This window comes from Streptomyces sp. NPDC030991, assembly GCF_055571235.1.
On the sequence record NZ_JBVIFR010000008.1, the window covers coordinates 55,619 to 108,367 of the forward strand.

The window sequence follows — 52,749 nt, forward strand, 5'->3', positions numbered from 1 at the left end:
GTCCGCGCCGCACGCGCCACACTGGTTCAAGTCCTCGTACAGCGGCGGCAGCGGAACCGAGTGTTTGGAGACCGCTCGTACGGTGGACGGAATCCTGGTGCGTGACTCCAAGCGTTCCGACGGGCCGCGGGTCCGGTTGTCCGCGGCGGCTTGGTCACACTTCGTCGCGGCCAATCCGGGTTGGTGCAAGTTCGTAGAAGTCTGATGCGCCTCTACGAGCAAAGGCCGCAAGCTTTCGCAAGGAGACCGGACGACTATCCAGGAGGCATCCATGGCTCTGCACATGCTCGGCAAGGACCCCAACTCCCCGGACGGTAAGTCCGCGACGGTGTACTACGACGACGTGAAGGACAGGTACCTGGTCCAGGGGCTGAAGGTCATCGACGAGGAGCGGCTCGCGCAGTTGGACATGCCCGATCATGAGACCGTCGTCGAGATTCCGAAGTTCATGGTCAGCTTCTTCCCGGAGGTTCGTGGTGGCGGCGGAGCCGACGTTCAGTGATCTCTTCCGCTTGGCCGAGTGGTCTGCCGTGCACTTGGAGATGCGGGACACGTACATGGAGTCCGATCCGAGCTATCAGGCCTGGCGAGCCGGTGAGCGCGACCGGGCCGAGGACAACGACCCGACTCTGCGTACGTGGTTGAAGCTGATGGCCGAGGTGACCGGGCGCGGGGTTCGGGTCCGGCGGGCACGGGTCTGTTCCGTGCCGGAGTCGGACTACGTCCGCTTCGAGCATCACGTCACGGATGCCAACGTGCGGGCCGGCGAGGAGGTCCGGTGGCTGCCACGGCGGCACGCCTCGGATCTCATGCTGCCGGGGAACGACTTCTGGGTGTTCGACGACCGGCTGGTGGTGTTCCTTCACTTCAGCGGCGACGGTGAGCTGTCACCGCAAGGAGATGAGGAGCGTACGACCGACGCCGCCGTGGTCGGCGCATGCTCCGCGGCCTTCGAGTCGGTATGGGATCGGGCGGTACCGCACAGCGAGTACAAGCTGTCCTGACAGGAACAGGGGAGCCTTCGGTGTCGCCGTCGTCGTCCGCCTCCAGCGTTCAGCAAGCGAGGGCGGCCCTCGGCCTGCGTCTGCGGGAAATTCGAAAGGACCACGGGATCACTGCCCGTGCGTTGGCAGCGGCGGCCGGCTGGCACGAGTCGAAGGCGTCGCGGATCGAGAACGGCAGGACGCCACCGTCCGACGAGGACATCCGCACCTACACGCGTCTGTGTCAGGCAGAGGCGCAGACACAGGATCTGATCGCCACTGTCCGTGGGATAGAGGGCATGTATGTCGAGTGGCGGCGGATCGAGCACGCAGGACTCAGGCGCGTGCAGGAATCGGTGCGCCCGCTCTTCGAGCGCACTCGTCGTTTTCGCGTCTATCAGTCGTGGGTGGTGCCCGGGTTGCTACAGACCCCGGACTACACGCGGGAGATGTTGAAGACCGTGGTGGCGCTGCGCGGCGCTTCGGACGACATCGAAAGTGCCGTCGCTTCGAGGATGGTCCGGCAACACGTCCTGCGCTCCGGGCAACGGCGGTTCGCCATGCTGGTCGAGGAGTGGGTGCTGCGCAGCGTCATCGGGGATGCGGGCATCATGGCTGGTCAACTCGGGCATCTGGTCGGTGCCGCGGCTCTGCCGTCAGTGAGCCTCGGTGTCGTTCCGATGGGGACCGCTCGTGGGAATGCTTGGCCTACGGAGTCGTTCACGATGTACGACGACGTGCAGGTGTCGGTCGAGTTGGTCTCCGCGAACCTGACACTGACCCAGCCGCGGGAGATCGCCGAGTACGAGCGCACCTTTGTCGAGCTGTCGAAATTGGCCGTCCACGGCTCCGATGCCCGCAAGTTGATCACGGCTGCTATCGATGCGCTCGGGTGAACTCGGGTGAACGCGTGCAAGAGCGTAGAAGTTCGTTGAGGGTCTCGATGGGCTGGGTCGATGCTCGACGGGACGCCGTCGTCCGACGCGCCGTCCGAGCCCTCCCACACGGAGACGCCATGAGCACCCCTCCCGCCCCAGGCCCCGACCGCCCCGGCAGCCCGTTGCCCCCGCAGAGTTCCCAGGAGCGCTGGATGAAGCCCGTCGATGTCGTCGTCAGCATGTCTGGCAAGCACGGCGGGGCGCCGGACGACAAGCCGTGGACCCCGCCGCCGCAGCCGCCGAGTCCTGACGGAAGTCGCCCGAAGTAGGGCGGCCATGGACCACCGGAAGATCAGCCGCAAGGAGCTCGAAGTCATGGGGGCTTTCCGGTCCCCTTGGCTTCGGCCGGCCTTCGACGCTGTCGACAGGGAAGCGTTCGCTCCCGCTCAGTTCTGGAGCTACGACACCGACGCCGATGGCCTGCACAGAGTCGTCGACAGGGCGGTCGACGAAGATGCGTGGCGGTGTGCGGTCTGGGGCACGCACCGTTCGCTCATCATGCAGATCGACGACGCTGTGCTGCCGGAGCACGGCCCCGCGAAGGGGGTGTTCACGTCATCCGTCTCCGCTCTCGACATCGTCTTCGAGAAGCTGAACCAGCTCGATGTCGAAGCGGGACAACGCGTTCTGCAGGTCGGCACCGCGTCGGGGTACGACTCGGCCCTGCTGTGCGAGGCCGTCGGCAGTGACAACGTCACGACGATCGAATACGACTCCGTCATGACCGCGCGTGGGGCCGCCAATCTGGAGAAGGCCGGCTACACGCCCACAACGCACTGCGGAGACGGGCTGGCCGGGTGGGTAGCCAACGCGCCCTACGACAGGATCATCGCGACAGCGGCATTACGGCACATTCCCCAGGCGTGGCGGGGCCAGGCGGCCGAGCAGGCGGTCATCCTGGCTCCGTACAACACGCTGTTCGCCAGTGGCGGCCTCCTGAAGCTCACCGTGCACGGCGGCGTCGCAACAGGACAGTTCGTCGGCGGGGCCTGCTACATGTGGGTGCGCAGCCACCGGCCGCACACCCACATCAGGCCCGCGGCCGCGTGTCGCAAAGCGGCTTCGGTCATCGATCCCGGCGAGGTCTTCGCCGACGGGTGGCCCCAACAATTCGCCCTCGGTCTCTACGTGCCCGACATCGCCTTCTCCCACCGAGGAGACGGCGAGGAGAAGCAGGTCCAGCTGTGGGACGAGAGCGGCACCTCGGTCACCATCGTGAACTACAGCCAGTGGTGGCTCCCTGGCGCAGTGACGGTCTACGGCAGGCGGAACCTGTGGGCCGAACTGGCCGGCGCGTACAGCGCGTGGCGTCATGTCGGACAACCGCACTACAGGCGATTCGGCCTGACCTTCGACGCCACCGGCGATCACCTCTGGCTCGACGAGCCCTCGAACGTGCTGCGCTACAGACGGACCCGGTGAGGTGAGGTGAGTCGCGTACGGCGTGTGATTAGTCCGGCCGTGCCTCGGGCGGCTACGCGGGTGCCTGGCCCAGGCACGTGGCCGTTGGCGGCGGCCGGTGGGGCTGTGGGTCCGGCGCTCGCGCCGGTGGGGTGGCTGGGGTGGTTCGAAGTCGAGTGCGGGGCGGTGGGCGTCTTCACTGGATTGCGTGGTCCGTGTCCGGTGGTGGGTTGCTGTGCCCTGCCGCCGTTTCGGCGTCGGCCGTCGGGCCGGTGGGGTTGGCTTTCGTGGGCTGAGCTCTCGGGGTGGAAGGGGACCGGGTCAGCCGACTGTGCAAGGCCCTTCGGTGTGCAGCGCCGCTCCCTGTGGTGGGGTGGATGCGAGTGGTTCGGTGGCGGGGTTTGCAACTCTGTTTGCAGACAACAGAGTTACGAGCTTGGGCCAGAGTTTGCCCGGCGCACCTCACCTGTGTCACTCTCCGTTCAGCGGGCATCACCGTCCGCCTACAGAACTTCATACGCAGGTGACCCCCGCGAGGCGCCAACCTCCGGGGGTCCGGCATCAGGAGACACAACTCCCCATGCAGATTCATCGTATGCCTCGCCATGAGCGGGACTTCACCGTCCTCGCCAATAAGGCCATCCGCGATCGCCGCTTGTCGCATACTGCGCGCGGCATCCTCGTGTACGTCCTGTCGTTGCCCAGCGGCGCTCAGGTCAACGTCCGCACCCTCAGCGACGGGTTCCCGCAAGGGCGGATCGCTGTGGCCAAGGCCGTCAAAGAGCTGCGGGAGCTGGGGTATTGGGTCACTCGGACCGAGCGGGAACCCCGTACGCGGCGGATCGTGTCCAGCGTTGACGTGTACGAGGTTCCGGGCGTTTCCTCGGCCGCGCCCCCAGTAGCCGCAACTCCCGTTGCCAGCGAGCCGGTTCCCGGGCGGGTGGGAACCGGGGCCCCGGGCACGTTTTTCCCTCGCGGGAAGGACAACCCCTATGACCACGGGGAGAAGAACCCTCCCTACCCTCCCGCGGAGACCCCGGCCGCCCAGACCCCGCTCGGCGCGAGCCTGGCCACCCAGAACCCGCCCGGCGCGAGCCTGGCCGCCCAGAACCCGCTCCGCCCGAGCCCACCCGCCGAACCCACCCCCAACCCAGCCCCCTCCACCGAGCCCCCGCCCCCGGGTGACCCCCACGCACACGAAAGCGCCCGCATCCTTGAGCGGCTCGCGCTCGTCGATGCGCGGCTGCGGGTGTCCGAGCGGGGGGCGCGGGAGCTGCTGCCGCAGGTTTCCGTGTGGCTGGAGCGTGGGGCGTCCGCCGCCGAGGTGATCGACGCCGTCACCGATGGGCTGCCGAGCCGGATGTACTCGGCGGTCCGGATCATCGAGGACCGGCTCACGCGGAAGCGGCCCGCGCGCAAGCGGGTCTGGCGGCCGGTGTACGAGTGCCCGGAGTGCCGCGATCCGCTGCCCTGGGGGCAGGAGACGGGCGGCTGCCGGTCCCCCGAGTGCCGGGTCGAAGCCGCGCTCCAGGAGTGCCGGGCCGAAGCGGCGTCCCAGGAGTGCCGGGCCGAAGCAGCACTCCAGCCCGCGTGACCCAGGACACGGGCGCGCTCCAGTCCGCGTGACCCAGGTCACAAGCGCACTCCGGTCACATCTCTCCGAGCCGCTCCGTCAAAGGGGTGTCACCACAAGCGGCCGCGCCAAGCGGCCGACACGAAGGCTCAGGGAGAACACCATGGACGCTCGACTCGACATCTTCGGCAACGCGCTCGCGGGCAAGTTCATGCGGCACATCAACTCCGCCGGGAAGGTCGTCTCCGACTCCGGGCTGCCGCACGCCACCCAGGAGCTCGTGAAGATCCGGGCCAGCCAGATCAACGGGTGCGGGTTCTGCACCGACATGCACACCAAGGACGCCGCCCACGCCGGGGAGAGCGCGCAGCGCCTCCACCTCGTCGCCGCCTGGCGGGAGGCCAAGGTCTTCACCGACGCCGAGCGGGCCGCCCTCGAACTCACCGAGGAGGGGACCCGGCTCGCCGACGCGGCCGGTGGCGTCAGCGACGAGGTGTGGGCCAACGCCGCGAAGTACTACGACGAGGACCAGCTCGTCGCGCTGGTGTCGCTGATCGCCGTCATCAACGCCTACAACCGGCTCAACGTCATCGTCCAGCAGCCCGCCGGCGACTACCAGCCCGGCATGTTCGGCTGAGTCGCCGTCCCGTTCACCGCCGCGAGGCTCGCCTCCCAGAGGCGGGCGCCCGTCTCCGGGTCCGTCATGTGCGGCTTCGGCCGCTCCGGGACAGGCGCCCCGCGCAGTCCGAGAGCGTGCGGGCCCCACATCCCGCCGCCCTCCGCCTCCGGGTCCAGGACCGCACGGACGATCGGCCACGCCCCCCGGTCCTTGCCCTGGACCAGGGACGCGGCCGGCAGTGCGCGCAGCCGGGCGGTGGGCGACGTGACATGGACCGGAGGGCGCGACGGGGTCAGGGCGTCCAGCGCGCCGCCCGGGTGCGCCACCACGCTGCGTACGGAACTGCCCGCCGCGCGCAGGCGGCGGTCGAGTTCGAAGGCGAACGACATCTGCGCCAGCTTCGAGCGGCCGTACGTGCGCTTGGGCCGGTAGTCGCGCGTCGACTGGAGGTCGGTGAGGTCGAGGCGTTCGGAGCGGGCGGCGAAGCTGCCGACCGTCACCACACGCGCGGCCTGGGCGGCCGTCAGGAGCGGGGCCAGCCAGTGGGTCAGGGCGAAGTGGCCCAGGTGGTTGGTGCCCAGCATCAGTTCGTGGCCGTCCCTCGTCTCGCGGCGGGGCGGGTCGTCGAGGGCGACGCCCGCGTTGTTGACCAGGGCGTCGAGGTGGCCGAGGTCCGCCAGGTCCCGGGGCGCCGACGCCAGGGACGCCAGATCGGCCAGGTCGAGGCGGAGATGGCGCAGCCGCGCCCCGGGTACGCGGGCCCGGATCGACTCCATGGCCGCCTCCGCCTTGCGCGCGTCCCTGCTGCCGAGGATCACCAGCGCGCCCGTGGCGGCCAGTTGTTCCGCCACGAAGTAGCCGATCCCCGCGTTGGCGCCGGTGACGAGGAGGGAACGGTCCGGCGCGGGCGGCAGGGAGTCGGGGTTCCAGTGGTGGTTCGTGGGCGTGGGCTGCGGCACGGGGGCTCCTGGGAGGGAAGAGGGCGGGCGTTGGCGACGACCTCATCTTCGAGGGTCTCACCGACATATCGCCGACAGTTCGGCTTGCATCGCCGACAGAGCGCCGACAACCCACGTTCTCGGCGCCCAGCCGTGACGAACCCCTACCTCTCCTCCCCCGGTGGCAGCGGCGTAGCCTCACGAGCAGCGCCCGCCCCCGTGGCGGCAGACCCAGCGACCGACCAGGAGATCTCATGGCCCGCTCCCTGCCCACCGCCCCCATCGCCGCCGCCGGTCTCGTCGGCGGGTACGCCACCGCCCGCTTCACCAAGAAGCGGCAGCTGGGCGGCGTCGTGCTGGCCGCCGCCGGAGCGGCCGCGGCCACCCGGTGGAAGCGGACCGCGGGCGGGCCGGTCGCGGGCGCGCTGACCGGGGCGTACATCGCCGCGTTCGCCGGGTCGCACCCGCTCGCCAAGAAGGTCGGGGCCTGGCCGGCCGTGTTCGGAGTGGCCGGGGTCGTGGCCGCCGCCTCCTACGTGCTGGTCGACCGCCGGGCCGCCGCCTAGCCCGCCCCGCGTATCAGAGGCCCGCCCTCAGGACCCGCCCCGCGCACCGGTGTGCCCGAGCACATTCACCACCTTCCCCTGCGGGTCCCGTACGAAGAAGCGGCGCACGCCCCACTCCTCGTCCCGCAGGTCGCGGACGATGTCGGCGCCCGCCGCCAGCATGGCCGCGTACGCCGCGTCGACGTCGCTCACCTCCACGCTCATGTCCGGCACCACCAGCGCCGGTCCGCCCCTCTCGATGAAGTTGATCTGGGCCGTGGGCCGGGAGGGGGACGCCATCGTCATCACCCAGCCGAGATCCATGACCTCCTCGAAGCCGAGCGCGCCGTAGAAGGCGCGGTTGGCCGCCAGGGACTCCTCGCCGTCGACCGCCACGTTCGGTACGGCCCTGCGGGCCTCGTTCATCTCGGCGCCGGTCTCGTCAGCCTCAGTCTCACTCATGTGGTTCATCGTCCCCGGAACGTCGCCCGGTACGCCCCCGGCGACACACCCAGCGCCGTCTGGAAGTGCTGCCGCAGCGACGTGGCCGTGCCGAAACCGGTCTCCGCCGCCACCCGGTCCACCGTGTGCCCGGTCTGCTCCAGCAATTCCCTGGCCCGGTCGACGCGTTGGCGTGCCAGCCACGTCATCGGCGTCAGGCCCGTCTCCTCCCGGAAGCGGCGGTTGTACGTACGGACCGACATCGCGTCCCGCGCCGCGAGTTCCGCGAGGGTCAGCGGTTCGGCCAGGCGCTCCAGGGCCCAGGCGCGCGAGCCGGAGGTCGAGGTCAGGCCGGTCTCCTCCACGGGGCGGCGGATGTACTGGGCCTGCCCGCCGTCCCGGTGGGGCGGGACCACCGTGCGGCGCGCCACCTCCGCCGCGACCGCCGCGCCGTGGTCCGCGCGGATCATGTGCAGGCACAGGTCGATGCCGGCCGCCTCCCCCGCCGAGGTCAGCACGGCGCCCTCGTCCACGTAGAGGACGTCCGCGTCGACCGTCACCCGCGGGAAGGTGCGGGCGAACCGGTCCGACGACATCCAGTGCGTCGTCGCCCTGCGCCCGTCCAGCAAGCCCGCAGCGGCCAGCACGAACGAGCCCGTGCAGATCGACGCCACCCGCCCCTGCACCGAGCCGAGGGCCTGTGCCGACGCGTGGTCCAGCGCGCCCGGCCCGAGCTGCTCGTCGCTCTCGTGCGAGGCCGGGACCAGGACCGTGTCCGCCCGCTCCACCGCCTCCAGGCCGTGCTCCGCGTAGATCGGGAAGTCGGCGTCCGTGCGGATCCGGCCGGGGCGCGGGGCGCAGGTGCGGACGTCGTAGAGGCGTGCGCCCGTCGACGGGTCGCGGGCCGTGCCGAACAACTGGTGGACCAGGCCCAGTTCCATGGGCAGGACACCGTCCCTGACCAGGACGGCCACCGATGTCCGTCCGTGCTTCTGCTCGACAGCCATGGCCAGATTCTTTCACGTTATGGCTATCTGGCCAGTCGTGCGGTGGTGCCGCCACGGCGCAAGGTCGTAGCCATGAACGGAAAGGTCGTGGACAGGAAATGGGTCGTCGCCGCGGGCGCCGCCCTCGCCATCGTCGTCGCCGGCGCCTTCAGCACGCTGGCGGGGCTGCTCGTGGGGCCGCTGCACGAGGAGCTCGGGTGGTCGCGGTCGGCCGTCGGGCTCGGATCGCTGGTGAACATGGTGGTGTACGGGGCGACCGCGCCGTTCGCGGCCGCGCTGATGGACCGGATCGGCATGCGGAAGGTCGCCGTCGGCGCGCTCGGCCTCGTCGGCGGCGGGGCGCTGCTCACCACCACCATGACCGCGCCCTGGCAATTCGTCCTGTACTGGGGGGTGTTGGTGGGGCTCGGGACGGGCGCCACCGCCACCACGTTCGCGGCGACCGTCACCGAGCGGTGGTTCGTGGCGCGGCGCGGGCTCGTCGCCGGGCTGCTCACGGCGGCGAGCGTGGTGGGGCAGTTCGTGTTCCTGCCGCTGCTGTCGTGGGTGATCGACGCGTGGGGGTGGCGGGCCGCCGCTCACGGCCTCGCGTTCGCCGCCGCGGGTGCGCTGCCCCTCGTGTACGCGGCGGTACGCGATCCGGCCGCGGCGCCCCTCCGCGTACGCGCCGCCGGAGCCGCCAAGGCCGTCAACTTCCTGCGCAGCGGCCCCTTCTGGCTGCTCGCCGGGACGTTCGCCGTGTGCGGCGCCTCCACCAACGGCGTCATGTGGACCCACTTCACGCCCGCCGCGCACGACCACGGCATGCCGACGACCGTCGCCGCCTCGCTGCTCTCCCTCATCGGGATCTTCAACGTCGCGGGGACGGTCGGGTCCGGCTGGGCGACCGACCGGTTCGACCCGCGGCGGCTGCTCGCCGCGTACTACGCGCTGCGCGGCCTGAGCCTGCTCGCGCTGCCGCTGCTGCTGAGCGCGAGTGTCGACCCGCCGCTCGTCGCGTTCACCGTCACCTTCGGCCTCCTCGACGTCGCCACGGTGCCGCCGACGATCGCCCTGTGCCGCGCGCACTACGGCGACGGCGCCCCGGTCGTCTTCGGCTGGGTCAGCGCCGCGCACCAGGTGGGCGCGGGCTCCGTGGCGTACGTCGGAGGCGCCGTGCGGGACGTCTTCGGGTCGTACGACCTGGTGTGGGTGGGAGCGGGAGTGCTGTGCGCCGTGGCGGCACTGCTCGCGCTCGTCATCGACCGCGGGGGCCGCCAACTGGCTGACTGTGAGCGCCAGTTGGCGGCCCAGGGGCTAGGAGGAGCCGGGTGACACCTGCGACAGCGGCCGCGCCACGTCCTCCAAGGAGCGCTGCTCCGCCCGCACCGCGAAGGCCACCGCGACCAGGCCCGCCAGGCACATCAGCGCGGCGCCGATCTGGAACGCGAGCACCGTGTCGCCGACCTTGCCGCTCTTGGTGAGCTCGGCGAAGATCAGGGGGCCGCTGATACCGCCCGCCGCCGTACCGACCGCGTAGAAGAAGGCGATCGCCATCGCGCGCGTCTCCATCGGGAAGATCTCCGAGACGGTCAGGTACGCGCTGGATGCGCCCGCCGACGCGAAGAACAGGACCACCGACCAGCAGGCCGTCAGCGTCGTCGCGGTCAGCGACCCGCGGTCGAAGAGCCAGGCCGTGCCGAAGAGCAGCACCCCGGAGAGCAGATACGTGGACGAGATCATGACGCGGCGGCCGACCGTGTCGAAGAGCTTGCCGAGCAGCAGCGGGCCCATGAAGTTGCCCGCGGCGATGACCGCGAAGTAATAGCCGGTCGAGCCCGTCGGCACGTCGAAGAACGTGGTGAGGATCGCGCCGAAGCCGAACGTGACCGCGTTGTAGAGGAACGCCTGTCCGATGAAGAGGGCGAGGCCGAGCGTGGTGCGGCGCGGGTAGTCGCGGAAGACGGTGCGCGCGATCTCCCCGAAGCCGATGCTCTTGCGCTGCCGGATGGTGATCTCCCCGGCGGGCGGCGGGAGCGCGTCGTCGCCGTGCTGGGCGCGCACCTTCTCCTCGACCTCCGTGACGAGCGAGTCGGCCTCCTCCCCCCTGCCGTGGATGAACAGCCAGCGGGGGCTCTCGGGGACGTTGCGGCGGACGAGGAGGATCACCAGGCCGAGGACGACACCGAGGGCGAACGTGAGGCGCCAGCCGATGTTCTTCGCGAAGAGGTCCGTGTCGAGCGCGACGATCGACAGCAGCGAGCCGCCGATCGCGCCGAGCCAGAAGCTGCCGTTGATGATCAGGTCGACGCGGCCGCGGAAGCGGGAGGGGATCAGTTCGTCGATGGCCGAGTTGATGGCCGCGTACTCGCCGCCGATGCCGAAGCCCGTGAAGAACCGGAAGACGAAGAACCACCAGGTGGAGAAGGAGAACGCGGTGAGGGCCGTCGCCGCCAGATAGACGGCCAGGGTCAGCAGGAACAGCTTCTTCCGGCCGAACCGGTCGGTGAGCCAGCCGAAGAACAGCGCTCCGACGCAGGCGCCCGCCACATACAGCGCGGCGGCCATGCCGGTGACTTGCGCGGAGGAGATCGGCAGCCCGCTGCCGGGCTCGGACAGGCGGCCCGCGATGTTGCCGACCACCGTGACTTCGAGGCCGTCCAGGATCCAGACGGTGCCGAGTCCGATCACCACCATCCAGTGCCAGCGCGACCAGGGCAGCCGGTCGAGGCGGGCGGGGACGGCGGTGCGGGTGGTTCCGGGGGCCGGCGGGCGGTGCTTCTCGTGCTCCAGGGACATGTACGCCCTCCTCGTTGAGGGTATGGACGTCGTACGTGTGCCCCGAAAGCGGATCCGGCACCACCTTCACCGCCACGGGGCTCCGCCCCGGACCCCGCCCCTCGGGCGCCGGAGGGGCTGAAAGGCGGAGAGGCTGACGACAGCTACGCCCCGAAGCCCCGCGACACCGTGTAGATGAGCAGCCCGACCAGCGAGCCGACCACCGTGCCGTTGATCCGGATGAACTGGAGGTCCCGGCCGATGTGCGCCTCGATCTTGCGGGAGGTGTGCTCAGCGTCCCAGCCCGCGACGGTGTCCGTGATGAGGGAGGTGATCTCGGCACGGTACGTCGTCACGACGTACACCGCCGCGCCCTCCACCCAGCCGTCCACCTTGGCCTGCACCTTGGGGTCGGTCGCCATCCGCCGGCCGAGGGAGAGCAGCGACGCCCGTACGCGCATGCGCAGCTCGCTGCGCTCGTCCTCGGCGGCGGCCACGATCATCGAGCGGACCGCGGACCAGGTGGAGGCGATCAGGTCCTGCACCTCGGAGCGGCCGATCACCTCCGACTTCAGGCGCTCCACGCGGGCCCGGGTGTCGGTGTCGGACTGGAGGTCGCCCGCGAAGTCCTTCAGGAAGCGGTCGACGGCGCCGCGCGCCGGGTGCTCCGGCATGTCCCGCATCTCGGTGACGAAGCGGAGCAGTTCCTTGTAGACGCGCTCGCCGACCCGCTTGTCGACGAAGCGGGGGGTCCAGCCGGGGGCGCCGCCCTGCACCGCGTCCATGACGGAGTCGGAGTGCAGGACCAGCCAGTCGTGGGCGCGCGTGCACACCAGGTCGACGACGCGCTTGTGGCCGCCGTCGGCGACGACCTTCTCCAGCATCTTGCCGATGCCGGGGGCGATCTCGGCGTTGTCGGCGCGGCGCGTGATGGCCTCGCCGACCACGGCCTGGACGTCGGAGTCGCGCAGGACGGTCAGCGCGCCCCTGAGCGCCGTCGCCAGCTCCGCGGTGACCCGGTCCGCGTGCTCGGGCTCGGCGAGCCAGGCGCCGAGCCGGGAGCCGATGCCGACGGCGTGCAGCCGGTCGCGTACGACATCCCCGGAGAGGAAGTTCTCGCCGACGAACTCGCCGAGCGAGACGCCGAGCTGGTCCTTCTTCGTCGGGATGATCGCGGTGTGCGGGATGGGCAGGCCGAGCGGCCGACGGAAGAGGGCCGTGACGGCGAACCAGTCCGCCATCGCGCCGACCATGCCGGCCTCCGCGGCCGCCGCGACGTATCCGGCCCAGGCGCCCGCGCCGGAGTGGCCGGCCCAGGTCGTCAGTACGTAGACGAGCGCGACGAACACCAGAAGGCCGGTCGCCGTCAGCTTCATGCGGCGCACGCCGCGCTGCTTCTCCTCGTCAGCGGGGCTGAATTCACCCGTGAAGCGGCGGGCGGGGCGGGGCGGCGCCTGCGGTTGTGACGGAGCCGAACGGGCATACTGCCCTATGCCCGATTGGCCCGCTTTATCCGCCCGGAAGCCACCTGGACCCTTCGCCCCGGAACCGCCCGCCCTGTCCCCAACGCCGTCCCCGTCTCCGTCCCCATCACCTTGTCCCACGCCGTTCCCTACGCCGTTCCCTACGCCACCGGCCATCCGGCCCGCTCCGTCCCGGTCGTCGTCCGCTCCGCGTCCGTACCTCGTCGTACGTCCGTCATCTGTCATTCCCCTCACACATTGTCCCTTTCTGACCTACTCCCGGAACGAACCGCAAGTTCCCGGCGTCTGAACGAGCGGAGGGGGGCAGTGTCGGCCTCATCCCGCCCCATGACGCATCATGGGTTCATCACATCGGAGCCTCGGGCTCCCACTTCCCGAGGAGACACACACCGCATGGCCAGGCGTCACGGTTATGCCTTGCTGGCCGCGCTCGTCGCGGTCGTCGTAGTGATCTCGGCCGCGATCTACGTCGGTTTCTCCGGTGTCCTGCGCGGCGACGAAGGCTCCGTCCAGGCGGGCGGCGCCCATCCGCACGGCTCCGCCGCCCCCGCGTCCACCGGCACCTGGGCGGCCAGCTGGTCCGCCTCCCCCGCGGGCGCCGAGCCCGGCACGGAGACCGGGGCCACCTCCGGGACGAAGTCCGGGGGAGGGTTCTTCGGCCGCTCCATCCGCAACATCGTGCACACCAGCATCGGCGGCACCGGTGCCCGCATCACCCTCTCCAATCTGTACGGGCAGCAGCCCCTCAGCGTCACCCACGCCTCCGTCGCCGTCGCCTCCGCGCCCAACACCCCGACGGCGCTGGCCGGGACGGTGCGCAGGCTGACGTTCTCCGGGAACACCTCGGTCGTCATCCCGGCCGGCCAGCAGGTCGTCAGCGACGCCGCGCGCCTCCCGGTGCCGCGCGACGCGGACATGCTCGTCACCACGTACTCACCGACCCCGTCCGGCCCGGTCACCTACCACCCGCAGGCACGGCAGATGTCGTACATGGCCCCGGGCGACCGCACCGAGGACCCGAGCGGCACGTCGTACACGGAGCAGAGCCCCTACTGGCGCTACGTCACCGCGCTCGACGTGCTGAGCCACGAGGCCGAGGGGACCGTCGTCGTCATCGGCGACTCGCTCACCGACGGCATCACCTCCACGATGGGCGCCAACCTGCGGTGGCCGGACGTCTTGGCCGACCGGCTGCGCACGGAGTCGGGTGCCCCGCGCTACGGCGTCGTGAACCAGGGCATCAGCGGCAACCGCATCCTGTCCGACGGGCTCGGCCGCCCCGCGAACAACCCGAGCGGCCTGTCCCGCTTCGACCGTGACGTGCTCAGCCGCTCCGGGGTCCGGGCCGTCATCATCGACCTCGGCATCAACGACATCCTGCGCAACCCGCAGCAGACCGACCCCGACAAGATCGTCGAAGGGCTGCGGGAGCTGGCCCGGCAGGCCCACACGCGCGGGCTGCGGGTGATCGGGGCGACGCTCATGCCGTTCCAGGGGCACCGGGGCTACGAACCGCACCTGGAGTCCGTCCGCCAGGGCGTGAACGCGGCGATCCGCGGCGGCAAGGTCTACGACAGCTACGTCGACTTCGACAAGGCGCTCCGCGACCCGTACAACCCGCGCAAGCTGCTCCCGCGCTACGACTCGGGCGACCACCTGCACCCCAGCGACGCGGGGTACGAGCGGATGGCGCGCTCCTTCGACCTCACCTCGCTGAAGGGCTCCACGGGCGCGGAGCTCTAGGACCCAGGGAGCCTACTCAGCAGTCCCCGGCCGGGAACTCTCAGTCCCGGTCGCGGCGGCGGTCCCGGTGCCGGTCGAGGTGGTCCTCGACGCGCTCCCGGTGCCGGTCCAGACGGTCCGCGTGCAGCTCGTGGGGGTGGGCGCGGCGGCCCTCGATCCGCGCCCGGCGCTTCTCGCCGCGGCGCTCCTCCCGCAGCCGCTGCCGCTCCGCCCGCGTGACCTTCCGCTCCACGCCGACCCCGCCCCAGAACGCGAACCCGGTCACCACCACCCGGGGCGCCCCGGGGTCCCCCGGCACGCCCTCCTCGCTCTGGTCGAAGCCGCCCATGATGCCGATGCCCCGCACCACGACCTCGACGCCGGGCGGCACCACCACGTTCATCCCGCCCATGACGGCGACGCAGTTGACGACGATCTCCCGGTCCTCGAAGTTCGCCTCGCGCAGATCGATCTCGCCGCCGCCCCAGAACGCGAAGCAGTTGAACCGGCGCGGCGCCGTCCACCGCCCCTTGCGCTGGAACCCGGAGAGGACACCGACACCCCACGTGGTGGTGGCCGTCCGGCCGCCGATCCGCGCCGACCAGTCCACCGCCCCCTCGGGCAGCGGCCCCTTCACCAGGTTCACCGGCGCGGCCACCCCGGCGCCGGGCAGGTCCCGGGTGAGCGGCGCCAGCTCCCGGTACGTACGCGCCTTGTACGTCGCCTCCAGCCGCTCCTCGAACTCCGCCATGTCGAGCCGGCCCTCGGCGAGCCCGTCCCGCAACCGCTCGGCGACCTGCTCGCGGTCGGCGTCGGAGGCCCGCAGATCGGGGGTGGCGGGAACATCGGAGCGCTCGGGCAGCGATTCGTCCGTCATACGTGCCAGCCTACGGGCGCAGGACCCCGGGGGAAGTGCCTCCGGCGTACATCCGCGCGATCACCGCCTCGATGTCCGGCTCCCGCACGGAGAGGTCGACCAGCGGGCAGCGCCGGGCGATCGCGGCGACGAGCGGCGCCGCCGACCGGTCCGCCGGGAACGCCAGCCACTGCCGGGCCCCCTCCACCTTCACGACCCGCGCGAACTCGATGTCCAGCGGCGGCAGTTCACGCTCCAGGTCGACGACGAGGGTGCGCTCCACGGTTCCGCCGCCCACCTGGTGGAGCCCGTCCAGCTCCCCGTCGTACATGAGCCGCCCGTGGTCGATGACCATGACCCGGCGGCACAACTGCTCGATGTCGGTGAGGTCGTGCGTCGTCAGCAGCACCGTGGTGCCCTGCTCCGCGTTCAAGTCCCGCAGGAAACCACGCACCTTGACCTTCGAGACGACATCGAGGCCGATCGTCGGCTCGTCCAGATACAGCACCTCGGGGTCGTGCAGCAGCGCCGCCGCGATGTCCCCCCGCATCCGCTGCCCGAGCGACAGCTGACGTACCGGCACCTCCAACAGCTCGGCCAGTTCGAGGAGTTCGACGCACCGGGCGAGGTTCTCCCGGTAACGGGCGCCCGGGATCCGGTACATGCGGCGCATCAGCCGGTAGGAGTCGATCAGCGGCAGGTCCCACCAGAGCGTCGTCCGCTGCCCGAAGACGACACCGATCCGGTGCGCGAGCCGCGACCGCTCCCGCGACGGGTCGATGCCCGCCACCCGGAGCCGCCCCGCGCTCGGCGTCAGAATGCCCGTCAGCATCTTGATCGTCGTCGACTTGCCCGCGCCGTTCGGCCCGATGTAGCCGACCATCTCGCCGCGCGGCACCGTGAAGCTCAGCGAGTCGACGGCCCGTACCGTCCGCCGCTCGCGCCGCATGAAGCCCACTTTGCGCCGCACGTCGAAGACCTTCTCGACGCCGTCCACCTCGATGAACGCCTCGCCCTCGGCCATCCGTCGCCCCTTTCCCGTTCAGCTTCCCGTACTGCGGTACGCGCGCAGCGCCCCCCGCCAGGCGAGGCCCGCCGCGCCCAGGCAGACGGCCGCCACCAGCGGCGGCGCGAACGCCACCCAGGACGGCAGGTCCAGCGGGTAGGGGCGGCCGATGATGTAGAGCGCGGGCAGCCAGTTCACGAAGGCCAGCGGCAGCACGAAGGTCACGCCGCGCAACAGGTTGTCGCCGAAGACGGTCGGCGGGTACGCGAGCATGGCGTTGCCGCCGAACGTCGCCGCGTTCTGCACCTCGGCCGCGTCCTGCGCCACGATCTGGAAGGACGCGCCCGCCATGAACACGGCCGTGAAGATCCCGGCGCCGCTCACCACAAGCACCGGCACGAGCAGCGCCTTCAGCGGGGTCCACGCGATGTCCAGGGCGAGCAGCGACCACACCATGACGATCAGGCCCTGGGTGATCCGGCCGAGGCGGCGCAGCGCGAACCGGTCGGCGCCGACCTGCGCCAGGATCGGCGCGGGCCGCACCAGGAACGCGTCCAGGGTCCCGTCCCGCACCCGGCCCCCGATCCGCCCCAGGGAGCCGGCGAACAGGTCCGCAAGACCGAAGGCGGCGCCCGAGGTCCCGTAGAGGAAGGCGACCTCGGGGAGCGAGTAGCCGCCGAGCCGGTCCACCTGCGAGAACATCAGCAGGATGCCGACGAACTCCAGGCCGGTCAGGGCGAAGTTGCCGAAGGCCGTCATCAGGAAGGACGCGCGGTAGGCGAGCGTGGAGCGAATCCACATCGCGCTGATCATGCCGAACGCCCGCACCCCGACGCGGACCTGCCCGCCGCGCTCGCCCCGGACGCGCTCGCCCTCGCCGCGCTCACCCCCGACGCCCTCGCCCCCGGCCCGCCCGGACCCGGCTGCCGCGACCCGTTCCGCCGGCTGTTCAGCCACCCTGCACCACCACCCGCCGCGTCGCCGTCGCCTGGAGGAGGCGGCCCACGACGAGCAGCGCCGCGGCCCAGGCCGCCTGGAAGAGGCAGCTGCCCAGCGCCCCGCGGCTCCGGTCCGTGCCCATCAGCACGTCGGCGGGCACCTGGAGCAGCGCCGACCACGGCAGCACGCGGGCCACGTCACCGATGGCGCCCGGGAAGACGTTCAGCGGCAGCAGCATCCCGCAGAAGAACGTGGCCGTGATCCCGTACATCTGCGCGACGCCGCTCACGTCCATCAGCCAGAACGCGGACAGGGCCACCAGATAGCGCAGCGCGAAGCTGACGAGCAGCCCGAGCAGCACCGAGAAGAGGAAGAGGAGCCACCGCAACGGGTCGGCGGGCAGCGCCAGCCGGAAGACCAGCGCCCCGACCGCCATCGGTACGACACCCCGCCCGAGCAGCTGGAAGACCGCCCGCCCCAGGTCCTGCGCCAGCCACCAACTCTGCAGATCGGCCGGCCGGTACAGGTCGACGGCGATGTCGCCGCTGCGGATCCGCTCCGCGAGCTCGGCCTCGAACCCGGAGGGCACGCCGAGCATCATCACCGAGAACAGCGCCTGGCCGACCCAGACGAAGGTGAGCGCCTGCGCCTGGTCGTACCCGCCCAGACGGGGCCGCTCGTCCCAGAGCGCGATGTACGTGCACGCGATGATCAGGCCGAAGACGGTGTTGGTGAAGATGCCCGCGAAGGTCGCCCCGCGATAGGTGGAGTAACGCCGGAAGGCCCCGGCGGAGACGGCCGCGTACAGCCGTACTACGTGCACGTACGCCCCCTCGAATCGACCGCGAGCGCAGGAGCCTAGTCAGTGCGGGCTCCGCCTGCCATGCATTTTCGTGGTGATGTAGGAGGCTTATGTGTCATACGAGGCGTTCGTGACGTACGACGCGAATCAGGAGTTCCCCAGGACATGAGCAGCGACGAGCAGCCCGCGCAGCCCGGGCCCACGCCCGGAGCGACGGGAAAGAAAGCCAGGCCCAGGCGCCCCCGGCGCAAGGGGTGGCGGCGGCTGATCCCGACCTGGCGGATGCTGCTCGGCTCCCTGATCGCCTTCGTCCTGCTCTGCGTCGGCCTGTTCGCGCTCGGCTACTTCCTCGTGCACATCCCGCCCGCCAAGTCGGCGGCGACCGCGCAGTCCAACGTGTACCTGTACGCCGACGGCACCCAGATCGCCCGCGACGGCGAGGTCAACCGGGAGAACGTGCGGCTCGCCCAGGTCCCGAAGACCACCCAGCGCGCGGTGCTCGCCGCCGAGGACCGCGACTTCTACAGCGAGTCCGCTGTCGACCCGAAGGCCATGCTGCGCGCCGCCTGGAACATGGTCACCGGCAAGGGCAAGCAGTCCGGTTCGACGATCACGCAGCAGTACGTGAAGAACTACTACCTCGGCCAGGAGCAGACGGTCACACGGAAGGTGAAGGAGTTCTTCATCTCCATCAAGCTCGACTGGGAGGAGTCCAAGAACGACATCCTGGAGGGCTACCTCAACACCAGCTACTTCGGCCGCAACGCGTACGGCATCCAGGCCGCCGCCCAGGCCTACTACGGAGTCGACGCCGAGGACCTGACCACCCCTCAGAGCGCTTACCTGGCAGCCCTGTTGAACGCCCCGAGCGCGTACGACGTGATCGCGCACCCGGAGAACAAGAGCCGGGCCCTGGCCCGCTGGAACTACGTCCTGGACGGCATGGTCAAGGAGAAGTGGCTCGGCGCCGCGGACCGCGCCGCGATGAGGTTCCCCGTACCCGACGAGGCCAAGGGCGCCGCCGGACTGTCCGGCCAGCGCGGCTACCTCGTACAGGCCGTGAAGGACGCCATCACCAGCGCGGACATCCTCGACGAGGACACCCTCGCCACCGGCGGCTACCGCATCACCACCACCCTGCAGAAGAAGAAGCAGGACGCCTTCGTGGACGCCGTCGACGACCAGCTGATGTCCCACCTCGACAAGGACACCCGCAAGGCCGACCGCAACGTCCGCGCGGGCGGCGCCGCCATCGACCCCGCCACCGGCAAGGTCCTCGCGATGTACGGCGGCATCGACTACACGAAGCAGTACGTCAACAACGCCACCCGCCGCGACTACCAGGTCGGCTCCACCTTCAAGCCGTTCGTGTTCACCTCCGCCGTCCAGAACGGCTCGACCACCCAGGACGGCCGCCCCATCACCCCCGACACCGTCTACGACGGCACCAACAAGCGGCCCGTACAGGGCTGGGACGGCGGCTACTACGCCCCCGAGAACGAGGACGACGTCTCCTACGGCCCCATCACCGTGGGCACCGCCACCGACAAGTCCGTGAACTCGGTGTACGCGCAGATGGCCGTCGACGTCGGCCCGGCGAAGGTGAAGCGGACCGCCGTCGGCCTCGGCCTGCCCGCCGACACCCCGGACCTGACCGCGTCCCCCTCGATCGCGCTCGGCCCGGCCACCGCCAGCGTCCTCGACATGACCGAGGCGTACGCCACCCTCGCCAACCACGGCAGGCACGGCACGTACACGCTCCTCGCCTCCCTCAGCAAGGACGGCACGGCCATCGACCTGCCCGGGCGGAACATCCGGCGGGCCATCAGCCGCGAGGCCGCCGACACCACCACCACCGTCCTGCGCTCCGTCGTCGAGGGCGGCACCGGCACCGCGGCCCAGGCCGCGGGCCGCCCCGCCGCCGGCAAGACCGGCACCGCCGAGGAGGACCAGGCAGCCTGGTTCGCGGGGTACACCCCGGACCTGGTGACCGTCGTCTCCGTCATGGGCCAGGACCCGGTCACCGGCGCCCACACCTCCCTGTACGGCGCGGCGGGACAGCCCCGCGTCAACGGCGGCGGGTTCCCCGCGCAGATCTGGGCCCAGTTCACCAGGAAAGCCCTGGCCGGCACCAAGGCCACCGACTTCGACCTCGAAGGGGAGGAGAGCTCGGGGCAGACATCGACCCCCTCCACCACCCCGCCCTCGGCCACCGGCTCCGCGTCCTCCTCCCCCGAGGAGCCCGGCACCGACACCGACTCCCCCGGCACCGGCGCGAGTACCGGTGCCACGGACGAGGGCGGCGACCAGGGAACGACCGAGGGCGGCGACACCGAAGGCCCGACCGAGGACGGGACGGACGGCGGCGGGACGACCACCGACGGCGGCAGCACGGACGGCACCACCGACGGCGGAACGGACCCGGACGGCACGGAGTTCGGCGGCGACTCCGGCGCCCCGGGCCCCGGCGGCACCTTCGGCCCGCTCAATGGCCTGACGTCGCCTTCAGGCCGACGATCGCCACCAGCAGCAGAGCGATGAAGAAGACCCGCGCGGCCGTCGCCGGCTCCCCCAGCACCAGCATCCCCACGATCGCCGCGCCCGCGGCCCCGATCCCCACCCATACGCCGTACGCCGTACCGATGGGCAGCGACTTGGCCGCGTAGGACAGCAACAGCATGCTGGCGACGATCCCGGCCCCGGTGCCCAGACTGGGCCACAGCCGGGTGAAGCCGTCCGTGTACTTCATGCCGATCGACCAGGCGACTTCGAGAAGTCCGGCGATCACGATCAGAATCCAGGCCACGACTGGCACCTCCGTCAGTGGTTCTCAACAGGGGTGCGTCGTCTTTTCAGGTCCCGGTACGGCGCGTCTCGTCGGGGTTCTTCCACGGTAGCAAAGGCCCGCTGGGGAGAGACGAAAAGGGCTGGTGACCATGGCCACCAGCCCCGCGAACCCTGGAAACACAAGAACTCTGGAGATACAAGAACCCGCCCACCGGCTCCCACCGGCGCACCCGCGCGCGCCAGCGGGAGCAGCTACAGGTAAAGACCCGTCGAGTCCTCCGAGCCCTCGAACCGGTCGGCGGCCACCGCGTGCAGATCCCGCTCGCGCATCAGCACGTACGCGACCCCGCGCACCTCGACCTCCGCCCGGTCCTCCGGGTCGTACAGCACCCGGTCGCCCGGCTCCACGGCCCGCACGTTCTGCCCGACCGCGACGACTTCCGCCCAGGCCAGACGGCGGCCGACCGCCGCCGTCGCGGGGATCAGGATGCCGCCGCCGCTGCGCCGCTCGCCCTCCGCGGTGTCCTGCCGGACCAGCACACGGTCGTGCAGCATGCGGATGGGCAACTTGTCGTCGTGACGGTTCTTCTGGCTCACGCCGACGAACCTACCTGCCCTGCCCGCATCCGTACGCCCCCGGGTCAGCCCTTGCGGCGGCGGGACGTCACCGCGAGGAGTCCGACGACACCGACCACGACGAGCGCGGCCGGCACGATCCGCTCCAGGCGCGGCGCGCCCTCCTCGGAGACGAACCGTCCCTTCACCTCGGAGACGAGCCGGTTCGCACCGACGTACGCCCGTCCGAGGGTGTGGTCGACATTCGAGACGATTTTGGCCTTCGCGTCGCCGACGATCGTCTTCGGGTGCACGCGCACCCCGATCTCGTCGAGCGTCTCGGCGAGGGTCTCGCGGCGGCGCTTGATGTCCGCCTCGATCTGCGCCGTCGTCCGCGTATCCGGCGAATCCGACGTACTGGACGTGTCCGACACCGCGCTGCCTCCGTGGTCGCTTCGTACCGCTTACCGGTCCTGTTACCGATCCTGCTGCTGATCCTGCGTTACGACTGAGGACAGTCTGTCAGCTCAGCGCCGTACTCACCCCACGGCACCCCTATTACTCTCGTCCGGAGTTCACCCACCCCGCGAGGAGACATCAGCGACATGAGCGAGCGACTCCAGCCCGGCGACATCGCCCCGGCCTTCACCCTGCCCGACGCCGACGGCCACGAGGTCTCCCTCGCCGACCACAAGGGCCGCAAGACCATCGTCTACTTCTACCCCGCCGCACTTACCCCCGGTTGCACCAAGCAGGCCTGCGACTTCACCGACAACCTCGACGTGCTCGCCGCCGCCGGATACGACGTCATCGGCGTCTCCCCCGACAAGCCGGAGAAGCTCGCCAAGTTCCGCGAGCAGGAGAACCTCAAGGTCACGCTGGTCGGCGACCCGGAGAAGAAGGCGCTCGAGGCGTACGGCGCCTTCGGCGAGAAGAAGCTGTACGGGAAGGTCGTCACCGGGGTCATCCGCTCCACGGTGGTCGTCGACGCCGACGGCAAGGTCGAGCACGCCTTCTACAACGTGAAGGCCACCGGCCACGTAGCGAAGATCATCAAGGACCTCGGCATCTGACCCCCGCGAGAGCGCGCGGACAGCTGCCCGGGCGGGTACCCGTCCGGGCAGCCCGGTCGGGTACCCCACAGTTGTGACGAAAATCCCCTCTCCCGGGGACTTCCGTTTGCGACCGCCACCATCGAGCAAGTGATCCCTTCGGAAGTTCCTGTCCAGAGAAGGGATCAACCGCCATGTCCACCGACACCGCGGAAGGGCCGCAGGCGCCCGACCCGGAGGCGGTCAAGCGTCACCGGGCGCTGTTCCGCGCCGTCAGACGGCGCAAGAACCCGCCCCTGCGCCGCACCGACATCACCGTCACCGACGACGCGGCGGTGAAGCGGGCGGTCAAGGCGGCCTCGCTCGGCAACGCCATGGAGTGGTTCGACTTCGGCATCTACTCCTACCTCGCGGTGACCATCGGACACGTCTTCTTCCCTTCCGGGAACGACACGGTCCAGCTGATCTCGTCATTCGCGACCTTCGCCGTGTCGTTCCTCGTCCGGCCGATCGGCGGCATGGTCTTCGGCCCGATGGGTGACAAGATCGGCCGCAAGAAGGTCCTGGCGATGACCATGATCCTGATGGCGGTCGGCACCTTCGCCATCGGCCTGATCCCGTCGTACGCCACGATCGGGTTCTGGGCACCGGTCCTGCTGATCCTCTTCCGCCTCGTCCAGGGCTTCTCCACCGGCGGCGAGTACGGCGGCGCGTCCACCTTCATCGCCGAGTACGCGCCGGACAAGCGCCGCGGCTACTTCGGCAGCTTCCTGGAGTTCGGCACACTCGCCGGATACGTCGGCGCGGCCGGCCTCGTCACCATCCTGACCTCCGTGCTCGGCAGCGACGGCATGGACTCCTGGGGCTGGCGCATCCCGTTCCTGGTCGCGGGCCCGATCGGCCTCGTCGGCCTCTACCTGCGGCTCAAGCTGGACGAGACCCCGGCCTTCCAGAAGCTGGCGGACGAGTCGGCCCACAAGGCGTCGGAGGCCGCGTCCACCGTGGAGACGACGGCGAAGGGCGACCTCGCCAAGATCTTCCGCGGCTACTGGCCGACGCTGGTCCTCTGCATCTGCCTGGTCGGCGCGTACAACATCACCGACTACATGCTCCTCTCCTACATGCCGACCTACCTGTCGGACGAGATGGGCTACTCGGAGACCCACGGCCTCCTCATCCTCATCGCGACGATGATCGTCCTGATGTGCATCATCAGCCAGGTCGGCAAACTCTCCGACCACTTCGGCCGCAAGCCGCTCCTCATGACCGGCATGCTCGGCTTCTTCGTCACCTCGATCCCCTCGTTCCTGCTGGTGAAGAACGGCGCCCTGTGGGCCGTCTCGCTCGGCATGCTGATGCTGGGCCTCTCCCTGGTCTGCCTGCTCGGCACCATGTCGGCGGCGCTCCCGGCCCTCTTCCCGACCCAGGTCCGCTACGGCTCCCTCTCGGTCGGCTACAACCTCTCCGCGTCGATCTTCGGCGGCACGACCCCGCTGGTGGTCACGGCCCTGATCTCCGTGACGGGCACCGACATGATGCCCGCGTACTACGCCATGGCCGCGGCCCTCGTCGGCGTCATCGCGGTCGCCTGCATGAAGGAGACGGCCCAGAAGCCGCTGGCCGGCTCCCCGCCCTCGGTGGAGACCCACGAGGAAGCCGCGGAAATGGTCGAATCCCAGGCCCCAGCCCCGAGGTTCTGACACCCGCCCCTCGTTCGGGTAACACCCCTCCCCCGCTTCCCGGATCGGGCCGTCACGCAGGTCGTGCGTGACGGTCCGATTTTCGGTTCGTTACTCCGTACGAGAAGACGAACTGAGGGTCGACTGGGCCCATTGAGAGCCGATGGAGGGGACAGCGATGCCGGAACGACGGTACACGCGGAAGCGGCTGGAGGAAGCGGCTCGGGAGACGGGAGGCTGGGACGAGGCGGTTCGGTGGTTGGGGGGTGAGCCGACGCCGTACAGGAAGCGGTACCTGCGGCAGAAGATGGTCGAGGCCGGTATCGACGTCTCACACTTCCAGCACGGGGCGGAGCGACACACGGCCGAGGTGTTGCGGGTCGCCGTCGCCGAATCCTCCTGCTTGAGGGACGTGGTGCGACGCCTGGGCATCAGCAATGTCGGCGGCAATCAGGCCCACATCAGCCGCCGCATCAGGGCACTCGGGATCGACACCGCACACTTCGAGCGGCCGGCACAGAGGTCCACCGGAACCCGGCCGCATCCGCTGACCCTGAGATCTCCGGACGAGGGCCGGGCGCACGGGGTCCGGCTCCGCCGGGAACTCTTGCGGCTCGGTGTCCGGGAACAGTGCGCGATGTGCGGGCACTCCGAGTGGCAAGGACAGCCGATCCGGCTGGAGGTCGATCACGTGAGCGGCGAGTGGTGGGACAACCGGCCGGAGAACCTGCGCCTCCTCTGCCCGAACTGCCATGCGGTGACCGATACCTACCGCGGGCGAAAGAGGCGGTCGGCATGAGCAGGTATCCGCGCGAAGTCCTGGAAGAGACCGCGCCGGCCGCCGGCAGCCTGGTGGACCTCATGCGTCGGATCGGTGCCCCCTTGAACAGCGGGACTCTGGGCTACCTGCGCAAGCGCCTCGACCACTACGGGATCGACACCTTGCACTTCCGGGCGGAGCCGCTGCCCGAACGTCCGAAGCGGTCGTACGCGAAGGAGATCCTGGCAGAGGCGGCGGCCTGCTCCACCAGCATTCGCGAGATGTTCCTGCACATGGGCATCCCGCCAGAGGACGGGCCGTATTCGCTGGTGAAATCGAAGCTCGCTCGGTTCGGCATCGACACCAGCCATTTCACCGGCGGCCGGGGCAGCAACTCCCTCTTTCCCGAGGAGGAGTTCACACGGGCGGTCGCCGCATCGGGTGGAGTGGCCGACGTGCTGCGCAGGCTCGGACTGTCACCGTCGAACGGGACGGCCCGCGTAAGGGCAAAGCGCAGCATCGATGAGTACGGCCTCTCGACCGAACACTTCACCGGGCAGGGACACCGCGCCGGAATCCCCGCGCGCACACGCAGGTCCGCCCAGGACATCCTCGTACGTCGGCCGTCATCCGCCCAGCGCACCCGCACGGCCCTGCTGCGCCGGGCACTCGACGAGATCGGCGTTGTGCGCGCCTGCGTCGAGTGCGGTCTCGGCGAGCTGTGGCAGGGACGGAGGCTGGTCCTTGAGGTCGATCACATCAACGGCGACCCGCTGGACAACCGTCAGGACAACCTTCGCTACCTGTGCCCCAACTGTCACGCGAACACCGAAACCTGGTGCCGCGGACAAGGCCGGGCCCGGTAGCATGGCCGCCGAGCGGCGGTGGCGCAGAGGCGACGCAGCGGACTTAGGATCCGTGGCCCTTGAACGGGCTTGAGGGTTCGAATCCCTTCCGCCGCACGGCAAGCGGCCTGCGTTTCGAAGGTATGAGACGCAGGCCGTTGTGTTGCCTCAGCCCACCAACTCGCGCACCACCGGCACCAGCGCCCGAAACGCCTCCCCCCGGTGGGAGATCGCGTTCTTCTCGGCCGGGGTCAGCTCCGCGCACGTACGCGTGTCGCCCTCCACCTGGAGGATCGGGTCGTAGCCGAAGCCGTTCGTGCCGGAGGGGGCGTGGCGCAGGACGCCGCGGAGCTGGCCCTCGACGACGCGCTCCGTGCCGTCGGGGAGGGCGAGCGCCGCCGCGCAGGCGAAGTGGGCCGTGCGGTGGCGGTCCTCGTCGATGTCGCCGAGCTGGGCCAGCAGGAGGTCGAGGTTGGCCTGGTCGTCGCCGTGCTTGCCTGCCCAGCGTGCGGAGAAGATGCCGGGGGCGCCGCCGAGGACGTCGACGCAGAGGCCGGAGTCGTCGGCGACGGCGGGCAGGCCGGTGGCCCGGGCGAGGGCGTGCGCCTTGAGCAGGGCGTTCTCGGCGAAGGTGACACCGGTCTCGCGGACGTCGGGGATGTCGGGGTAGGCGTCCGCGCCGACGAGTTCGTGGGGCAGACCGGCGTCGGCGAGGATCGAGCGGAGTTCGACGATCTTGCCGTTGTTGCGGGTGGCGAGGATGAGGCGGGTCATGGGTCCAGTATCGCGGCCCCGTCAGGGGGTGCAGACCTTGGTGAGTTCGCCCGCCGCGTCGGTGACCGGGGTGACGTCCGGTGTCTCGTCGCCGTTCTTGATGGCCGTGCGGACGTTGCCGACAGCCTTGTCGAGGTCGCCGACCGCCTTCGACACATCGGCGTTGTCGGTCTTGTCGCCGATCTTGTCGAGGTTCGTGTCGATGGAGGCGAGCGCCTCGTCGGCCTGGCCGGGGTCGTTCGCCGCGTTCTCGACGGCCTGCTGGAGGTCGGTGACGCTGTCGGCGATGGCGTCGGCGGTCTGGACGCAGTCGAGCGCCTTGTCGACGGCGGAGCAGCCGACGGCGGCCGGCAGTGCTGTCAGTGCGACGGCTGCCGCGAGTACGGCGATGCGGCGGTGGCGGCGCGCGGCCATGGAACGGTCCTCCCCTGGAGTGCGGACGGGTGGCGGCGGTTGCTTGCGCGTGCCGCCCACCCATCCGTAGTGACGCAGCCGGTGGCCGCGTGGTTGCCCTCTGCTTGGGGAGCTCTTTACCTACGCGACTTACGCGAGGTCCGTTCCGAGTGTGGCCTCAAGTGCCTTGCGCTGTGCGGCGGCGAGTTCGTCGCAGCCGGAGACGGCGAGGTCCAGGAGGGAGTTGAGTTCGTCGCGGGCGAACGGTTCGGCCTCGGCGGTGCCTTGGACCTCGACGAAGCGGCCGTCGCCGGTGCAGACGACGTTCATGTCGGTGTCGGCCCGCACGTCCTCCTCGTAGCAGAGGTCGAGGAGGGGGACGCCGCCGACGATGCCGACGGAGACGGCGCTGACGGTGCCGGTGAGGGGGCGGCGGCCGGCCTTGACGATCTTCTTGCCCTGGGCCCAGGAGATGGCGTCGGCGAGGGCGACGTAGGCGCCGGTGATGGCGGCGGTGCGGGTGCCGCCGTCGGCCTGGAGGACGTCGCAGTCGAGGACGACGGTGTTCTCGCCGAGGGCCTTGTAGTCGATGACGGCGCGCAGGGAGCGGCCGATGAGGCGGCTGATCTCGTGGGTGCGGCCGCCGATCTTGCCGCGGACGGATTCGCGGTCGCCGCGGGTGTTGGTGGCGCGGGGCAGCATCGAGTACTCGGCGGTGACCCAGCCCTCGCCGCTGCCCTTGCGCCAGCGGGGGACGCCTTCGGTGAAGGAGGCGGTGCAGAAGACCTTGGTGTCGCCGAAGGAGACGAGGACGGAGCCTTCGGCGTGCTTGCTCCAGCCGCGTTCGATGGTGATGGGGCGGAGCTGTTCGGGCGTGCGGCCGTCGATGCGTGACATAGGCACGAGCCTAGAGCCTGTGCGGGGTGCTCCGGGTCGGGCGGGGTCGGGGGCGCGGGTGGGGTGCGGCGCCGGGTGTGCGGCGGGGAACGTGCGAACGGCCGCCGTGCCCTGCGTGACAGGGTCGGCGGCCGTTCTCGTGCGGGCCGTTCAGTGGTGTCGGCTCACATCATGTCTTCGATGTCGGCGGCGATGGGGTCGGCGTCGGTGCCGATGACGACCTGGATCGCGGTGCCCATCTTCACGACGCCGTGGGCGCCGGCGGCCTTCAGGGCGGCCTCGTCGACCAGCGACGCGTCCTTGACCTCGGTGCGCAGGCGGGTGATGCAGCCTTCGACCTCTTCGATGTTGTCGACGCCGCCGAGCCCGGCAACGATCTTCTCAGCCTTGGTGGCCATGTGGTTCTCCCTGTTGTTCACTGGCCCGCCGTGTGGGCCGCTTTGTCACGGTAACCCACGGTTGGCCCATCTTCGCGAGCGGTGGCATCACCCGTGCCGAAAGATGACGAGCGATGACCAGCACGTGGACCGGTCCGTCCCGCGACTGGTCTACACCAGTTTCCAACGACCGCCAAACGTGGCTTGTTCCGGGAGGACGCCCATGAGCGCGAACGCCGCCGCCACACCTCGGCCGAGTCCCTGGGGGAACTTCTTCCAGGGGCTCCAGAAGATGGGGCGCAGCCTTCAGCTGCCCATCGCCGTGCTTCCCGCCGCGGGCATCGTCAACCGGCTCGGCCAGCCCGACGTCTTCGGTGACGACGGGCTCGGCTGGACCAAGGTGGCGAAGGTCTTCGCCGGTGCGGGCGGGGCTCTGCTCGACGCCGACCTGGGGCTGCCGCTGCTGTTCTGCATCGGCGTCGCCATCGGGATGGCCAAGAAGGCGGACGGTTCGACGGCGCTCGCGGCGGTGGCGGGCTTCCTCGTCTACCGGGGCGTGCTGCGCCAGTTCCCGATCGACTGCGCCGACGGGGCGAAGGCGGTGGCGGCGGGGTGCCAGGCGGCGGACAACACGGTCTCCGTCTTCGAGTACCAGAACCCGGGTGTGTTCGGCGGCATCATCATGGGCCTGCTGGCCTCGTTCTTCTGGGTCCGCTTCCACCGCACCAGGCTGGTCTCCTGGCTGGGCTTCTTCAACGGCCGCCGGCTCGTCCCGATCATCATGGCGTTCATCGGCATCCTCTTCGCGGTGCTCTGCCTGTGGATCTGGCCGCCGATCGGTGACGCGCTGGAGAGCTTCTCCAACTGGCTGGAGGGTCTCGGCGCGGTCGGCTCCGGCATCTTCGGTGTCACCAACCGGGCGCTGCTGGTGATCGGCCTGCACCAGTTCCTGAACGTGCCGCTGTGGTTCCAGTTCGGCTCGTACACCAAGCCGGACGGCACGACCGTGCACGGTGACATCAACATGTTCCTCAGCGGTGACCCGAGCGCGGGCATCTACCAGTCGGGCTTCTTCCCCATCATGATGTTCGCCCTCCCCGCGGCCTGTCTGGCGATGGTCCACTGTGCGCGTCCCGACCGGCGCAAGGCGGTCGGCGGCATGATGCTGTCGCTGGCCCTGACCTCGTTCGTCACCGGTATCACCGAGCCGATCGAGTACTCCTTCGTCTTCATCGCGCCGGCGCTGTACGCGGTGCACGCGGTGCTGACCGGTGTCTCGATGGCGGTGACGTGGGCGCTCGGTGTGAAGGACGGCTTCAGTTTCTCGGCGGGGCTCATCGACTACCTGATCAACTGGAGCCTGGCGACGAAGCCGTGGCTGATCATTCCGATCGGGCTGTGCTTCGCTGTCGTCTATTACGTGGTCTTCCGGTTCGCGATCACGAAGTTCGATCTGAAGACGCCGGGGCGTGAGCCCGAGGAGGAGGTCGAGGACGTCACCAAGGCCTGAGAGCCTGTCGGCCTGCTCGTTCCTCCCCCGCGAAGGGCTCCCGGACCACTGGTCTGGGGGCCCTTTGTCACGTATGAGCCCGGCGGGCCGCATATGTTCCAGACCACAGAAAACGCGGGTTCCTTATCTCACCTTCACCGTGCTACAACAGGTCTACACCACTGAGTGGTGTAGACCATCTGGCTGCTGCCCACCCCCTCTTTCCCTTCCGTCCCCGGCAGCACCCCAGCACATGGAGGAAGTTGATGAGCACCGCCAGCGCTACGGCGGCTCCCGCAAAGAAGCGGGGATCCGGCCTGTTCCAGGGCCTCCAGAAGGTGGGCCGCAGCCTTCAGCTGCCGATCGCGGTGCTGCCGGCCGCGGGCATCATGGTGCGGCTCGGCCAGAATGACATCTTCGGCAAGGACGGCCTCGGCTGGGACAAGGTCGCCGCCGTCTTCAACAACGCCGGCGGTGCCATCACCGGCAACCTGCCGCTGCTGTTCTGCATAGGTGTGGCCATCGGCTTCGCCAAGAAGGCCGATGGCTCGACGGCGCTCGCCGCGCTCGTCGGCTTCCTCGTCTACAGCAAGGTCCTCCAGGCCTTCCCCGTCACCGACGCCGTCGTCAACACGACGGCCAACAAGGGTGTCGACGTCGCCGCGACGTACAACGACCCCGGCGTCCTCGGCGGCATCATCATGGGTCTGCTCGCCGCGATCCTGTGGCAGCGGTTCCACCGCACACGGCTCGTCGACTGGCTCGGCTTCTTCAACGGACGCCGGCTCGTCCCGATCCTCATGGCCTTCGTCGGCGTCATCGCCGGTGTCTTCTTCGGTCTGATCTGGGAGCCCATCGGCGAGGGCATCACGAACTTCGGCACCTGGATGACCGAGCTGGGTGCCGGCGGCGCGGCCCTGTTCGGCGGCGTCAACCGCGGGTTGATCCCGGTCGGCATGCACCAGTTCGTGAACACCGTCTCCTGGTTCCAGCTCGGCGACTTCACCGACAGCGCGGGCCAGGTCTGGCACGGCGACATCAACCGCTTCCTGCACGGTGACCCGTCCGCGGGCATGTACCAGTCCGGCTTCTTCCCGATCATGATGTTCGGCCTGCCCGCCGCCGCGATCGCGATGGCCCACTGCGCCCGCCCCGAGCGCCGCAAGGCCGTGATGGGCATGATGGTCTCGCTCGCCCTGACGTCCTTCGTGACCGGTGTGACCGAGCCGATCGAGTTCTCGTTCATGTTCATCGCGCCGGTCCTCTACGTGATCCACGTGCTGCTCACCGCGGCGTCCATGGGCATCACCTGGGCCCTGGGCGTGCACGACGGCTTCAACTTCTCCGCGGGCTTCATCGACTACGCGCTGAACTGGCACCTGGCGACCAAGCCATGGATGATCATTCCGATCGGCCTGGTCTTCGCGGTCATCTACTACGTGCTGTTCCGCTTCGCGATCATCAAGTTCGACCTCAAGACCCCGGGCCGCGAGCCCGAGGAGGAGGTCGAGGACCTCACCAAGGCGTGAGATCCCCCAGCCCGACGACGAGGGCCCCGGAACCGCTTCGGTTCCGGGGCCCTCGTCGTGCGCCGGGTCAGATCTCGTACGCCACCCCGGCCACCGCCAGCTCCACCGGCCCGTCGAAGACACCCCGCGCGTCCGCCAGGTTCACCTGCGGGTCGGTCCAGGGCGGGATGTGGGTGAGGACCAGCTTGCGGGCGCCCGCGCGCTGTGCCGCGTCGCCCGCCTCGCGGCCGTTGAGGTGCAGCTCCGGGATGTTCTCCTTGCCGTGCGTGAACGCCGCCTCGCAGAGGAACAGGTCGCTGTCCGTGGCCAGTTCGTCGAGCGCGGCGCACGGCCCGGTGTCCCCGGAGTAGGTCAGGGAGCGGCCGCCGTGCTCGATGCGGATCGCGTACGACTCGACGGGGTGGCAGACCTTCTCCATGCGTACGGAGAAGGGACCGATGTCGTACGAGCCCGGCTTGACGGTGTGGAAGTCGAAGACCTCGCTGAAGGCGGAGGCCGAGGGCGTGTCGGCGTGCGCGGTGGTCAGCCGCTGCTCGGTGCCCTCGGGTCCGTAGACGGGGATGGGGTCGCAACGGCCGCCGTCGTGGCGGTAGTAGCGGACGACGAAGTACGCGCACATGTCGATGCAGTGATCCGCGTGCAGATGACTGAGGAAGATCGCGTCGAGGTCGTAGAGACCACAGTGGCGCTGCAGCTCGCCAAGGGCGCCATTGCCCATGTCGAGAAGCAGCCGGAAGCCGTCGGCCTCGACGAGGTAGCTCGAACAGGCCGAATCCGCGGACGGGAACGACCCCGAGCAGCCGACGACGGTGAGCTTCATAAGAGCCGGAACCTCCGCGCTGGCGGTCGGAAAGCGGTGTGGGACGGGAGTGAGGAGTCCGTCGAGCGTAAGGCGCAAAAGGGCGGGTCGCTCCTCCGTCGCGGGCCGTTGTGGGCGAACTCACCTGCGCTGTCACCGGTTCGGGGGGCGCTCGTTCGGTGCGGCGGCGCGCGCGCCCCACCGGTACCGTCGTGCCCATGAACACGACATGGTGGCTCGCGCTGGCGGCCGTCGTACTGCTCGCGCTGGTGGCGACGCTGGTCGACGGCTGGGGCCGGGGTTCGCGGCGGCGACGGTTGCGGGACGGCTCCGCGAAGCCGTCCCGGAGGCGGTCCGGAGGGCGGGCCGGAGGGCGCGCCGGGGCGCCTCGGCCCGCCGAGATCTGGTGGGCGCTGGTGCCCTACGAGGACGGGCCCGGCGGCAAGGACCGGCCCTGTCTGGTGCTGACGGTGCGGGGCGACGCGGCCCTGGTCGCGAAGATCACCAGCCGGCACCACGAGGAGCGGCCCGGGGTGATCGCGCTGCCGCCGGGCGCGGTGGGCGACGCGCGGGGACGGCGCAGCTTCCTGGAGACGGACGAGCTGCGCGAGGTGCCCGTACGGGACTTCCGGCGGCGGGCGGGCGCGGTCGAACCCGCGCTGTGGGGCCGGGTGCGGCACCTGGGATAGAACGAGCCCCTCCGCTGCCGGGGCGGAGGGGCCGCGCGGACGGGCTCAGGCCCAGAGCTGGCCGTGCAGGACCTCGATGGCTTCCTCCGTCGTCGCCGCCGTGTAGACGCCGGTCGACAGGTACTTCCAGCCGCCGTCGGCGACGACGAAGACGATGTCCGCCGGCTCCCCCGCCTTGACGGCCTTCCTGCCGACGCCGATCGCGGCGTGGAGCGCGGCGCCGGTGGAGACGCCCGCGAAGATGCCCTCCTGCTGGAGGAGTTCACGGGTGCGGGTCACCGCGTCGGCCGAGCCGACCGAGAAGCGAGTGGTGAGGACGGAGGCGTCGTACAGCTCGGGGACGAAGCCCTCGTCGAGGTTGCGCAGGCCGTACACCAGGTCGTCGTAGCGCGGCTCGGCCGCGACGATCTTGATGTCGGGCTTCTGTTCGCGCAGGAAGCGGCCGACGCCCATGAGCGTGCCGGTGGTGCCGAGGCCCGCCACGAAGTGGGTGACCGAGGGGAGGTCCGCCAGGATCTCCGGGCCGGTCGTGGCGTAGTGCGCGCCCGCGTTGTCCGGGTTGCCGTACTGGTAGAGCATCACCCAGTCCGGGTGCTGGCCTGCCAGTTCCTTGGCGATGCGCACGGCCGTGTTGGAGCCGCCGGCGGCGGGCGAGGGAATGATCTCCGCGCCCCACATGGCGAGCAGGTCGCGCCGCTCCTGCGAGGTGTTCTCCGGCATGACGCAGACGATGCGGTAGCCCTTGAGGCGGGCGGCCATGGCGAGGGAGATGCCGGTGTTGCCCGAGGTGGGTTCGAGGATGGTGCAGCCGGGCGTCAACCGGCCGTCCTTCTCGGCCTGTTCGATCATGTGGAGCGCGGGGCGGTCCTTGACCGAGCCGGTCGGGTTGCGGTCTTCCAGCTTCGCCCAGATCCGTACGTCCTCGGAGGGCGAGAGCCGCGGCAGGCGCACCAGGGGGGTGTTGCCGACCGCGGCCAGGGGGCTGTCGTAACGCATACGTCGCTACGTCCCGCTCAGCGCATGCCGCCGGCCACGGCCGGCAGGATCGTGACGTTGTCGCCGTCGGCGAGCTTGGTCTCGATGCCGTCGAGGAAGCGGACGTCCTCGTCGTTCAGGTAGACGTTCACGAAGCGGCGCAGCTGGCCCCCGTCCATGATGCGGGCGGCGATGCCCGCGTGCCGGGCGTCCAGGTCGGTGAAGAGCTCGGCGAGGTTCTCCCCGTTGCCCTCGACGGCCTTGGCGCCGTCGGTGTAGGTGCGGAGGATGGTCGGGATGCGGACCTCGATGGCCATGCTGGTGCTCCTGTCAGGAGTCGGAAGTCGTGTGGGTGGGCGCGCGGCGGCGCCCTGTACCGGCGGTCGGCCGTACGCAGGAGTGCGGTTCAGCGCGGACAGATGGCGCCGGCGAGGCGGCACAGGTCGACGTGCAGCCGCGCCACGAGCAGCGTGCCCGGCGTCTTTTCGCTCACGTCGTGGGAAACCATGGGCTCATCGTAACGATTCCCGGTCGGGATCCCCGAGTGTGATCTCAGCATGCGGTCGAAATCCGTCCGCTGGGCGAGACCCGTGGCGGTTTACGCCGTGACCTCGACTTCTTCCTCCGTCACCTGGCCGTCGACGATGCGGAAGGAGCGGAACTGGAAGGGGCCCGCGTCGTCGGTGTCGGCGGTGGAGACCAGGACGTAGTGGGCGCCGGGTTCGTTGGCGTAGGTGATGTCGGTGCGGGACGGGTACGCCTCGGTGGCCGTGTGCGAGTGGTAGATGATCACCGGCTCCTCGTCGCGGTCGTCGAGGTCGCGGTAGAGCTTGAGCAGGTCGCCGGAGTCGAACTCGTAGAACGTGGGCGAGCGCGCGGCGTTGAGCATCGGGACGAACCGCTCGGGGCGGCCCTGGCCGGCCGGTCCCGCGACGACGCCGCAGGCCTCGTCGGGGTGGTCGGCGCGGGCGTGGGCCACGATCTGGTCGTACAGGGCCTGGGAAATCGTCAGCATGCGGCCAGGATAAGCAGGAGGGCCGCCCGGTACCGGAGTGCGGTACGGGACGGCCCACCTGGTGAGATGCCGTGCGGTGCGGTGGCTACGGACGCTTGGCGAACGCGGCACTCTGCGGGTTGCGCCTGCGCAGGAAGAAGTACGAGACGCCGAGGACAGCGCCCCACACGGGAGCCGCGTAGAGGGAGACGCGGGCGTCCTTGTCGATGCCCATCATCACGATGACCAGCGCGAGGAACGCCAGCGAGAAGACGCTCGCCCAGATGCCGCCCGGGGCGCGGAACTCGGACTCGGGGAGTTCACCGCGGTCGGACCTGAGGCGGTAGCGGATCTGGCAGATCAGAATGACGATCCAGGCCCACATGCCGGAGATGGTGGCGAAGGAGACGACGTAGTTGAACGCCTCGCCGGGCCACTGGTAGTTGATCCAGACGCCGACCAGCATCATCGCGGCCGAGACCGACGTGCCGATGAGCGGGAGGCCGTTCTTCGTCAGCTTGGTGAAGAAGCCGGGACCCTGGCCGTTGAGCGCGAGGTCGCGCAGCATGCGGCCGGTGGAGTACATGCCCGAGTTGCAGGACGACAGGGCGGCGGTGAGGACGACGAAGTTGACGATGCCCGCGCCCGCGGCCAGGCCCATCTTCTCGAAGGCGTGCACGAACGGCGAGACGCCGGGCTGGAACTCCGTCCACGGCACGACCGAGAGGATCATGATGAGGGCGCCGACGTAGAAGACGGCGATGCGCCACGGCACGGTGTTGATGGCCTTCGGCAGGACCTTCTTCGGGTCCTTGGACTCGCCTGCGGTGACGCCGACCAGCTCGACGGCGAGGAAGGCGAACATGACCATCTGCAGGGTCATCAGGGTGTCGCCGATGCCGTGCGGGAAGAAGCCGCCCTGGTCCCACAGGTGGGTCACGGAGGCGGTGTCGCCGGCGTCGGAGAAGCCGAGGGTGAGGATGCCGGCGCAGATGAGGATCATGCCGACGATGGCGGTGACCTTGACCATGGAGAACCAGAACTCCAGCTCACCGAAGAGCTTCACGGAGATCAGGTTGGCGCCGTACAGGATGAACGTGAAGACGAGCGCGGAGACCCATTGCGGGATGTTCCACCAGTACGTCATGTAGGTGGCGGCCGCGGTGACCTCGGTCATGCCGGTGATGACCCAGAACAGCCAGTACGTCCAGCCGGTCACGAAGCCCGCGAAGGGGCCGATGAACTCGCGCGCGTACTCCGCGAAGGAGCCGGAGACGGGGCGGTACATGAGGAGCTCGCCGAGCGCCCGCATGATGAAGAAGATGACGAGGCCCGCGATGGCGTACGCGAGGATCAGGCTGGGCCCCGCCTTGGAGATGCCCTTGCCCGCGCCGAGGAAGAGGCCGGTCCCGATGGCGCCGCCGATGGCGATCATCTGGATCTGCCGGGAGCCGAGGCCCCGCTTGTAGCCCTCACCGCCCTCGCCGGCGGTGTCGCTCACGGCCTCATTGCCGGCGTTGTGCTTGTCGACCTGCACTGAGGTCATGATGCTGCGCCTTTCTCCATGCCGATCCGTGCCGTCGGTGGCCCGGATCGACTGTGACGATCCTTGGGGGCTGGGCCCCTGGATGGATGGAGCTGTGCCTACCGGCGGTCGGCCGGTAAGGGCGCCCCCGGCGGACAAGGGTGGCGTCCGCCAGGTGGTCGTGAAGATTTATCACGGCGTTCACGGTGCCCCAAGCGGGCACCTGTGACACGGACCACTGGAAAAAGGGGACAAATGGCGCGCACGACCGCAAGGGGGGTCGGCCCGGTGACGCGATCGTTATACGGATTTGAGTGACCGCTGAGCGAACGGCATCACGGCATGAGGGTGTCGACCAGCGTCTCCTGGAGGCCGCCCAGCCACAGGTACGCCATCACCATCGGCTTGCGCGGGTCCTCGTCGGGGAGGCGGTAGAGGAGGTCCGTGTCCTCCTCGTCGGTGATGTCGAGCCGGGTGCCGATGGCGAGGCGCAGATCGTTCAGGGCCCGCATCCAGCGGACCGACTCGTCCGGGGTGAGCTTGAGGACCGCGCCACCGCCGCCACCGCCCGGGCTGAGCGCGTCCAGCGAGCGGATCACCGCGAGGGCGTCCTCGCGCTTGCCGGCCCGCAGGTCGTTCTCGGTGAAGCGGCGGAACTCCGAGGAGAACGCGCGCAGTTCGTCCTCGTCCGCGCCGGAGGGCCCGCCCGGGCCGCCGTACGCGTCCGGGAGCAGCCGGCGCAGCACCGCGTCGGTGGGCGGTTCGCTGGGGCCGTCGGCGAAGAGTTCGGCGAGCGGGTCGTCCGAGATCTCACCGCCTGGCCCGGGTCCGATCAGCTCCAGGAGCTGCACGGCGAGCGAGCGGATGATGGAGATCTCGACGTCGTCGAGGGCGACGGCCGCGCCGCCGCCGGGGACCGGTTCGAAGTGCCCGGGCATCAGAGCGCTGTACCCCTCATCTACTTCCGATCCTGTTGCAGCGTGGCCCACAGGCCGTAGCCGTGCATGGCCTGGACGTCCCGCTCCATCTCCTCGCGGCTGCCCGAGGAGACCACCGCGCGCCCCTTCTGGTGGACGTCCATCATCAGCTTCGTGGCCTTCTCCTTGGAGTAGCCGAAGTAGCTCTGGAAGACGTACGTCACGTAGCTCATCAGGTTGACCGGGTCATTGTGGACGAGCGTGATCCAGGGGACGTCCGGCTCGGGGACCACGGAGAGATCCTCCGTCGTCTCCGGGTTTTCGATCTCAAGGGGTGCTGGAGCCGTCACACGGCCCATGCTGCCACCACCGGGCCTGAACCGCACAAACGGGCCGCTCGCGCCGGTTCGCGCGAACGGACCCAGAAATCGTCACCTTGACGCTAATCGGGGGTAGCATCCAGCCTATGAACACAGCGGACCTTGGCCTGCCGGTGGACGTTCCGTCGACAGCGCTCTTCACCGATCACTACGAGCTGACGATGGTGCAGGCCGCCCTGCACGGGGGCGCGGCCGACCGGCACTCGGTCTTCGAGGTCTTCACCCGCCGCCTGCCGGAGGGCCGCCGCTACGGCGTCGTCGCGGGCACCGGGCGCGTCCTGGACGCAGTGGAGAACTTCCGCTTCGACGCGGGCGTGCTCGGCTTCCTCCGCGAGCGCGGCGTCGTGGACGAGCCGACACTCCAGTGGCTCGCGCAGTATCGATTCTCCGGGGACATCTGGGGTTACCCCGAGGGCGAGGTCTACTTCCCCGGCTCGCCGATCCTGCGCGTCGAGGGCTCCTTCGCCGAGTGCGTGCTCCTGGAGACGGTGATCCTCTCCATCCTCAACCACGACTCGGCGATCGCCGCGGCCGCCTCCCGGATGGCCTCGGCCGCCGGGGACCGGCCGCTGATCGAGATGGGCGCGCGCCGCACGCACGAGCTGGCCGCCGTCGCCGCCTCGCGCGCCGCGTACGTCGGCGGCTTCGCGACCACGTCGGACCTGGCGGCCGGGTTCCGCTACGGCATCCCGACCGTCGGCACCAGCGCCCACGCCTTCACCCTGCTGCACGACTGCGAGCGCGACGCCTTCCGCGCCCAGGTCGACTCCCTCGGCGAGGGCACGACGCTGCTCGTGGACACGTACGACGTACAGGAAGCGGTCCGTACGGCCGTCGAGATCGCCGGGCCCGAGCTCGGCGCCGTCCGCATCGACTCCGGCGACCTGCTGCTCGTCGCGCACCGGGTGCGTCAGCAGCTGGACGAGCTCGGCGCGAAGGACACCAAGATCGTGGTCACCTCCGACCTCGACGAGTACGCCATCGCCTCCCTGGCGGCCGCGCCGGTGGACGCGTACGGCGTCGGTACGCAGCTGGTGACCGGCTCCGGGCACCCGACGGCCTCGATGGTCTACAAGCTGGTCGCGCGCGCCGAGTCCGCCGACCCGAAGGCGCCGCTGGTGCCGGTCGCGAAGAAGTCGGCGGGCGGCAAGACGTCCGTCGGCGGCCGCAAGTGGGCCGCGCGCCGCCTCGACCGGGACGGCGCGGCGGAGGCCGAGGTCGTGGGCGTCGGCCCGGTGCCGGACGAGCTCGCCGACCGCCAGCTCCTGGTCGAGCTGGTCAAGGGCGGCGAGGTGCTCTCCCGCGAGCCGCTGGACGCGGTGCGCGAGCGGCACATCGCGGCGCGCGACGGGCTGCCGCTGTCGGCGACGCAGCTCTCCCGGGGCGAGGCCGTCATCCCCACCGAGTACGTCTGAGCGCGCGGGGTGCGCCGGGTACCCCGGTTGCCCCCTCCCGCTCCGCACCCGGAGCTTCTACGCTCGTACTCTCCGAGCCGACCACGGCAGACCTCAGTAAGGACACCGACCATGCGCCGCGCCCTGATCGTCGTAGACGTGCAGAACGATTTCTGCGAGGGCGGCAGCCTCGCGGTGGCGGGGGGTGCCGATGTCGCTGCCGCTGTCACCGATCTCATCGGGCAGACGGCCGGCAGTGGCTACCAACACGTCGTCGCCACCCGCGACCACCATGTCGACCCCGGTGACCACTTCGCCGTGCCGCCGCGCTCCCCCGACTACGTCCGCAGCTGGCCCCCGCACTGTGTCGCCGGGACGGAGGGCGTGGGGTTCCACCCGAACTTCGCACCCGCCGTCGCCTCCGGCGCGATCGACGCGGTCTTCGACAAGGGCGCGTACGCCGCCGCCTACAGCGGGTTCGAGGGGGCCGACGAGAACGGGGTGTCGCTGGCGGACTGGCTGCGGGCCCGGGACATCCGCGAGGTCGACGTGGTCGGGATCGCGACGGACCACTGTGTGCGGGCCACCGCGCTGGACTCCGTCCGGGCCGGGTTCCGTACGCAGGTGCTGCTCGACCTGACCGCGGGGGTCGCCGCCGGTACGACCGAGGCCGCGCTGGAGGAGCTGCGGGAGGCCGGGGTCGAGCTCAGCGGGAAGCCGGTCGTGGCCTAGCCTGCGGGGCGCCGAGCAGGGCCCGTATCGGGTGCCACAGCTCGCCCGCCGACGCGTCCGGGGCCTGGCGCCAGAGCAGGCCGTCCGGATGGTGCAGGACCGCCGTGATCTCGTCCGGGGTCGGCGGGTGCGCGTTGCCGCGGAGGTAGACCGCGCGCAGGCCCAGGTTGCGCAGCCGGGTCAGGGCCCGGGCCCGGTTCGCGGCGTGGACCAGGACGCGGACCGCGCCCTGGCCGGTGCCCGGCGCGGGCAGGGTCATGGCGACCACCACACTGCCGCCCGGCAGCTTGCAGAACCCTCCTGCGGACATGCGGTCACTCCCCCGTAAGACGCGGTGTCAATAAGGAACTCACAGGACGCACTCAAACACGATCGGCCGCGACCCGCCAGGGGGTCGCGGCCGATACGTTTGTGACCTGCGGCTTTACCGACTACTTCGCCGAGGGGCCGACCTTGATCGTCATGGACGAGCCGTCGAGCGGCTGGCCCACGATGGAGATCCGGGTGTTGGTGTCAGTTGTCTGGACACTGCCCGTCGGGTTCTCCTTGTACCAGTAGGTGCCCCGGTGGTCGTCGAAGACCGGGACGCCGAGCTGCGCCGGGATCTTCGTCTCGACGCCCAGCCTGTGGAGCTGCATGCCCGGCACCGGGTACCAGCCGAAGGCGGCGTCGTACGGCGTGATCTTGTTGCTGATCAGCTTGCCGTCCGCCCACTTCAGCGGCTTCGCGTGCGCGTCGACCGGGAGGACCAGACCCTTGCCGGGGTGCTGGCCGACGTTGTTGTTGCGCTGCGAGGTGTCCCACTGCCAGACGACCAGGCCGGGGCGGTACTGGTAGTGCTCGACCCAGTCGTTCTTCGCGCCGCCGTCGCGCCAGCCGAAGTTGTACGGGCCGACCTTGAGGGTCTTGTCGTAGCTCACGTACTGGCGGTTCTCGGCGAGGTAGAACTGCGGGTAGTCGCCGCTGATCGAGGCGCCGACGCGGGAGAAGCCGCGCGCGGTCCAGCCGTTGTCGTCGCCCTCGGCGTCGTCCGTGAACAGGGCCGCGCCGTCCGCCTTCACCGTGAGGTTGTCGGCGGTGAAGCCGAGGCCGCCCGCGCCGCCGTCGGTCTTGTAGCGGAACCGGATGTCGATCTTGCTGCCCGCGTACGCGTCGAGCGGGAAGACCAGGTGCTGGAACGTGGTGGAGTCACCGGTCAGCGCCGGCTTGTCGCCGCCGTCGCGGGTGATCGGGGCGCCGTTCGCGGTGCCGTCGATCGACTTCCAGCTCGCGCCGCCGTCGGTGGAGACCTGCGTGTACAGGTAGTCGTAGTCCTTCTCGATGTTCCACCAGCCGTCGAGCTCCAGCTGCGCCTTCGCCCTGCCGGTCAGGTCGACCGGGCGCGCGAGGGTGTTGTCGAGGTCGTCGCCGTAATCCGACCACCACTGCTTGGCGCCCTGGGCGGGCTGCACGATGTCGGTGGTGACGTGCTTCTCGGGCAGTTCGACGACGAGCGCCTGCTTCAGCTTGGTGTTGTACTCCGACACACCCAGCTTGTGCGTCGACTTCGTCGCCGCCTTCGCCTTGTCGTAGTTGAGCCAGCCGAGTTGCAGCTTGTCCCAGGCGGTCATGTCGCCGGGCATGTCACCGATCTCGTTCTTGCCGGTGCCGAGCCAGGAGCCGGCCGACATCAGCGACCAGAAACCGACCGAGTTCTCGGCCGCGTTCGAGGTGTCGTAGAGGTCGGGCAGGCCCAGGTCGTGGGCGTACTCGTGGGCGAAGACGCCGAGGCCGCCGTTCTCCGGCTGCATCGTGTAGTCGCCGACCCAGATGCCGGTGTCGCCGACCGGGGTGCCGCCCGCCTTGAAGCCGCTCGGGCCGGTGTCGCCGTCGTCGCGGCTGTAGGCGTAACCGCGGTGCGCCCAGAGGGAGTCGCCGCCCTGCGCGCCGCCGCCGGCCGATCCGTCCTCGCCCGCGTGGACGATCTGGAAGTGGTCGATGTAGCCGTCGGGCTCGTTGAAGTTGCCGTCGTTGTCGTGGTCCGTGCGGTCCCACTGGTCGTACGACGCCAGGTCGGCCTTGATGTCGGCGTCGGACTTGCCGGCCGCCTTCTGCTGCTCGACCCAGGCGGTGATGCCGTCGCGGACCAGGTCCTCGACGTTCGGGCAGTTGTCGGCGCCGCAGTAGTTGGAGCCGTAACGCGCCTCGTTCCAGGGGACCTTGACCCAGTCGGAGACCTCGCCGTCGACGGAGTAACGGCCCGACGACGTCTTCTCGTAGTACGTCTTGAGGGAGTCGACTCCCTTGCCGGACCCGAAGTAGAGGTCCTTGTAGTGCTGGGAGTTGTAGTCCTTCTTCCAGGCCGTGCTGTTGTTCGTGGCACGGTCCGGCTCGGCTATCCGGTTGTGCAGCGGGCCTGCCGTGCCGCCGTACTTCGGCTTCGGCTCGGGGGTGTTGTCGTCCGCACGGTCCACCAGCGTGGTGTTGTCGATCTTGTCGCCGAACTCGGTCAGGATCGTGAAGATCTTGTCCGTGCGCTCGCGGCCCAGCTCGACGTACTTGCCCTTGCCGAGGTCGACGACCTTGGAGCCGTGCCGCTCCACGACCTTCGACGTGCCCTGCAGGACGTTCTGCAGTGCGGTCTGCCGCTGCTGCTCCTGCTGCTTGCTGAACGGGCCGTCCATGACGTGCCCCTTGCCCCCGTACGTCTTCCCGGAGGTCGTGCTCGTCGCGGCCGGTGTGTCGGCCTGGGCGGTCGTCGCCGCTATGGAACCGGTGGCCGCGGTGGCGGCCACGGTCACGAGTACGGCGGCGGATCGCAACGCCCGTCTCTTGATGGTCACTTGAGTGGTCCCCTCCTCCGTGGCGCGCTGGCCACGTGTCACAAGTGACGCCATTTGACCGGAGGTAGAGGAGAAATAACAGCCCTTGACTGTGACGTTTCCGTTGCACTATCCAGGGGGGCGGATCCGGAATCCGGACAAGCACGGCGATACTCACGGCGCGTCCGGCAGTCCAAGGGGTGGACCGGATGACTCCGTGCGCCCCCCATGCACCTGCACTGTGTGTTAGGTCATGCTTACTGGTCGTTCCGCTCGGGCACAGGTCCGAATAGAGTCGGGCCGACGCGGTGGGACCCACCGGGTTCGCCCTTCTCGCGCTCCCCTGATGTCACGAGGACGGATACCGCCATGCCTCGCCCGACTGTCGCACAGCTCCTCTACGGTTCCGCCACCGTCGTCTGCTCCACCATCGCCATGCTGCTGCTGTCCGAGACGAGTTCGGGCCCCGGCGTGGGCGTGATCGCCGTGTCGGCCCTGATCCTCGGGTTGTTCGTGGCGTTCTCCGTACCCCGTCGCGCACCGGCCGCCACCGCCGTGCGGGAGGCCGGGCCGGAGACGGCCCAGCAGGCCGGGCGGGTGCCCACGCAGCGCATCGCGGCCCCGGCGCCCGCGAGCAAGCCCCGGAGCGTCAGGGAGCGCGAACCAGCGGGCCCGTGAAGCACGGACCCGCCGGGTCGGTCGTACGCCACCGCTGCCGCGGCGCCTCTTCGGTGCCGCGCGCGGTCAGGCGCTGCTGACGACCACCGTCTTCGCGGCCTTGTCGTGCAGGCCCTGCTTGTAGGGCTTGTCGAAAAAGCTCCAGCCGCCGCAGATCGCCGTCCAGATGCAGGCGCAGCAGAAGACGGCGGGGATCCACAGCACGAGCGCGCGGATCAGGTTGGTCTGCACGCTGGGCGTCGCCCCGTTGTCGAGGTTGGCCACGCGCAGCTTCATCAGCTTCTTGCCGAGAGTCTGGCCGGTCTTCGCCGTCATGAAGGTGTCGTAGCCGACGTAGAGCACGGCCGCGAGCAGCGACTGACCGAACTGCCGGCCGTACTCGATCTTGTCGGGGTCCGTCTCGTACTCGGAGGTCCCGAACGCCCAGGACAGCAGGCCCACGACGATCCCGACCAGGATCAGGTCGATGATCCGCGCGAGGACACGCTTGCCGCTGTCGGCCAGCGGCGGCATCCCGGCCAGCGGGTCGGTGCCGCCGTAGCCGCCGCCACCCCCCGGTCCGTACGGGTCACCGCCGTACGGAGGGGGCGCCGAACCGTAGGGGTTCTGCGGGGAGTCGTACGGGTTCTGGCCCGGTGAGCCCTGGGGGTCGCCGGGACCGTCGTACGGGGAGCCGCCGCCCGGCGAGGCCGGGGGCGGCTTACGGAACGGGTCGTCGTCCGGCGCCGGGCCGGATCCGCTGGGCGGCGGTTCGGTACTCATGGCCCGAGTGGACCGCGAACGCCCGCGCGACGCACCCGGCGGGCCGCCGTCCGGATGACCGGGGCGGCGCTCTCCGGCCAACTTCCCGCTCGCTACCCGGCCACGAACGTGCGGGCCGCCTTGTCGTGCAGGCACTGCCGCCACGGCCGGTCGACGGCGCCCCACAGGACGCCGATGATCCCGATGCCGAGCACGCCGGGCACGCTGTAGACGAGCCAGCGGCGCAGGGCCGCGCCGAACGACGGGGAGTCGCTCCCCTCGATCTCCCGCACGCTCAGGCCCATCAGCCTCTTGCCCAGCGTGTGCCCCCACTTGGCGGTCGGCAGCGCCTCGTAGAGGACACCGAAGACGAGCAGCACGGCGAGGACGATGCCGAGGTACGTCGCCGTCGTGCCGTCGAGCAGCCAGACCGTGACCTGCCGGCCCGAGGCCTTCGCCGCGTCGATCTTGCCGTCGATGTGGTCGAGCGCGCGGGTGCCGAGCGGCACGCCCGCGGCCGCGGTGACCGCGCCCAGGACGGCCGAGTCGATGAGCCGCGCCACGAACCGCTTGCCGAGGCCCGCGGGCCGCACGGACGCCTGCGCCTGCGCGGCGGCGAGGAACGGGTCGCTGGCCACCGGCTTGAACGGGGTGACCGGGCCCTCCGCCTCCGCGGCCTGCGGGGTCGCCAGCTGATGCACCTGCTGCGCCCAGGACGGCGAACCGCCACCGGGGCCCTGGGTGACGGGCGACGGCACGGCGGACGCGGGCTGCGGGTAGCCGTACGCGGGCGCGGGCTGGGGGTAGCCGTAGCCGGGCGCGGGCTGGGGGTAGCCGTAGCCGGGCTGGTTCGTGCCCGGCGCCGGGGCCGGCTGGGCGGGCCCCGGGTACCCGTACCCGGGGGCGGGAGCGGGAGCAGGGGCGGCGGGACCGGGTGTCGGCGCGGGCCGGGCGTCGAGGCTCGGGCGGGGCTGGACCGGCATCTGCGGCTGGGCCGGGCCCGGCGCCGCGGGCCGGACCGGGGGCTGCGCCGAGGCCGCCAGGGGTTGGGGCTGGGGCTGGGGCTGAGCCGGGGCCTGCGCCTGGGCCGCCTGTGGCTGAATCGGGGTCCGTGAGGGCGGCTGTGCCTGCGGCTGGCTCTGCGCGGGCGTCGGGCCGGGCGTCGGGCCGGCCGCCGGGCCGGGGGTCGGCTCAGGTGTCGGGCTCGGGGGCCGCACGGGCTCCGCGGCAGCCGCCCGGGCAGGCGTCTGCTGCGGTACCGCCCGGATCGTCATGGTGCCCTCGCGGCGCGGGGCGTCGCCCGCGCCGGGCCGTACGGCACGGATCGCGACGGTGCCGTCCGACCGCTCCGGGGCCGGGACTGGGGCCGGGACGGCGGCGGGCGGCTCGACGGCGGCCGGGGCCTCTGCGCCCTCCTCCGCCTCCGCGCCGGAGGCGTCCGCGCCCCAGGAGACCCGGCGGTCCTGCTCACCGCCGAAGCCGGTCTGGTGGGAGGTGTCGGCCGCCCAGGCGGAGGCGGGCTCGGGCGACACCGCCTCGTCGGGGCCCGTCTCCGTACGCACGGAGGGCTCCTCGTCGAGGAAGACGGGGCCGGTCTCCTCCGCCGGGGCGGGCTCCGGCGACGAGCCCTGCGGGGTCGGCAGGGTCTCGCCCTCCGACGGGGCGGGGCGGCTGGTACCGGGGACCCAGGCGGCTCCGTTCCAGTACCGGACATATCCGGGAATGGACGGGTCGGGGTAGTAGCCTTCGCGGGGCCTGTCGTCACCGGGGGCCGGGGTTGGGGCGCTCATGTCCGTCGTCCCGTATCTGCTCGGGGGTCTTGTTGTGGCCTCCACATCTATCAGACGGCCGCACCCGCCCGTGCCGGTCCGCCGGTACGCCCCACTTTCCGGGCAACGAACCGGGAACGTACCGGGGGACGCGGGCCGCCGGAAATTCTTTCCCGAACTCGCGTAATGCTGACGGGACATCGCGCTCTCCCCCAGCACGGGCCCGCTCCCGGGCCCCGTACAGAGGAAAGGAAGCGCCCGACATGCACACCGTTGTGGAACGCGAACTCGAGCTGAAACTGGTGCTGTCGCCCGAGCGGAGCATCCCCGTGCCGGCCCGCCTCACCTACCGGACCGACGACCCGTACGCCGTCCACATCATGTTCCATCTCGGCTCGGACCACCCGGTCCACTGGACGTTCGCCCGCGAGCTGCTCGTGGAGGGGGTGTTCCGGCCCAGCGGGCACGGGGACGTGCGGGTGTGGCCGGCGAAGACGGACGGGCGCAATGTCGTCCTGATGGCGCTGACCTCGCCGGACGGCGACGCGCTCCTCGAAGCGCCCGCCGCGCCCGTCTCGGCCTGGCTGGAGCGGACGCTGCGGAAGGTTCCGCCGGGCTCTGAGGGCGAGCAGCTCGGCATCGACGACGGCCTCGCCGAGCTGCTCGCCACGTCCCCGGCCGACGGCCTCTACCCGCGCGACCCGTGGCCGTCGGACGAGTCGTCGTCCGACGAGCGGTGAGGCCCCGGCGGTCGCGGGGGCACGGTCAGAAGAGTTTGCCCGGGTTGAGCAGGCCGAGCGGGTCGAAGGTCGCCTTGACCGCCCGCTGTACGTCGACGCCGACCGGGCCGAGCTCGCGCGCCAGCCACTCCTTCTTCAGGACGCCCACGCCGTGCTCGCCGGTGATGGTGCCGCCGAGCTCCAGGCCGAGCGCCATGATCTCGTCGAAGGACTCGCGGGCGCGGCGGCCCTCGTCGGCGTCCTGGGCGTCGAAGCAGACGGTGGGGTGCGTGTTGCCGTCGCCGGCGTGTGCGCAGACCCCGATGGTGAGGGCGTACTTCTGGGCGATCCGTTCGACGCCTTCCAGGAGTTCGCCGAGTCTCGAACGCGGCACGCACACGTCGTCGATCATCGTGGTGCCCTTGACCGCTTCGAGCGCGGTGAGGGACAACCGCCGTGCCTGGAGCAGCAGTTCGGACTCGGCGGCGTCCTCGGCGGGCACGACCTGGGTGGCGCCCGCGGCCTCGCACAGGGCGCCGACCGCGGCGAGGTCCTGGGCCGGGTCCGGGGTGTCGAAGGCGGCGAGGAGGAGAGCCTCCGTGGTCTCGGGCAGACCCATGTGCGCCATGGCGTTGACCGCCTTGACGGTCGTACGGTCCATCAGCTCCAGGAGCGAGGGGACGTGGCCGTCCTCCATGATCCGGCAGACGGCGTCGCAGGCCGCCGCGGAGGACTCGAACTCGGCTGCCAGGACGAGCTGTCGGGGCGGTTTCGGCTTCAGGGCGAGCGTCGCCCGGACCACGATGCCGAGACTGCCCTCCGAACCGACGAAGAGACGGGTCAGGTCGTAGCCCGCGACGCCCTTCGCGGTGCGCCGCCCGGTGGACAGCAGGCGGCCGTCGGCGAGGACGACGTCGAGGCCGAGCACGTACTCCGCGGTGACCCCGTACTTCACGCAGCACAGGCCGCCGGATGCGGTGCCGATGTTGCCGCCGATGGTGCACATCTCCCAACTCGACGGGTCCGGCGGGTAGTACAGGCCGTGGTCGTCGACGGCGCGGGAGAGGGTGGCGTTGATGACGCCCGGTTCGACGACGGCGATCCGGTCGACCGGGCTGATCTCCAGGATGCCGTCCATCTTGACGAGCGAGAGCACGATGCAGCCGTCGGTGGCGTTGGCGGCGCCCGACAGTCCCGTGCGGGCGCCCTGGGGGACGACGGGGACGCGCAGCGCCGTGGCGGTGCGCATGACGTGCTGGACCTGTTCGACGGTGCGGGGCAGCACGACGACGGCGGGGCTGCCCGCGTCGCAGAAGCTCGCCATGTCGTGGGCGTAGGAGGCGGTGACGTCAGGGTCGGTGACGAGCGCCTCGGCGGGCAGCCCGTCGCCCAGCAGATCGATGAGAGTGCGGCTCATGATCACAGCCTGGCACCCGGGGCCATCGGTGTGAACCCGCCGGCGGGGTCGGACCCGGGCCGGAATGGCGCCCGGATGCGTACTTCGCACGGCCGCACAGTGAGCGTCATGGAGCACTCCATGGCGTTCCCGGAGCCGCCCGAATTCTCTGAGGACGCGGCGTGGCCCGGCATGCCGCCCGCCTTCACCGCGCCGCGCCGCCGCTCCCGCGCTCTGCGGCGGGCGTTCGTCGTGGTGGTCACCGGGTGCGTGCTCCTCGGCGGCGTGCTCCTCCTGCGGCCGGACGACCGCGCCGCGCAGGGTCCGCCCGCGCCGCCGGGGCCCGCCGGGCGGGCGGCGATCGCGGCCGCCGCCGGGGCGCCCGCCGCGCTGCCCGATCTGACCGTGCTGATCGGCGAGCGGGAGGCCGCACTGCGCCGGGCCCCTCGGTCGGGCCGGGCGGACCGGACGTGGGCGGCGCTCGGAGCCGCCTACGTGGAGCGCGGTACGCGTACCGCCGACTCGGCGTACTACCTCAAGGCCGAGCGGGCCCTGCGCAGTTCGCTGGAGGTACGCCCGCGGGGGAACGTGGCGGCGCTGGACGGCCTCGCCGGGCTGGCCGCCGCGCGGGGCGACTGGCGCGGCGCCCGCGGCTGGGGCAAGGCCGCGGTGCGGCTGGCGCCACGGCGCTGGCCCGCGTATGCCGCGCTGGTCGACGCCTACCTGGGGCTCGGCGACCCCAAGGCGGCCGCGCGGAACCTGGAGAAGCTGTCCGGGCTCGCGTCAGGGACGGCGGTGTCGCTGCGCACCGCGGCCGTGTACCGGGACCGGGGTCGGCGGGAGGACGCCGCCGCGGTGCTCGCCGACGCGGCCGCCCGGGCCGGCACACCCACCGAGCGGGCCGCGCTGCTGCACCGCGCGGGTGAACTGGCCTGGGAGCGCGGCGAACCGGCCGACGCCCTGCGCCACTTCGACGCGGCGCTCGCCGCTGACCCCCGCTTCCCCGCCGCGCTCGCGGGCCGGGGCCGGGCCCTCGCCTCGCTGGGCCGGGCGCCGGAGGCGTCGCTGGCGTACCACCGGGCCCTCGCCGAGCGTCCTGCCCCCGAATACGCCCTGGAATTGGGCGAGTTGTACGAGTCGATGCGCCGGGCGGGGGCGGCCCGCGCGCAGTACGCCGCGGTGCGGGCCCGCGCGGCGGCGCAGGGGGCGCACGGGGTGGACGACGCGCTCGTGCTCGGCCGGTACGAGGCCGATCACGGGGACCCGGCGGCCGCGGTACGGCGGCTCCGCACGGAGTGGCAGCGGGCGCCCGGCGTCGAGGCGGCGGACGCGCTGGGCTGGGCGCTGCACCGGGCCGGCGACGACACCGGGGCGATCGGGCTGCTGCGGCGGGCCACGGACCGGCAGGGAGGCGGGACGCTGCGCAGCGCCCTGACGATGTATCACCGGGGCGCGGCGGAGCGCCGGTTGGGGCTGTACGGGGCGGCGCGGCGGCACCTCGGCGAGGCTCTGCGCATCAACCCGGCGTTCTCCCCGCTGCTCGCTCCACGGGCCCGGCAGGCACTGGCCTCGCTCGGGGAGCCGCCCGGGGGCGGGCCCGCGCAGATGTGGCCACCCCGCCCGAAGCCGCCCGCCCCGGCGCCCAAGCCGACAGCGCCCGCCCAGGCGGCCAAGCCGCCGGTACCCGCCCCGACGGCCAAGCCTGCGGCGCGGGTCCCGGCGGCTGAGCGGCGTTGAGCTCGCGCGGGTCCCGCGCCCCTAGGGCGTGTCTGACAATTCGCGTCTGCCCCGCGGCGCCTGGCACGCCCTAGGTCAGCGCCGTGCCGATCATCCCGTTCCGTGTGACCAGCGCGGCCAGTTCCGGCTCGGTCAGCGCCTCCGTGCCCTCGGGGCGCCGCGGCAGGACCATGTACCGGGTCTCGGCGCTGGAGTCCCACACGGTGACGCGTACATCCTTCGGCAGCGTCACTCCGAACTCGGCCAGCACGCTGCGCGGATCCCGCACCACGCGCGAGCGGTACGCCTCGCTCTTGTACCAGCCCGGCGAAGGGCCGAGCAGCCGCAGCGGGTAGCAGGAGCACAGGGTGCACACGATGACGTTGTGCACGGACTCCGTGTTCTCGGCGACCCGCAGGCGCTGGTGCTGGACTCCCCCGGCGGCGAACCCGAGTTCGCCGACGGCGGCCGTGCCGTCGGCGAGCAGCCGCGCCTTGAAGGCGGGGTCGGTCCAGGCCCGCGCCACCACCTTCGCGCCGTTCACCGGGGAGGCGTCGGCCAGGAACCCGTCGATGACCTCGTCGACGGTGTCCCCGCCGACGATGCCCTTGTCCTCCAACATCGTTTCCAGCAGGCGTACTTGGCGGGAGATCACCGCGTCGTCGTGGTCACCGGACATCGTGCGCGTCAGCCTTCCGCAGGTAACTCTCGGACAGGTCGAGGACCACTTCGTGATCGCCCTCGCCCCACAACTCCCGCGCCGCGAACCGCACCGCGTAGATCATGACGAGGGGCGCGTCGTCGCGGCCCCCCGCGCGTACGTCGGCGAGCGGCGTCTCGCCCTCCGGCTCGACGACGACGCCGAGCTTGCCGCGGGCGTAGCGCGGCAGCCGGGTGTGGTGCGGCGGGTCGTGGCGGTAGGTGCGGACCAGGTCCCCTGGCGCGTAGGCGGGTTCAGGCATCGTTCAGCGCCCCTTCCGCGATCACGCCTTTGCGCTCCAGGAGCGTACGGATCGCATGGAACCAGCGCTCGTAGTACGAAGCCGCGAGGTACTCGGCCGGCGGCATCGTCTCGATGGCGTCCCGGAACTCGTCGAGGTTGAAGACCTTCTTGACGAGCAGCGCGCGCTGGAGGGCGAAGACGCGCGCCTCCCAGTCCGCGTGGAAGGGTTCGGCGTCATCGCTGGTGTCGATGGCACCGAACCCTGTCGTGCCGCCTACGTCGTTCATCCTGGCCATGCGGTCAGATTAAGTGACGGGCGACCGTCCGCCTAAAGGTTTCCGCGCTTCTCCTGCTCCCGCTCGATCGCCTCGAAGAGGGCCTTGAAGTTGCCCTTGCCGAAGCCCATCGAGCCGTGCCGTTCGATCATCTCGAAGAAGACCGTCGGCCGGTCCTGGACCGGCTTGGTGAAGATCTGCAGCAGATAGCCGTCCTCGTCGCGGTCGACGAGGATCTTCAGCTCGCGCAGGGTCTCGACGGGGACACGGGTCTCCCCGGCCCACTCGCCGAGCGTGTCGTAGTAGGAGTCCGGGGTGGAGAGGAACTGGACGCCGGCCGCGCGCATGGCGCGTACGGAGGCGACGATGTCGTTCGTGGCGAGCGCGATGTGCTGGACGCCCGCGCCGCCGTAGAACTCCAGGTACTCGTCGATCTGGGACTTCTTCTTGGCGACGGCCGGCTCGTTGATCGGGAACTTGACCTTCAGCGTGCCGTCCGCGACGACCTTCGACATCAGCGCGCTGTACTCGGTCGCGATGTCGTCGCCGACGAACTCCTTCATGTTCGTGAAGCCCATGACCTTGTTGTAGAACGCCACCCACTCGTTCATCCGGCCGAGTTCGACGTTGCCGACGCAGTGGTCGATGGCCTGGAAGGTGCGCTTGGCGGGCGGCTCGACGATCGGGTCCGCGGGCGCGAAGCCGGGCAGGTACGGGCCGTCGTAACCGGAGCGCTCGACCAGGGTGTGGCGGGTCCTGCCGTACGTCGCGATGGCCGCGAGCACGACCGTGCCGTGCTCGTCCTTCACCTCGTACGGCTCCTGGACGCCGCGGGCGCCGTGCTCGACGGCGTACGCGTACGCGGCGCGCGCGTCCGGCACCTCGATGGCGAGGTCGACGACGCCGTCACCGTGCGCGGCGACGTGGTCGGCGAGGAAGTGGCCCCACTCGGAGGACGCCTTGATGACGGAGGTGAACACGAAACGGGCGGAGCCGTTGGTCAGGACGTACGAAGCGGTCTCGCGGCTGCCGTTCTCCGGTCCGGAGTAGGCGACGAGCTTCATGCCGAAGGCGGTGGAGTAGAAGTGCGCGGCCTGTTTGGCGTTGCCCACGGCGAAGACGACCGCGTCCATTCCCTTCACCGGGAAGGGGTCGGCCTGCCGGGCGGTGTCGGGAGCGTTCTGCGAGGACGAGTGTGTGGTCTGCGTCATGTGGGGAGGCTCCCGCCGTTCGGCAAGGTGCGCAACAGTTCGCGTATCGGCTGGGCAATCTGTTCAGGGAGCCGCCGGTTCCGGCAGACTGATTGCACAGGATGACCACCCCGGAGGCGCACATGCCGATCGATCATCTCGACGGGCGGCTGATCGTCCTGCTCGCCCGGGAGCCGCGGATCGGGGTGCTGGAGATGTCACGGCGGCTCGGGGTCGCGCGCGGCACCGTGCAGGCCCGCCTGGACCGGCTCACCTCCAGCGGGGTCATCCGCGGTTTCGGCCCGCAGGTGGACCCGGCGGCGCTCGGCTATCCGGTCACGGCGTTCGCCACGCTGCAGATCCGGCAGGGGCAGGGAGCCGACGTCAGAGCGCATCTGGACGGTGTCCCCGAGGTCCTGGAGCTGCACACGACGACCGGAAGCGGCGACATGCTGTGCCGGCTCGTGGCCCGCTCGAACGCGGATCTCCAGCGGGTGATCGACCTGGTCGTCGGCTTCGACGGCATCGTCCGGGCCTCCACGGCGATCGTCATGGAGAACCCCGTTCCGCTGCGGATCATCCCGCTGGTGGAACAGGCGTCGGGAGATACCTGATCGGCCGCATCCGCCGGGGCGCGGGGCTCGGCCCCGGCGGCCGGGGCGCGGGCTCAGCTCTGCCCGCCGGGGCGCGGGCTCAGCAGGACGGTACGGAGCCGGAATCCTTCTCCAGGTCCGTCAGCGCGGTGACCGCGCCCTTGAGCGTGGAGACCGGGATCAGCCGCATCGACTTCGGCGCCGACGCCTTGGCGTCCGCGCACTCCGCCTTCGGTACGAGGAAGACGGTGGCGCCGTCCCGGTCGGCGGCCTGCACCTTGAGCGAGACCCCGCCGACCGCGCCGACCTTGCCGTCGTCGTCGATGGTGCCGGTACCCGCGATCGACTTCCCGCCGGTCAGCTCCCCGCCGCTGC

The 52,749-nt window shown here is 70.7% G+C and carries 59 protein-coding genes, 1 tRNA gene and 1 riboswitch (2 of these 61 only partly in view); of the genes, 26 read left to right on the forward strand and 34 right to left on the reverse strand.

Going from position 1 to position 52,749, the window contains the following annotated elements:
- The 8 genes from ACZ45E_RS16960 to ACZ45E_RS16995 all read left to right on the forward strand — a co-directional run.
- A protein-coding gene (locus tag ACZ45E_RS16960) for a DUF397 domain-containing protein (protein ID WP_468221570.1) crosses the window boundary here: on the forward strand, positions 1-205 show its 3' portion. It extends 2 nt beyond the left edge of the window; only the last 205 of its 207 coding nucleotides appear in the window; its start codon straddles the left edge of the window (only 1 of its three bases is visible, at position 1); the stop codon is at positions 203-205.
- 66 nt (positions 206-271) lie between these two features.
- Positions 272-502 carry a hypothetical protein gene (locus tag ACZ45E_RS16965; RefSeq protein ID WP_468221572.1) on the forward strand — a complete coding sequence of 77 codons (231 nt, stop codon included), beginning with the start codon at positions 272-274 and terminating at the stop codon, positions 500-502.
- The gene (locus ACZ45E_RS16970) at positions 477-1,004 is read left to right on the forward strand and encodes a DUF6879 family protein (RefSeq protein ID WP_468221575.1); all 528 of its coding nucleotides are present in this window, start codon (positions 477-479) and stop codon (positions 1,002-1,004) included. Before ACZ45E_RS16965 ends, ACZ45E_RS16970 begins: the two co-directional genes overlap by 26 nt.
- Positions 1,005-1,024: 20 nt before the next feature.
- Positions 1,025-1,879 (forward strand): helix-turn-helix domain-containing protein, encoded by an 855-nt coding sequence (locus tag ACZ45E_RS16975; protein WP_468221577.1) that lies wholly within the window; start codon positions 1,025-1,027, stop codon positions 1,877-1,879.
- A 119-nt stretch (positions 1,880-1,998) separates the two neighbouring features.
- Positions 1,999-2,190, forward strand: a complete 192-nt coding sequence (locus tag ACZ45E_RS16980) for a hypothetical protein (protein ID WP_468221580.1) — start codon at positions 1,999-2,001, stop codon at positions 2,188-2,190.
- Between the two features lie 7 nt (positions 2,191-2,197).
- Positions 2,198-3,343 (forward strand): protein-L-isoaspartate O-methyltransferase family protein, encoded by a 1,146-nt coding sequence (locus ACZ45E_RS16985; protein WP_468221582.1) that lies wholly within the window; start codon positions 2,198-2,200, stop codon positions 3,341-3,343.
- A gap of 574 nt (positions 3,344-3,917) precedes the next feature.
- Positions 3,918-4,916: a hypothetical protein gene (locus ACZ45E_RS16990; protein WP_468221584.1), complete on the forward strand. Its 999-nt coding sequence runs from the start codon at positions 3,918-3,920 to the stop codon at positions 4,914-4,916.
- A 142-nt stretch (positions 4,917-5,058) separates the two neighbouring features.
- Complete coding sequence (locus ACZ45E_RS16995) at positions 5,059-5,532, forward strand: carboxymuconolactone decarboxylase family protein (protein WP_468221587.1); 474 nt, start codon at positions 5,059-5,061, stop codon at positions 5,530-5,532.
- On the opposite strand, the gene ACZ45E_RS17000 is transcribed toward ACZ45E_RS16995, so the two are convergent.
- Complete coding sequence (locus tag ACZ45E_RS17000; RefSeq protein ID WP_468221589.1) at positions 5,508-6,473, reverse strand: SDR family NAD(P)-dependent oxidoreductase; 966 nt, start codon at positions 6,471-6,473, stop codon at positions 5,508-5,510. The two genes, ACZ45E_RS16995 and ACZ45E_RS17000, sit on opposite strands and share 25 nt — an antisense overlap.
- Positions 6,474-6,706: 233 nt before the next feature.
- Here ACZ45E_RS17000 and ACZ45E_RS17005 point away from each other — a divergent pair, with 233 nt between their 5' ends.
- Complete coding sequence (locus tag ACZ45E_RS17005) at positions 6,707-7,018, forward strand: hypothetical protein (protein WP_468221591.1); 312 nt, start codon at positions 6,707-6,709, stop codon at positions 7,016-7,018.
- 27 nt (positions 7,019-7,045) lie between these two features.
- On the opposite strand, the gene ACZ45E_RS17010 is transcribed toward ACZ45E_RS17005, so the two are convergent.
- Together ACZ45E_RS17010 and ACZ45E_RS17015 are read right to left on the reverse strand one after the other, a co-directional pair.
- On the reverse strand, positions 7,046-7,459 hold the full coding sequence (locus ACZ45E_RS17010; protein WP_468221593.1) for a VOC family protein: 414 nt from the start codon (positions 7,457-7,459) through the stop codon (positions 7,046-7,048).
- A gap of 5 nt (positions 7,460-7,464) precedes the next feature.
- Positions 7,465-8,445 (reverse strand): GlxA family transcriptional regulator, encoded by a 981-nt coding sequence (locus ACZ45E_RS17015; protein WP_468221595.1) that lies wholly within the window; start codon positions 8,443-8,445, stop codon positions 7,465-7,467.
- Between the two features lie 72 nt (positions 8,446-8,517).
- Here ACZ45E_RS17015 and ACZ45E_RS17020 point away from each other — a divergent pair, with 72 nt between their 5' ends.
- Positions 8,518-9,759 carry an MFS transporter gene (locus tag ACZ45E_RS17020; RefSeq protein WP_468221597.1) on the forward strand — a complete coding sequence of 414 codons (1,242 nt, stop codon included), beginning with the start codon at positions 8,518-8,520 and terminating at the stop codon, positions 9,757-9,759.
- Here ACZ45E_RS17020 and ACZ45E_RS17025 read toward each other — a convergent pair.
- Positions 9,742-11,223: an MFS transporter gene (locus ACZ45E_RS17025; protein ID WP_468221599.1), complete on the reverse strand. Its 1,482-nt coding sequence runs from the start codon at positions 11,221-11,223 to the stop codon at positions 9,742-9,744. The two genes, ACZ45E_RS17020 and ACZ45E_RS17025, sit on opposite strands and share 18 nt — an antisense overlap.
- A 143-nt stretch (positions 11,224-11,366) precedes the next feature.
- Entirely contained in the window at positions 11,367-12,578 is a 1,212-nt protein-coding gene (locus ACZ45E_RS17030; protein ID WP_468221940.1) for a DUF445 domain-containing protein, read from the reverse strand.
- A 501-nt stretch (positions 12,579-13,079) separates the two neighbouring features.
- Between ACZ45E_RS17030 and ACZ45E_RS17035 the strand changes: the two genes are divergently transcribed.
- Positions 13,080-14,429, forward strand: coding sequence for an SGNH/GDSL hydrolase family protein (locus ACZ45E_RS17035; RefSeq protein ID WP_468221601.1), 1,350 nt, complete (start codon positions 13,080-13,082; stop codon positions 14,427-14,429).
- A gap of 40 nt (positions 14,430-14,469) precedes the next feature.
- Here the strand turns inward: ACZ45E_RS17035 and ACZ45E_RS17040 are convergent, their stop codons facing one another.
- Genes ACZ45E_RS17040 through ACZ45E_RS17055 form a run of 4 tightly spaced genes read right to left on the reverse strand, consistent with a single transcriptional unit; the run spans position 14,470 to position 18,032 of the window.
- The gene (locus tag ACZ45E_RS17040; protein WP_468221604.1) at positions 14,470-15,285 is read right to left on the reverse strand and encodes a DUF1707 SHOCT-like domain-containing protein; all 816 of its coding nucleotides are present in this window, start codon (positions 15,283-15,285) and stop codon (positions 14,470-14,472) included.
- A gap of 10 nt (positions 15,286-15,295) precedes the next feature.
- Positions 15,296-16,288 (reverse strand): ABC transporter ATP-binding protein, encoded by a 993-nt coding sequence (locus ACZ45E_RS17045; protein WP_468221607.1) that lies wholly within the window; start codon positions 16,286-16,288, stop codon positions 15,296-15,298.
- 18 nt (positions 16,289-16,306) lie between these two features.
- A complete protein-coding gene (locus tag ACZ45E_RS17050; protein ID WP_468221609.1) occupies positions 16,307-17,227 on the reverse strand; it encodes an ABC transporter permease in 921 nt (306 codons plus the stop codon).
- On the reverse strand, positions 17,220-18,032 hold the full coding sequence (locus tag ACZ45E_RS17055) for an ABC transporter permease (protein WP_468221611.1): 813 nt from the start codon (positions 18,030-18,032) through the stop codon (positions 17,220-17,222). The genes ACZ45E_RS17050 and ACZ45E_RS17055 overlap by 8 nt, the downstream gene beginning before the upstream one ends.
- 144 nt (positions 18,033-18,176) lie before the next feature.
- Between ACZ45E_RS17055 and ACZ45E_RS17060 the strand changes: the two genes are divergently transcribed.
- A complete protein-coding gene (locus ACZ45E_RS17060; protein ID WP_468221613.1) occupies positions 18,177-20,552 on the forward strand; it encodes a transglycosylase domain-containing protein in 2,376 nt (791 codons plus the stop codon).
- Here ACZ45E_RS17060 and sugE read toward each other — a convergent pair.
- From sugE to ACZ45E_RS17075, 3 genes are all read right to left on the reverse strand, one after another.
- Positions 20,497-20,817: a quaternary ammonium compound efflux SMR transporter SugE gene (sugE, locus tag ACZ45E_RS17065; RefSeq protein WP_468221615.1), complete on the reverse strand. Its 321-nt coding sequence runs from the start codon at positions 20,815-20,817 to the stop codon at positions 20,497-20,499. The genes ACZ45E_RS17060 and sugE overlap by 56 nt on opposite strands.
- A gap of 32 nt (positions 20,818-20,849) precedes the next feature.
- Positions 20,850-20,914: riboswitch (guanidine-III (ykkC-III) riboswitch) on the reverse strand.
- Positions 20,915-21,050: 136 nt separating this feature from the next.
- A complete protein-coding gene (locus ACZ45E_RS17070; protein ID WP_389908696.1) occupies positions 21,051-21,353 on the reverse strand; it encodes a GroES family chaperonin in 303 nt (100 codons plus the stop codon).
- An 86-nt stretch (positions 21,354-21,439) separates the two neighbouring features.
- Positions 21,440-21,787: a DUF3618 domain-containing protein gene (locus ACZ45E_RS17075; protein ID WP_468221616.1), complete on the reverse strand. Its 348-nt coding sequence runs from the start codon at positions 21,785-21,787 to the stop codon at positions 21,440-21,442.
- A gap of 171 nt (positions 21,788-21,958) precedes the next feature.
- Between ACZ45E_RS17075 and bcp the strand changes: the two genes are divergently transcribed.
- The 5 genes from bcp (at position 21,959) to ACZ45E_RS17100 (ending at position 25,806) form a co-directional block, all read left to right on the forward strand.
- Entirely contained in the window at positions 21,959-22,426 is a 468-nt protein-coding gene (bcp, locus tag ACZ45E_RS17080; protein WP_468221618.1) for a thioredoxin-dependent thiol peroxidase, read from the forward strand.
- Between the two features lie 173 nt (positions 22,427-22,599).
- The gene (gene proP, locus ACZ45E_RS17085) at positions 22,600-24,105 is read left to right on the forward strand and encodes a glycine betaine/L-proline transporter ProP (protein WP_468221620.1); all 1,506 of its coding nucleotides are present in this window, start codon (positions 22,600-22,602) and stop codon (positions 24,103-24,105) included.
- A gap of 142 nt (positions 24,106-24,247) precedes the next feature.
- Positions 24,248-24,883 carry an HNH endonuclease gene (locus ACZ45E_RS17090; protein ID WP_468221622.1) on the forward strand — a complete coding sequence of 212 codons (636 nt, stop codon included), beginning with the start codon at positions 24,248-24,250 and terminating at the stop codon, positions 24,881-24,883.
- The gene (locus tag ACZ45E_RS17095; RefSeq protein WP_468221624.1) at positions 24,880-25,710 is read left to right on the forward strand and encodes an HNH endonuclease; all 831 of its coding nucleotides are present in this window, start codon (positions 24,880-24,882) and stop codon (positions 25,708-25,710) included. Before ACZ45E_RS17090 ends, ACZ45E_RS17095 begins: the two co-directional genes overlap by 4 nt.
- A gap of 12 nt (positions 25,711-25,722) precedes the next feature.
- Positions 25,723-25,806: transfer RNA gene (locus tag ACZ45E_RS17100), tRNA-Leu, on the forward strand.
- A 51-nt stretch (positions 25,807-25,857) separates the two neighbouring features.
- Here the strand turns inward: ACZ45E_RS17100 and rdgB are convergent.
- The 4 genes from rdgB to ACZ45E_RS17120 all read right to left on the reverse strand — a co-directional run bounded on the left by rdgB (position 25,858) and on the right by ACZ45E_RS17120 (position 28,151).
- Positions 25,858-26,463 carry an RdgB/HAM1 family non-canonical purine NTP pyrophosphatase gene (gene rdgB / locus ACZ45E_RS17105; protein WP_468221627.1) on the reverse strand — a complete coding sequence of 202 codons (606 nt, stop codon included), beginning with the start codon at positions 26,461-26,463 and terminating at the stop codon, positions 25,858-25,860.
- Between the two features lie 21 nt (positions 26,464-26,484).
- Positions 26,485-26,877 carry a hypothetical protein gene (locus ACZ45E_RS17110; protein ID WP_468221629.1) on the reverse strand — a complete coding sequence of 131 codons (393 nt, stop codon included), beginning with the start codon at positions 26,875-26,877 and terminating at the stop codon, positions 26,485-26,487.
- Positions 26,878-27,006: 129 nt separating this feature from the next.
- A complete protein-coding gene (gene rph, locus ACZ45E_RS17115; protein ID WP_468221631.1) occupies positions 27,007-27,753 on the reverse strand; it encodes a ribonuclease PH in 747 nt (248 codons plus the stop codon).
- Positions 27,754-27,917: 164 nt separating this feature from the next.
- Positions 27,918-28,151: a PTS sugar transporter subunit IIB gene (locus tag ACZ45E_RS17120; protein ID WP_468221632.1), complete on the reverse strand. Its 234-nt coding sequence runs from the start codon at positions 28,149-28,151 to the stop codon at positions 27,918-27,920.
- 202 nt (positions 28,152-28,353) lie between these two features.
- On the opposite strand from ACZ45E_RS17120, the gene ACZ45E_RS17125 reads away from it, so the two are divergent.
- Positions 28,354-29,640 (forward strand): PTS transporter subunit EIIC, encoded by a 1,287-nt coding sequence (locus ACZ45E_RS17125; RefSeq protein WP_468221635.1) that lies wholly within the window; start codon positions 28,354-28,356, stop codon positions 29,638-29,640.
- Between the two features lie 245 nt (positions 29,641-29,885).
- Positions 29,886-31,148, forward strand: a complete 1,263-nt coding sequence (locus ACZ45E_RS17130) for a PTS transporter subunit EIIC (RefSeq protein WP_468221637.1) — start codon at positions 29,886-29,888, stop codon at positions 31,146-31,148.
- A 67-nt stretch (positions 31,149-31,215) separates the two neighbouring features.
- Here the strand turns inward: ACZ45E_RS17130 and ACZ45E_RS17135 are convergent, their stop codons facing one another.
- Positions 31,216-31,968, reverse strand: coding sequence for an MBL fold metallo-hydrolase (locus ACZ45E_RS17135; RefSeq protein WP_468221639.1), 753 nt, complete (start codon positions 31,966-31,968; stop codon positions 31,216-31,218).
- Between the two features lie 197 nt (positions 31,969-32,165).
- Here ACZ45E_RS17135 and ACZ45E_RS17140 point away from each other — a divergent pair, with 197 nt between their 5' ends.
- A complete protein-coding gene (locus ACZ45E_RS17140; RefSeq protein WP_468221640.1) occupies positions 32,166-32,636 on the forward strand; it encodes a type II toxin-antitoxin system PemK/MazF family toxin in 471 nt (156 codons plus the stop codon).
- Positions 32,637-32,681: 45 nt separating this feature from the next.
- Here ACZ45E_RS17140 and ACZ45E_RS17145 read toward each other — a convergent pair whose 3' ends face one another.
- From ACZ45E_RS17145 to clpS, 7 genes are all read right to left on the reverse strand, one after another.
- Positions 32,682-33,632 carry a PLP-dependent cysteine synthase family protein gene (locus ACZ45E_RS17145; RefSeq protein WP_468221642.1) on the reverse strand — a complete coding sequence of 317 codons (951 nt, stop codon included), beginning with the start codon at positions 33,630-33,632 and terminating at the stop codon, positions 32,682-32,684.
- 17 nt (positions 33,633-33,649) lie between these two features.
- Positions 33,650-33,928, reverse strand: a complete 279-nt coding sequence (locus ACZ45E_RS17150) for a MoaD/ThiS family protein (RefSeq protein WP_468221643.1) — start codon at positions 33,926-33,928, stop codon at positions 33,650-33,652.
- An 89-nt stretch (positions 33,929-34,017) separates the two neighbouring features.
- Positions 34,018-34,119, reverse strand: coding sequence for a putative leader peptide (locus ACZ45E_RS17155; protein ID WP_404210197.1), 102 nt, complete (start codon positions 34,117-34,119; stop codon positions 34,018-34,020).
- Between the two features lie 90 nt (positions 34,120-34,209).
- Positions 34,210-34,626 (reverse strand): M67 family metallopeptidase, encoded by a 417-nt coding sequence (locus ACZ45E_RS17160; protein WP_468221645.1) that lies wholly within the window; start codon positions 34,624-34,626, stop codon positions 34,210-34,212.
- 85 nt (positions 34,627-34,711) lie between these two features.
- Positions 34,712-36,151 carry an amino acid permease gene (locus ACZ45E_RS17165; RefSeq protein WP_468221646.1) on the reverse strand — a complete coding sequence of 480 codons (1,440 nt, stop codon included), beginning with the start codon at positions 36,149-36,151 and terminating at the stop codon, positions 34,712-34,714.
- Between the two features lie 314 nt (positions 36,152-36,465).
- Positions 36,466-37,068 carry a DUF2017 domain-containing protein gene (locus ACZ45E_RS17170; RefSeq protein WP_468221647.1) on the reverse strand — a complete coding sequence of 201 codons (603 nt, stop codon included), beginning with the start codon at positions 37,066-37,068 and terminating at the stop codon, positions 36,466-36,468.
- 20 nt (positions 37,069-37,088) lie between these two features.
- Positions 37,089-37,406 carry an ATP-dependent Clp protease adapter ClpS gene (gene clpS / locus ACZ45E_RS17175; RefSeq protein WP_468221649.1) on the reverse strand — a complete coding sequence of 106 codons (318 nt, stop codon included), beginning with the start codon at positions 37,404-37,406 and terminating at the stop codon, positions 37,089-37,091.
- 107 nt (positions 37,407-37,513) lie between these two features.
- On the opposite strand from clpS, the gene ACZ45E_RS17180 reads away from it, so the two are divergent.
- Together ACZ45E_RS17180 and ACZ45E_RS17185 are read left to right on the forward strand one after the other, a co-directional pair.
- Positions 37,514-38,842: a nicotinate phosphoribosyltransferase gene (locus tag ACZ45E_RS17180; protein ID WP_468221650.1), complete on the forward strand. Its 1,329-nt coding sequence runs from the start codon at positions 37,514-37,516 to the stop codon at positions 38,840-38,842.
- Positions 38,843-38,953: 111 nt separating this feature from the next.
- Entirely contained in the window at positions 38,954-39,553 is a 600-nt protein-coding gene (locus tag ACZ45E_RS17185) for an isochorismatase family protein (protein WP_468221652.1), read from the forward strand.
- Here the strand turns inward: ACZ45E_RS17185 and ACZ45E_RS17190 are convergent.
- Positions 39,528-39,863, reverse strand: a complete 336-nt coding sequence (locus tag ACZ45E_RS17190) for a hypothetical protein (protein ID WP_468221653.1) — start codon at positions 39,861-39,863, stop codon at positions 39,528-39,530. The genes ACZ45E_RS17185 and ACZ45E_RS17190 overlap by 26 nt on opposite strands.
- A gap of 121 nt (positions 39,864-39,984) precedes the next feature.
- Positions 39,985-42,375 (reverse strand): immune inhibitor A domain-containing protein, encoded by a 2,391-nt coding sequence (locus ACZ45E_RS17195; RefSeq protein ID WP_468221655.1) that lies wholly within the window; start codon positions 42,373-42,375, stop codon positions 39,985-39,987.
- 348 nt (positions 42,376-42,723) lie between these two features.
- On the opposite strand from ACZ45E_RS17195, the gene ACZ45E_RS17200 reads away from it, so the two are divergent.
- Positions 42,724-43,032, forward strand: coding sequence for a hypothetical protein (locus tag ACZ45E_RS17200; protein ID WP_468221656.1), 309 nt, complete (start codon positions 42,724-42,726; stop codon positions 43,030-43,032).
- A gap of 66 nt (positions 43,033-43,098) precedes the next feature.
- Here ACZ45E_RS17200 and ACZ45E_RS17205 read toward each other — a convergent pair whose 3' ends face one another.
- Together ACZ45E_RS17205 and ACZ45E_RS17210 are read right to left on the reverse strand one after the other, a co-directional pair.
- Complete coding sequence (locus ACZ45E_RS17205; RefSeq protein ID WP_468221657.1) at positions 43,099-43,794, reverse strand: RDD family protein; 696 nt, start codon at positions 43,792-43,794, stop codon at positions 43,099-43,101.
- A 92-nt stretch (positions 43,795-43,886) separates the two neighbouring features.
- Complete coding sequence (locus tag ACZ45E_RS17210; protein ID WP_468221659.1) at positions 43,887-45,563, reverse strand: RDD family protein; 1,677 nt, start codon at positions 45,561-45,563, stop codon at positions 43,887-43,889.
- A gap of 242 nt (positions 45,564-45,805) precedes the next feature.
- Here ACZ45E_RS17210 and ACZ45E_RS17215 point away from each other — a divergent pair, with 242 nt between their 5' ends.
- A complete protein-coding gene (locus tag ACZ45E_RS17215; protein WP_468221660.1) occupies positions 45,806-46,282 on the forward strand; it encodes an SsgA family sporulation/cell division regulator in 477 nt (158 codons plus the stop codon).
- Positions 46,283-46,307: 25 nt separating this feature from the next.
- On the opposite strand, the gene ACZ45E_RS17220 is transcribed toward ACZ45E_RS17215, so the two are convergent.
- Complete coding sequence (locus ACZ45E_RS17220) at positions 46,308-47,678, reverse strand: FAD-binding oxidoreductase (RefSeq protein ID WP_468221662.1); 1,371 nt, start codon at positions 47,676-47,678, stop codon at positions 46,308-46,310.
- A gap of 108 nt (positions 47,679-47,786) precedes the next feature.
- Between ACZ45E_RS17220 and ACZ45E_RS17225 the strand changes: the two genes are divergently transcribed.
- Positions 47,787-49,394 carry a tetratricopeptide repeat protein gene (locus ACZ45E_RS17225; protein ID WP_468221664.1) on the forward strand — a complete coding sequence of 536 codons (1,608 nt, stop codon included), beginning with the start codon at positions 47,787-47,789 and terminating at the stop codon, positions 49,392-49,394.
- A 70-nt stretch (positions 49,395-49,464) separates the two neighbouring features.
- On the opposite strand, the gene nthA is transcribed toward ACZ45E_RS17225, so the two are convergent.
- The 4 genes from nthA to hppD are packed head-to-tail and all read right to left on the reverse strand — an operon-like array spanning position 49,465 to position 51,802.
- Complete coding sequence (gene nthA, locus ACZ45E_RS17230; protein WP_468221665.1) at positions 49,465-50,052, reverse strand: nitrile hydratase subunit alpha; 588 nt, start codon at positions 50,050-50,052, stop codon at positions 49,465-49,467.
- Entirely contained in the window at positions 50,042-50,335 is a 294-nt protein-coding gene (locus ACZ45E_RS17235) for an SH3-like domain-containing protein (protein ID WP_468221666.1), read from the reverse strand. Before ACZ45E_RS17235 ends, nthA begins: the two co-directional genes overlap by 11 nt.
- Positions 50,328-50,612, reverse strand: a complete 285-nt coding sequence (locus tag ACZ45E_RS17240) for a hypothetical protein (protein WP_468221667.1) — start codon at positions 50,610-50,612, stop codon at positions 50,328-50,330. The genes ACZ45E_RS17235 and ACZ45E_RS17240 overlap by 8 nt, the downstream gene beginning before the upstream one ends.
- Before the next feature lie 32 nt (positions 50,613-50,644).
- A complete protein-coding gene (gene hppD / locus ACZ45E_RS17245; RefSeq protein ID WP_468221668.1) occupies positions 50,645-51,802 on the reverse strand; it encodes a 4-hydroxyphenylpyruvate dioxygenase in 1,158 nt (385 codons plus the stop codon).
- 122 nt (positions 51,803-51,924) lie between these two features.
- On the opposite strand from hppD, the gene ACZ45E_RS17250 reads away from it, so the two are divergent.
- A complete protein-coding gene (locus tag ACZ45E_RS17250) occupies positions 51,925-52,395 on the forward strand; it encodes an Lrp/AsnC family transcriptional regulator (RefSeq protein ID WP_468221669.1) in 471 nt (156 codons plus the stop codon).
- Positions 52,396-52,474: 79 nt separating this feature from the next.
- On the opposite strand, the gene ACZ45E_RS17255 is transcribed toward ACZ45E_RS17250, so the two are convergent.
- Positions 52,475-52,749, reverse strand: the 3' end of a protein-coding gene (locus ACZ45E_RS17255; protein WP_468221671.1) for a S16 family serine protease. Its footprint extends 526 nt past the window's final position; 275 of the gene's 801 nt are visible here — the last part of the coding sequence; its start codon lies off the right edge, out of view; its stop codon occupies positions 52,475-52,477.

Bases quoted from the DNA above. Each gene is read 5' to 3' on its own strand.
- ACZ45E_RS17120 (WP_468221632.1), bottom strand. From the start codon at position 28,151: ATGGCCACCAAGGCTGAGAAGATCGTTGCCGGGCTCGGCGGCGTCGAC.
- ACZ45E_RS17250 (WP_468221669.1), top strand. From the start codon at position 51,925: ATGCCGATCGATCATCTCGACGGGCGGCTGATCGTCCTGCTCGCCCGG.
- ACZ45E_RS17240 (WP_468221667.1), bottom strand. From the start codon at position 50,612: ATGGCCAGGATGAACGACGTAGGCGGCACGACAGGGTTCGGTGCCATC.
- ACZ45E_RS17045 (WP_468221607.1), bottom strand. From the start codon at position 16,288: ATGGCCGAGGGCGAGGCGTTCATCGAGGTGGACGGCGTCGAGAAGGTC.
- ACZ45E_RS17095 (WP_468221624.1), top strand. From the start codon at position 24,880: ATGAGCAGGTATCCGCGCGAAGTCCTGGAAGAGACCGCGCCGGCCGCC.
- bcp (WP_468221618.1), top strand. From the start codon at position 21,959: ATGAGCGAGCGACTCCAGCCCGGCGACATCGCCCCGGCCTTCACCCTG.
- rph (WP_468221631.1), bottom strand. From the start codon at position 27,753: ATGTCACGCATCGACGGCCGCACGCCCGAACAGCTCCGCCCCATCACC.
- ACZ45E_RS17215 (WP_468221660.1), top strand. From the start codon at position 45,806: ATGCACACCGTTGTGGAACGCGAACTCGAGCTGAAACTGGTGCTGTCG.
- ACZ45E_RS17040 (WP_468221604.1), bottom strand. From the start codon at position 15,285: ATGACGGACGAATCGCTGCCCGAGCGCTCCGATGTTCCCGCCACCCCC.
- ACZ45E_RS17130 (WP_468221637.1), top strand. From the start codon at position 29,886: ATGAGCACCGCCAGCGCTACGGCGGCTCCCGCAAAGAAGCGGGGATCC.
- ACZ45E_RS17110 (WP_468221629.1), bottom strand. From the start codon at position 26,877: ATGGCCGCGCGCCGCCACCGCCGCATCGCCGTACTCGCGGCAGCCGTC.
- ACZ45E_RS17185 (WP_468221652.1), top strand. From the start codon at position 38,954: ATGCGCCGCGCCCTGATCGTCGTAGACGTGCAGAACGATTTCTGCGAG.
- ACZ45E_RS17225 (WP_468221664.1), top strand. From the start codon at position 47,787: ATGGAGCACTCCATGGCGTTCCCGGAGCCGCCCGAATTCTCTGAGGAC.
- nthA (WP_468221665.1), bottom strand. From the start codon at position 50,052: ATGTCCGGTGACCACGACGACGCGGTGATCTCCCGCCAAGTACGCCTG.
- ACZ45E_RS17010 (WP_468221593.1), bottom strand. From the start codon at position 7,459: ATGAGTGAGACTGAGGCTGACGAGACCGGCGCCGAGATGAACGAGGCC.
- ACZ45E_RS17145 (WP_468221642.1), bottom strand. From the start codon at position 33,632: ATGCGTTACGACAGCCCCCTGGCCGCGGTCGGCAACACCCCCCTGGTG.
- ACZ45E_RS17015 (WP_468221595.1), bottom strand. From the start codon at position 8,445: ATGGCTGTCGAGCAGAAGCACGGACGGACATCGGTGGCCGTCCTGGTC.
- ACZ45E_RS17020 (WP_468221597.1), top strand. From the start codon at position 8,518: ATGAACGGAAAGGTCGTGGACAGGAAATGGGTCGTCGCCGCGGGCGCC.
- hppD (WP_468221668.1), bottom strand. From the start codon at position 51,802: ATGACGCAGACCACACACTCGTCCTCGCAGAACGCTCCCGACACCGCC.
- ACZ45E_RS17035 (WP_468221601.1), top strand. From the start codon at position 13,080: ATGGCCAGGCGTCACGGTTATGCCTTGCTGGCCGCGCTCGTCGCGGTC.
- ACZ45E_RS17170 (WP_468221647.1), bottom strand. From the start codon at position 37,068: ATGCCCGGGCACTTCGAACCGGTCCCCGGCGGCGGCGCGGCCGTCGCC.
- ACZ45E_RS16995 (WP_468221587.1), top strand. From the start codon at position 5,059: ATGGACGCTCGACTCGACATCTTCGGCAACGCGCTCGCGGGCAAGTTC.
- ACZ45E_RS16990 (WP_468221584.1), top strand. From the start codon at position 3,918: ATGCCTCGCCATGAGCGGGACTTCACCGTCCTCGCCAATAAGGCCATC.
- ACZ45E_RS17135 (WP_468221639.1), bottom strand. From the start codon at position 31,968: ATGAAGCTCACCGTCGTCGGCTGCTCGGGGTCGTTCCCGTCCGCGGAT.
- ACZ45E_RS17165 (WP_468221646.1), bottom strand. From the start codon at position 36,151: ATGACCTCAGTGCAGGTCGACAAGCACAACGCCGGCAATGAGGCCGTG.
- ACZ45E_RS16965 (WP_468221572.1), top strand. From the start codon at position 272: ATGGCTCTGCACATGCTCGGCAAGGACCCCAACTCCCCGGACGGTAAG.
- ACZ45E_RS17220 (WP_468221662.1), bottom strand. From the start codon at position 47,678: ATGAGCCGCACTCTCATCGATCTGCTGGGCGACGGGCTGCCCGCCGAG.
- ACZ45E_RS17200 (WP_468221656.1), top strand. From the start codon at position 42,724: ATGCCTCGCCCGACTGTCGCACAGCTCCTCTACGGTTCCGCCACCGTC.
- clpS (WP_468221649.1), bottom strand. From the start codon at position 37,406: ATGGGCCGTGTGACGGCTCCAGCACCCCTTGAGATCGAAAACCCGGAG.
- ACZ45E_RS17060 (WP_468221613.1), top strand. From the start codon at position 18,177: ATGAGCAGCGACGAGCAGCCCGCGCAGCCCGGGCCCACGCCCGGAGCG.
- ACZ45E_RS17235 (WP_468221666.1), bottom strand. From the start codon at position 50,335: ATGCCTGAACCCGCCTACGCGCCAGGGGACCTGGTCCGCACCTACCGC.
- ACZ45E_RS17070 (WP_389908696.1), bottom strand. From the start codon at position 21,353: ATGCTGCACGACCGTGTGCTGGTCCGGCAGGACACCGCGGAGGGCGAG.
- ACZ45E_RS17180 (WP_468221650.1), top strand. From the start codon at position 37,514: ATGAACACAGCGGACCTTGGCCTGCCGGTGGACGTTCCGTCGACAGCG.
- ACZ45E_RS16980 (WP_468221580.1), top strand. From the start codon at position 1,999: ATGAGCACCCCTCCCGCCCCAGGCCCCGACCGCCCCGGCAGCCCGTTG.
- ACZ45E_RS17160 (WP_468221645.1), bottom strand. From the start codon at position 34,626: ATGCTGACGATTTCCCAGGCCCTGTACGACCAGATCGTGGCCCACGCC.
- proP (WP_468221620.1), top strand. From the start codon at position 22,600: ATGTCCACCGACACCGCGGAAGGGCCGCAGGCGCCCGACCCGGAGGCG.
- ACZ45E_RS17090 (WP_468221622.1), top strand. From the start codon at position 24,248: ATGGAGGGGACAGCGATGCCGGAACGACGGTACACGCGGAAGCGGCTG.
- rdgB (WP_468221627.1), bottom strand. From the start codon at position 26,463: ATGACCCGCCTCATCCTCGCCACCCGCAACAACGGCAAGATCGTCGAA.
- ACZ45E_RS17030 (WP_468221940.1), bottom strand. From the start codon at position 12,578: ATGAAGCTGACGGCGACCGGCCTTCTGGTGTTCGTCGCGCTCGTCTAC.
- ACZ45E_RS16985 (WP_468221582.1), top strand. From the start codon at position 2,198: ATGGACCACCGGAAGATCAGCCGCAAGGAGCTCGAAGTCATGGGGGCT.
- ACZ45E_RS17140 (WP_468221640.1), top strand. From the start codon at position 32,166: ATGAACACGACATGGTGGCTCGCGCTGGCGGCCGTCGTACTGCTCGCG.
- ACZ45E_RS17125 (WP_468221635.1), top strand. From the start codon at position 28,354: ATGAGCGCGAACGCCGCCGCCACACCTCGGCCGAGTCCCTGGGGGAAC.
- ACZ45E_RS17150 (WP_468221643.1), bottom strand. From the start codon at position 33,928: ATGGCCATCGAGGTCCGCATCCCGACCATCCTCCGCACCTACACCGAC.
- ACZ45E_RS17210 (WP_468221659.1), bottom strand. From the start codon at position 45,563: ATGAGCGCCCCAACCCCGGCCCCCGGTGACGACAGGCCCCGCGAAGGC.
- ACZ45E_RS17205 (WP_468221657.1), bottom strand. From the start codon at position 43,794: ATGAGTACCGAACCGCCGCCCAGCGGATCCGGCCCGGCGCCGGACGAC.
- ACZ45E_RS17025 (WP_468221599.1), bottom strand. From the start codon at position 11,223: ATGTCCCTGGAGCACGAGAAGCACCGCCCGCCGGCCCCCGGAACCACC.
- ACZ45E_RS17005 (WP_468221591.1), top strand. From the start codon at position 6,707: ATGGCCCGCTCCCTGCCCACCGCCCCCATCGCCGCCGCCGGTCTCGTC.
- ACZ45E_RS17190 (WP_468221653.1), bottom strand. From the start codon at position 39,863: ATGTCCGCAGGAGGGTTCTGCAAGCTGCCGGGCGGCAGTGTGGTGGTC.
- ACZ45E_RS17155 (WP_404210197.1), bottom strand. From the start codon at position 34,119: ATGGTTTCCCACGACGTGAGCGAAAAGACGCCGGGCACGCTGCTCGTG.